This is a genomic window from Rhodospirillum centenum SW (assembly GCF_000016185.1).
Lineage (GTDB): Bacteria > Pseudomonadota > Alphaproteobacteria > Azospirillales > Azospirillaceae > Rhodocista > Rhodocista centena.
On sequence record NC_011420.2, the window covers coordinates 169,604 to 224,754 of the forward strand.

Here is a 55,151-nt window from a genome sequence, read left to right on the forward strand (position 1 = left end):
GGGAGCGACGGCAGCGCCGCTACCGGCGTCGGGGCGACGGTGGGGCCGCGGATGCTGCCGGCGACGGAGAGCAGCGCCGGTGTCGCCGCGGGAGCGTGTGGGCTGCCCGGCGCGGCGGTCGGGACCGCCCCCGGCAGCGCCGCCGGCGGGACCGCGGGCGTGGAGGCCGGCTGTGTCGCCGCCGGTGCGGCCGACAGGGCCAGCAGGCCGCGCAACGCCGCTTCCGATGCTCCGACGGCCCGGCTGGCGAGGCTTCCCTCGGCGCCCGCGACCCGTGTGGGCAGGGCGCTTGCCCGCTCCACCTGGAGCATGGCCGGCGAGGTCGCGGGCGTGGAGGCGGTGATCACCACACCGCCGCGGCTGCCCAGGCTGACCGTCAGATTGCTGCCCGCCGGCAGTTCCGGCGGCCAGGCGCCGGGCACGGGGCGCAGCAGCAGGGTGCCGAAGCTGGTGGTCAGCGGCAGCAGCCCGTCGGTTCCGGCCGCGCCCAGGACCCCGGTGACGGTGACCGTTCCGGCCGGCAGCTCCGCCGGCCGGGCCGCCACCAGCGCATGCGGCGCCTGCACGGCCGGATGGGTCTGGACCGGCCGCTGCACCGGCCCCACGTTGCCGACCGGGGCGACGCCGCCCGGTCCGTATCCGCCCTGCTCCGCCATGCGACGGGTCCGTCCCCGCCTAGTAGACGAGGTAGGCAGCGGAGTCGCTGCCGCGGTTGATGACGATCTGGCCTTCTTCCGCCAGCAGCTTGGTGGTGCGCAGGATGGCGTCGCGCGCCTCCTCCACGTCGCGGGCGCGGACGGCGCCCAGCAGGTCCATCTCTTCCCGCAGCAGCGCCGCGGCGCGTTCGGACATGTTCTCCAGGAAGACCTGCTGGATCGGGTCGTCCAGCCCCTTGAGCGCGTAGGCGAGGCGTTCGCTGTCGGTGTTGCGGATGACCGTCTGGATCGCCTGCGGGTCCAGCCGCGCCAGATCCTCGAAGGTGAACATGAGCTGCTTGATCCGCGTGGCGCTCTCGGGCATCCGCTTTTCCAGCGGGTCCATGATCTGCTCGAACAGTTCCTTGTCCGTGCGGTTGAGGATTTCCGCCATGATGGCGTGGCTGTCGTGGCCGTGGGCGCGGACATAGTTCGCCATGAACTCGCTGCGCAGGGTCTTCTCCACATCCTCCAGCACGTCGCGCGGCACCGCCTCCATCTTGATGATGCGGCTGACGATCATCTGCACGAGATTGCCCGGCAGCAGGCCCAGCACCTTGGCCGCATGCTCCGGCCGGATGCGGGTCAGCACGACCGCGATGGTCTGCGGGTGCTCGTTGCGCAGATAGTTGGCCAGCACCTGCTCGTTCACGTTGGAGAGCTTCTCCCACATGGTCCGGCCGGCGGGGCCGCGCAGTTCGGACAGGATCTCCTGCACCCGGTCGCTGGGCAGGAAACGGGCGAGGAAACGCTCGGTGCTGTCGAAGCCGCCGAGGATTTCGCCGGTACCGGCGAAGCGCTCGCTGAAGTCGCGGATCAGCCGCTCGACCACCTTGCCCGACACGGTGCCCAGGCCCGCCATGGCATAGCTGACGTCGCGGATCTCGTCGTCCTCCAGCCGCTCCATCAGCCGCGCCCCGCGCTCCTCGCCGAGCGCGAGCAGGATCACGGCCGTCTTCTCCAGACCGGTCAGGCTTTTGTAGTCGCTACGGATCTTCGGCAGCATCGCGTCCTCTCGGGCGTCAGGCGGGATCGGTCTTGGGTTCGGTCAGGGCGGGACCGGATCGGTCCGACGCCAGAGAGCGGTTCAGGCGGTAGAGGTGCGCCAGCACCTCGGCCACGGCCATGATGGCGTCGGGCGGGATCTCCGTGCCCGGGTCGATGGCGGCCAGCACGCGGGCCAGATCAGCGTCTTCGCGCACCGGGACGCCGTGGAGGAAGGCCAGATCGACGATGCGCTCGGCCACGGCCCCGCGCCCGCTCGCCACCACCCGCGGCAGAGCGTCGGAGCCCTGTTCATAGGTGAGGGCCGCGGCGCGGGCCTCCTGCCGTGGTGGCCGGGAATGCGTCATCCGACGCCCCCGTAGCTGCGCACCAGGGCACCGGCGACCAGCAGCCAGCCGTCCACCATCACGAAGAAGATGATCTTGAACGGCAGCGAGATGATGACGGGCGGCAGCATCATCATGCCCATGGCCATCAGCACCGCAGCGATGATCATGTCGATCACCAGGAACGGCAGGAACAGCAGGAAGCCGATCTCGAAGGCGCGCCGCAGCTCGGAGATGACGAAGGCCGCGATCAGGGTGCGCAGGCCGGGGGCGCTGGCGGCCTCTTCCGTGGATGGCGCGGGACCCGCGGAACCGGCTGCCGGAGCCGCTCCGGACTTCGTTCCCGCCTCGAAGCTGCGGAACAGCTCCAGATCCTTCGGCCGGACATGGGCCTGCATGAAGTCCCGGAACGGCTCGACGATGCGCTCGAACGCCTGCTCCTCGGTGATCTGGCCGTCCACCATGGGCTGCACGCCCTCACGCCAGCTCCGGTCAAGGGTGGGGCCCATGACATAGGCGGTCAGCAGGAGCGCCAGACCCAGCAGCACCATGTTCGGCGGCGTCTGCTGCAGGCCGAGGGCGGAGCGCAGCAGCGACAGCACGACGACGATGCGGGTGAAGCTCGTCACCATCACCAGCAGGCCCGGCGCTACGGACAGGATGGTGACCAGGGCCACCACCTGCACCATGCGCCCCGCGAACGAGGCGTCGCCGGTCCCGCCCATGTCCATGCTGAAGCTCTGCGCCAGCGCCGGGGCGGCGGCGAGCAGGGTCGTCAGCAGGGCGGCGCCGGCCGCCAGCAGCGTCGCGCGGGCTTTCACAGCAGGCTCAGCTCGGCCTTGACGATCTCGGTCATGGTGACGCCCAGGCGGCCGTCGTCCACGATCACCACTTCGCCGCGGGCGATCAGGCGGTCGTTGACGAAGACGTCCACCGCCTCCCCCACCTTGCGGTTCAGTTCGACCACGGCGCCGCGGCCCAGCTTCAGGAGCTGGCTGACCGGCATGGTGGTGCGGCCGAGCACGACCTGGACATTGACCGGCACGTTGAAGATGGCGCGCAGTTCGTCCCGGTCCTGGCCGGGTTCCTCGGGGGCGGCCGGGCGGGCGGTGGCGGCCGCGTCCGCCCCGGCGGGCTTGGCGATGGTATCGGTGTAGCTGGCGGGCTGCGTCGTCATGGTCGGGATCTCCTGTCCTGGCGGAAGGCGTGGGGGCGATGGGGGCGGTCAGGCGCGCGGGCCGCCGCGCAGGGTCAGCCGGCTGATGGCGATGGCGACGGCGTCCGACAGGCGGCGTTCCACCACCTTGGGGTCGCGCACGGCCCCGCCGGTACCCCAGTCCGCAGTGGCGGCACCCGGTGGCAGCGACGGGTCGGGGATCAGGGCCACGGTGCCGCGGAAGCCGGCGGCGGCCTGCATCTTCTCGACCTGCTCGCGCATCCGCTCCACGCTGCCGGGCGGCAGCCTCAGCTCCAGCCGCGGCGTGCCGACGGCAGCGTGCAGGCAGTCCAGCACCAGAGTGTCCAGCTCGGCCTCGGCCACGGTATCGAGCAGCGGCGGGGCGAGCCGCGTCACCAGCGAGGAGACGACGCGGACGGCGTCGCGCTCGATCTGTTCCCGGAAGGGACCGACCGTCTCGTCGGCCCGCCGCAGGGCGGCCTCGATCCCGGCGAGCGCCTCGGCCATCTGCGCCTCGGCGGCCTGCCGGGCGCTCTGCTGTCCGCGCTCGAAGCCGTTGCGCTCACCGACTTCCAGACCCTGGCGGAAGGCGCGGTCGCGCACCGATTCCAGGTCCTCCTCGGTGAAGCCGCCGACCGTCGTCGTGCTGCGCAGCGGCTCGGGCGGGACATCGGCACTGCCGGGTGGCAGGTCGGGCGGGAACTCGGTTCCGAACCGGAAGGGGCGGGGCATCAGGAAGCTCCCTCATAGATCCAGGTGCGCAGCACGGTGATGCTCTCCTCGGGGTGCTCGTCCACGATCCCGGCCAGCCGGCGCAGGGCTGCGGCACTGACGCCGCCCTCGACGCTGCGGAGATCGACGATGTCGTCCATCTCCTGCGACCCCTCCTCCCCGGCCGGAACCAGGTCGCTGCCCTCATGGGTGAGCTGGCCCGCCACCGGCGTGGTGGCGTCGGCAAGCTGTGGCGGTGCCGCAGCCTGCGCGGCCGCCGGAGCCGGGACTTCCTTGGAGCGCAGCACCAGAGGGCGGAGCACCAGAAGGATCACCAGAACCGCGACGACACCCAGCACCACCCATTGCAGCAGCCGCACCATGTCGTTGCCGACGAGGCCGGGCTCGGTGGCCGGCGCCGCGACCGGCTCCTCGGGGCCGGCGAGGAACTGGAGATTCTCCACCGCCACCATGTCGCCGCGCCGGTCATCGAACCCGATCGCGGTGCGCACCAGATGCTCGATGCGCGACAGTTCCTCGTCACTGCGGGGCTGGTAGACGCTCTTGCCGTCGGCACCGGGGACATAGCTCCCGTTCACCACCACGGCGACGGCCAGACGCCTGATCTCGCCCGCATCCTGGGCGCGTTCGCGCAGGATGGAGCTGATCTCGTAGTTCGCCGTCTCCTCCTCCCGTGCGCTTTCGCTGCGCGAGCCCTGGGGCGCCTGGGCGTCGGCCGCCTCCAGCGGCAGGTTCTGCTCCACCGTGGTCGGCTGGTCGGTGTCCCGGTCCAGGGAGCTTTCCCGCTCCTCCACCGTCTGGGTGGAGCGCAGCACGCGGCTGTTCGGATCGAAGGTCTGTTCGCGCAGGGTCTCCCGGCCCAGGTCGATCTCGGCGGCCACGCGCACGCGGATGTTGCCCGGCCCGAAACGGGGCACCAGCATCTCCTCGATCGCGCGGGCGAGCCGTGTCTCGGTGGCGGAGCGCAGCTCCTCCGCGTGCAGCAGGGCCAGCCCGTCCGTCGCCCCGCCGTCGGCGGCCAGGACGACGCCGGAGGCGTCCATCACCGTGACCGCGCCGGGCTGCAACCGCGGCACGGCCGCCGCGACGAGGTGGCGGATCGCCAGCGCCTGGGAGCGGTCCAGCCCGCCGGTGACGGTCCGGACGACGACGGAGGCGCCGGCCGGGGCTGCCCCGGGGGCGAAGGCCTCGCCGTCCGGCATGGACAGGTGGACGCGCGCCGACTTGACCCCGTTCAGGGTCTGGATCGTGCGTGCCAGCTCGCCCTCCAGCGCCCGCGCCTTGTTCAGGCGCTGCATGAAGGAGGTGAGGCCGAGCGCGCCCTGTTCGTCGAACAGCTCATAGCCGGCGCCTCCGGCCGAGGGCAGCCCCTGCTGCGCCAGCAGCATCCGGGTCCGGGCGATCTGGTCCTGCGGCAGCAGGATCGCACCGCCCGTCCCGGACACCTGGTACGGCACCTTCATGCTCTGAAGCTGCGTCAGGATGCGGCCGGCTTCTGCGTCGTCCAGACCGGCATAGAGCAAGCCCATGGGCGCACGGGAGAGGCCGAACGCCACCAGGGCGACGGCCAGCAGGACGCCGGCTCCAGCTGCCGCGAGAAGCATCAGACGGCGCTGGCCCAGGGCCCGCAGGTTCTGAAGGAGGTTCGCCACCACGGCTCCGAATCTTTTACGTTTCTGAAGACCGGTCGCGCTTATCGTCCGACCGCAACCGAACGGCACCGTACAGGCCCTGATTTTAGCGGTGGTAAAAAACGGCCAGGGTGCTTCGGAAAGGAATTCAGTAAAATTCGCGGTTTTTTCTTCGGCCTGCGGAACGGACGACTGGGGTCATGTCGGAAAGCACTTTCGAGAGACTGACGAAAAAGGCCGATGAAGCGCAGGCGTCACGCCGTCGGCGGCTTCTGCTGGGAGCGGGCGCCGTTGTCGGCGCCGGCGTCCTCGGGCTTCTCGCCTCCGTCGGCAGCCGGGAGATCGGTCTCTGGACCGATGAGGCGCCTCCGCCGGCCCAGGCCGGCTGGTCCGCCTTCGTCAAGCTGCCGGACCTGACCGTCAATCTGCGACCGACCTCAAAGGTCAAGCTGCTGAAGATCGGCGTCACCCTCCGTACCGCTCCCGACAAGGCGGCGGAGCTGGCGACGCTGGAACCCGTCCTGATCGACGGGATGCAGGACTACCTCCGCCAGCTCGACGAGCACGACCTGGAAGGCAATGCCGGCCTTGCCCGCCTGCGCGAAGGCCTGCTGCGGCGCAGCCGCCTGCTGGCCGCGCCGGTGCCGGTCGAGGACGTCCTGCTCAGAACCATGATCCTCCAGTAGGTGAGCGATGATCGATCAACCCGATGAGACGGCCCCCGCCGACGAAGACGAGGCCCTCGTCGCCTGGGAGGCGATGGTGGCCGGCAGCGAGAAGACGCTCAGCCAGACGGAGATCGACCGGCTGCTGGACGTGGACGATTCCAAGTCGGTCCGGACCCGCAGCGTCATCGACCAGATCGTCAATTCCAGCTTCGTGAACTACGACCGGCTGCCCATGCTGGACGTGGTGTTCGACCGCCTGGTCCGGCTGCTGAACACCAGCTTCCGCAACCTGACCTCGGGCACGGTCGAGGTGACGGTCCAGCAGATCGCCTCGGTCCGCTTCGGCGATTATCTCTCGGGTATCCCGCTGCCCTCGCTGATCGCCGTCGTCCGGGCGGAGGAGTGGGACAACCACTGCCTGCTGACCGTGGACAGCGAACTGATCTATTCGATCGTGGACATCCTGCTCGGCGGCCGGCGCAGCGACCCCGCGCCGATCGACGGGCGCCCCTATACCGTGATCGAACGCGCCCTGGCGGAGCGGCTGATCCGCACCGTGCTGAAGGATCTCGGCACCGCCTTCTCCCCCCTCTCCGCTGTCGGGTTCGCCTGCGAGCGGGTGGAGACGACACCGCAGTTCGCCGTCATCACCCGGAGCAACAACGCCTGTATCTCCGCCCGCTTCCAGGTGGCGCTGGACGGCCGCGGCGGCTGTGTCTCGCTGCTGATCCCCTATGCCACGCTGGAGCCGATCCGCGATCTGCTGCTGCAGATGTTCATGGGCGAGAAGTTCGGCCGTGACAGCATGTGGGAGACCCACCTGAAGAACGAGCTGCGCCGCACCAGCGTGGATCTGTCCGCGGTGCTGGGGCAGGCGCAGGTCAGCCTGACCGACCTGCTGGCATGGAAGGAGGGCACGCAGCTCGTGCTCGACATGCGCCCCGACGCGCAGGCGCTGCTGACCTGCGGCCATGTCCCGATGTTCGTCGGCGAGATGGGCCAGCGCAACGGCAACGTCGCCATCCGTATCGACGCCGATCTTGGTGCCCAGGACGAGGTGATCCATGGCCTCCTTCAACGCTGAACTGCTCCAGCACGGGCTGAACCTGGGTCTGGCGCTGCTGTTCGTCGGCGCGCTGGTGCATCTCGCCCGGCTCAACCAGCGGCTGACGGCGCTGCGCGGCGCCCAGTCGGAACTGCACGGGCTGCTGCGGTCCTGCTCCGACAATGTGGACACGGCCGAGAAGTCGATCGCCCGTCTCCGCACCGCCACGCAGGAGATGGCGGTCGGTCTGGGGCGCAGTCTGGACGAGGCGGAGCGGCTGAAGGCCGACATCGACGCCACCTGTGCCGCGGCCCGGCGCCTGCTGGCCCGGCTGGAGGAAGGGCCGGCGCCCGCCCCCTTCATCGCCGCCGTGCCCGAGCCCCGGCCGGTTCCCCCGGTTGCGCCGGTCGCTGCGCCGGCGGAGCCGGTGGTCGAAGCGGACCCTGCCCCGAAGCCGGCCGTCGCCACCGGCGCCGCCGAGCCGCGCTGGGTGATCCGCCGGCAACGACCCGCCGCCCCGCCCGCCCCCGAGCCCAAGACCGGCGAACGCGCCGCCCTGCGCTTCTTCCGCGAGACGTTCCGCGGCCTCTGACGGCCTGCCGCCCGAGCCTGGGAGTACTGCCTGATGTCCCGTCCCCGACTTCTGCCCGTGATGATCGCCGCCTGCGCTCTGGCGGCCCCGCTCTATGCCGGCGGGGTCGCGGATACACTGGCGGCCCTGGCCCAGTCCGCCGCCGCGCCCCCTGCCCAGCCCCCCTCCCGACAGCCGGAGATGGCCGGTGAACCGGGCTATGCCGACCTGCTGGCGCCCCAGGGGCCGTCCGCCTCCGTGCCCGACGCGCAGGCCGGGGCGTCCGCTCCCCTGCCGGCACCGGTGGCCACGGCGGGCGCCTGTTCCCCTGCCGTGCTGGACATGGTGGCCCAGGAGCGTGCCGCCCTGGACGCCCGGGCGCGCGACCTGGACAACCGGGCGCAGACCCTGGAGGCGCTGGAGCGCCGGGCCCGGGAGCAGTTTGAGCGGTTGCAGGCGGCCCGCGCCGAACTGGCGGGTCTGCTGGAGACGCGCACCAGCCTGTCCAAGGCCGATCTGCAACGCCTCGTCGGCATCTACGGTGCCATGAAGCCCAAGGACGCCGCCCGCCTGCTGAACGAGACGGAGACGCCGATCCTCGTCGATCTGGTGGATGCCATGGAGGAGCGGCGCTCCGCCCCGATCCTGGCGGAGATGGACGCGGCCAAGGTGAACGAGCTGACCCGGACCCTGGCCCTGCGCCGGACGCCCGAGGCCGACCGTCCGCCGGTACCGAAGCCTGCCCGCCAGCCGGCCCCGCGGACCGCCGCCCGTCCGGCGACGCCGGTCGCCGCCGCCGCTCCGGTGGAGGCAAGCCGTCCGGTCCCCGGCCCGGGCATGTGAGGGCGGACATGTGAGGGAACGCCACGCCGGTGACGGCAGTGGCGGGAGCAGAAAGGCCGGCCGGGGATCTCTCCGGCCGGCCTTTCTGCTGCCCGGGATTCGCCAGTGGACGGAGTGCGGTCGGGGTGCGGGGCGGGGCCGGCCCTAGCGCGCCGGCGGAACGCCCGGCTGCCCGGGCGGCGTCGGTGCGGCACCCTGGGAGCGCGCCTGAAGGCCGACGACGTAGCTGATGACTTCCGCCACGGCCATGTAGTGTTCCGGCTGCACCTCCTCGCCGATCTCCACCGACTTGTGCAGGGCGCGGGCCAGGGGCGGGTTTTCGACGATGGGCACCTTGTGCCCCATCGCCGCCTCGCGGATGCGCCGGGCCACCAGATCCATGCCTTTGGCGAGGCAGACCGGGGCCGGTGCCTCGCTGAGATCGTAACGCAGCGCGACGGCGAAGTGCGTGGGGTTGGTGATGACCACCGTGGCCCGGGGAATATCCGAGAACATGCGTTGGCGCGCGCGCTCCCGGCGGAGCTGGCTGATCCGCGCCTTCACATGCGGGTCGCCCTCCGCCTGGCGGAACTCCTCCTTCAGTTCCTGAAGCGTCATGCGCTGCTGCCGCCGCCAGGAGAACTGCTGCCAGACAAGATCGAGCAGGGCGATGGCGATGCTGGCGATCAGGGTTGCCACCAGCAGGCGGGTCAGCACGGAGGTCAGCAGCTCCGGCAGGGCGGCGACATCGGTGAGCGCCAGCGCCTCCATCCGATGCAGCTCGGGCTCCAGCACCACCAGCAGGGCGGCGCCGACCGCCGCCACCTTCGCCAGCCCCTTCAGGAACTCGACCAGGGTGCGCAGGGAGACGAGCCGGCGCAGGCCGGCGATGGGGGAGATGCGTTCCAGCTTCGGTTTCAGCCGTTCGGTGGTGAAGACGATCCCGTTCTGCCCGACGGCGGCCAGCAGCACGGCGGCCAGCAGGATGGCGGCGGCCGGCAGCAGGACCAGCCCGATCTCCCCTGCCAGCCAGGCCAGCAGCCGGAAGGCGTCGGCCGGCGCCTGCAAGGGGAAGTCGCCCGGATTCTCCACCAGCGGCAGCAGGTCGTCGGTCAGGTGTCCACCCATCCAGGACCCCAGGCCCCCGACCAGGATGACGCCGGCAAGCACCAGCATCATCGAACTGACCTCGCGGCTGACGGGCACGTCACCCTTCCGCCGCGCCTCGTCCAGCTTGCGTTGGGTCGGTTCTTCCGTCTTCTGGCTGTCTTCGGGCCTTTCCGACATGGCGGGTCCGCTCTCCGGTCAGAAGCGGCCCAGCCAGCCGCCGAAAGCGTCCAGGAAACCGCCCAGGATGGCCGCAGCCACCAGGGCCAGCACGATGAACCCGCCGAGGATCGACACCGGCAGCCCGACGAAGAAGACAGCGAAATGGGGCATCGCCCGGTTCACCAGCCCCAGCCCCACATTGTAGGCGAGCCCCAGCAGCAGGAACGGGGCGGAGAACTGCACGGCCAGCCGGAAGGACAGGTTCACGGTCTCGGCCGTCAGCTTGCCCAGCGAGCGCGGGTCGGGGATCGTCGCCGCCGGCATGAGCTGGTAGCTGTCCAGCAGGGCGCGGATCATGGCGTGGTGCAGGTCGGTGACGAAGACCAGGACCAGACCACCCATCATCAGATAGGCGCCGAGCACGGAACCGCCTTCGAAGCCGGTTCCCGGCAGGGCGAAGATGTTCGACAGGCTTGCCGACTGGGCGATGATCTGTCCGGCGATCTGCAACGCCGCGAACAGGATGCGCGCGCCGATCCCGATCACGGCCCCGGCCATCGCTTCGCCCACGATATGGCGCAGCAGCTCGCCCGGACCGGCGGGGGGGACGGCCGGCAGGCCGGGCACAGCGGCGGCCAGCGCCAGCGCCAGCGCCAGGGCTGCGGCCATGCGCGTGCGCATGGGCACCGCCATCTCTCCGAAGCCGGGCAGCATCGACAGGGCGGCGCCGACCCGCACCAGCACCAGCAGGACTCCGTAGATCTCGCCGCTCAGCGTGGCTTGCAGGGTCACGCCCGGCCTCAGATCTGGTCGATGGTGGTCACGGGGGCCTTGCGGTGCAGTTCGTTGTGGCAGATCACGGGGGTGGAGGGGCTGACCCGCTCCAGCAGCGACCGCACGAAGGGTCGCGCGGCCGGGGCCACCAGGACGGCCGGCCAGTGGTCGCTGCCGGCATGGGCCTGGATCTTGGCCCGCGCCGCCAGCAGGAAGTCCTGCACCTGGCTGGGCGGCATGACGAAGCGCCGGTCCTCCCCCTCCTCCACGATGTTCTCCAGGAAGGCCTGCTCCCAGTCCGGGTTGACGACGATCACCGGGATGTATCCCTCGGCGTTCATCAGGGACTGGCAGATCTGGAGCGACAGCCGGCTCCGGACATGCTCGGTGATGAGGGTGACATTGCGCGTCCAGGCGGCGGCTTCGGAGATGCCCTCCAGGATGATCGGCAGGTTGCGGATGGACACGCGCTCGGCCAGCAGGGCCTGGAGCACCCGCTGCACGACCGACAGGCTGACCTGGCCGGGGATCAGGTCGGCGACCAGCCGCTGGTTCTCCCGGTCCATCTCGTCCAGCAGCTTGCGCGTCGCGGCATAGCCCAGCAGGCCGGGCATGTGCTCCTTGATCACCTCGGACAGGTGCGTGGTGATGACGCTGTCCGCGTCCACCACGGTGAAGCCCTTCAGCTCCGCCTCCTCCGTCTGTGCCGCATCGATCCAGCGGGCCGGCAGGCCGAAGGTCGGTTCGCGGGTATCGGCACCGGGAACGTCGATGCCCTGGCCGCGCGGGTCGATGGCCAGCATCTTGCGCGGCATCACCTCGCCCTTGGCGACGACGACGCCCTGGATGGAGATCTCGTAGGCGTTCAGCGGCAGACTGGCGCTGTCGCGCAGCCGCACCGACGGCAGCAGGAATCCGAACTCGGTGGCGAACCGCTTGCGCAACCGGCGCACCTTGGCCGACAGGCCCTGTGCGGGGTCCAGGATCAGGGTGACAAGGCCGTTGCCCAGTTCCACCTTGATGTCGTCCACCCGCAGCATGTCCGCCACGGGCTCCTCGGCCGTCGGTGCCTTGGCGGCCAGCATCTCCTCGTGCCGCTTGGATTCCTCCTGCTTCGCGGCATACCGGGGCAGGAACCAGGCCAGTCCGCCCGCCAGCGCGGCCAACAAGAGGAAGGGCGGCATCGGCAGGCCCGGGGTCAGCGACAGCAGGCCCATCAGCCCGCCGGCCACGGCCAGGGCCTTCGGATAGGCGCCGAGCTGGCCCAGCAGCGCTTCGTCCACCGAGCCGCGGTTGCCGCCCTTGGACACCAGGATGCCCGCGGCCAGGCTGACGATCAGGGCCGGAATCTGGGTGACCAGACCGTCGCCGACGGTGAGGATCGTATAGGTCCGGGCGGCATCGCCGAAGGCCATGTCCTGCTGTGCCACGCCGATCACCATGCCGCCCAGCACGTTGATGCCGGTGATGATGAGGCCGGCCACGGCGTCGCCGCGGACGAACTTGCTGGCACCGTCCATGGCGCCGAAGAAGGAGCTTTCCTGCTCCAGCTCCTGACGCCGACGCCGGGCCTCCGTCTCCTCGATCAGGCCGGCGGAGAGATCGGCGTCGATCGCCATCTGCTTGCCGGGCATGGCATCCAGGGCGAAACGGGCGCCCACTTCGGCGATGCGGCTGGCGCCCTTGGTGATGACGATGAAGTTCACCACCACCAGGATAGCGAAGACGATCAGCCCGATGACGAAGTTGCCGCCCATCACGAAGTTGGCGAACCCCATGATGACATGGCCCGCCGCGTCCGTGCCGGTGTGTCCTTCCGACAGGATCAGGCGGGTGGACGCAAGATTGAGCGCCAGCCGCAGCAGGGTGGCGATCAGCAGCACGGTCGGGAAGCTGGAGAAGTCCAGCGGCCGGTTGATCCAGAGGGCGACCATGAGGATCAGCACGGCCACCGCCATGCTGAGCGCCAGCCCGACGTCCAGCATCCAGCTTGGCACCGGCAGGATCAGCACCGTCAGGATGAAGACCAGCCCCAGCGCGAACAGGACGTCGCGGTGCTTGAGGCCGAGGGGGATGGCGGCGGAGGCTGTGGTCATCGGGCTCGGCGCTCTGGCGGCGGAAGATCGGGACGAAGCCTAGGCCCCCCGGGTAAAACCGGGGTTCAAGCCCGGGGACCGGGACCGCCTACCACGCCTTCGGCAGACGCCAGGCGCTGAGCGAGTCCGTCACGGGCCGGACGACGGTGCCGCCGGGGGTCGGGGTTGTGCGCTGGCGCGTCGGCGGCGCGTCGGCCAGATCGCGGCGGCGCTGGGCGACCAGCCGCATGTTCTCGGAGACACGGTCGAAATAGGCTTCGCCCCGCTCGGGCGTCCGGGAATGGTAGTGCTTGACCGAGCGGGTCCAGTTGCGCAGATCGCCGTGCAGGTTCTTCAGCAGGGCGGCGGCGTAGCCGACATTGGCGGCGGGATCGAGCGCCGTTTCCAGATCCGGAAACGCATCAGGGTGCCAGTGCAGGTTGACCTGCAGGCAGCCCACGTCGATCGACCGGACGCCCCGGGCCCGCAGCGCGCGGACATGCGTCAGCGCTTCCTCCCGGCTCTTGAAGAAGCGTCCCTGCCCTTCGGCATTGACGGTCCAGGGCCAGACGGTCAGGCGCCCGTCCACGGTCCGGCCGGATTCCGTGACACCCAGGGCCAGCAGCAGCCGGGACGGCAGACGGTGCGCCCGTTCGGCCTTGCGGATGGCGTCCAGGCAGAGACGCTCAGGCGCCGTGGCCGGCAGGATGGCGGGTTCTGACAGGGCCCAGCCCGGGGCGACAAGTCCCAGCCCGAGCAGCGCCGCCAGCAGCAACAGCCGGCGCAGGCGGCGGCGGCTGCGCTTCACGAAGATGCGCCGCGTCGCGCCGACCTCGCCCAACGCCCTCATGGCGCACCCCCGATCCGCGCCACCACCTGTTCGGTGAAGGTGGCCAGAACGCCGTACATGAAGGGCAGCGCCAGCACGATCGTTACCAGCATGGCGACGATCTTCGGCACGAAGCTGAGGGTCGCCTCCTGGAGCTGCGTGAGTGCCTGCAGGAGCGAGATGCCGAAGCCGACCAGCAGCGCGACTGCCAGCACCGGCCCGGCGGCCCAGACCGCAGCCCAGATCCCTGCCCGCACCAGCTCGAAGACATCCGCTTCGTTCATGACAGCCGCTCAGATCCCCATGCGCATGATGTCGAGATAGGCGCTCACGAGCTTGTCGCGGACGGTGACGACGGCCTGCACGGTCATCTCCGCCGACATCACGGCCTGCACCACCTCCTGCGCGCTGGCCTTGCCTTGCAGGCCGGCGGCGGACATTTCCTCGCCGGTGCGGACCGTCTTGATGGCCGATTTGACGGCGGTCTCGACGAAGCCGGCGAAGCTGCCGCGCTCCGGCGCCGTCGCGGTGTCGAGCGCCGGACCGGCGATGCCGGCCACTTTGCCGGCGGCATAGGCCTTGGCGACGCCTGCTGCGGGAACGATCATCTCCGGTCTCCCTGTCCGCTCAGCCGCGCAGCATGTCGATGGTGCGGCCCAGCATGCCGCGGGCCTGTTGCAGCACGTTCAGGTTGGCCTCGTAGGACCGCCCGGCCTCGCGCATGTCCATCATCTCGACCAGCGTGTTGACGTTGGGCAGCTTGACGTAGCCCTTCGCGTCGGCGGCGGGATGGCCCGGCTCATAGCTCAGGCGGAAATCGGAACTGTCCCGGCCGATCGTCTTGACCCGGACGGTATCCGCCCGCAGCGCCCGGTCGAGCACGCTGTCGAAGACGATGGTCTTGCGCCGGTAGGGATCGGCGCCCGGCGTCTCGCCGGTGGAGCTGGCGTTCGCCATGTTCTCGGCGACGACACGCAGGCGGGTCGCCTGGGCCTTCATGCCGGAGGCGGCGATGCCGAAGGAGGAGGCAAGCGGGTCCATTCTGTCGATCTCCCTTGGTCGTGCGGCGCTCAGCGGCCGGTGAAGGCCTGGCGGAGCATGCCGACATGCTTCTGGAAGAGGCCGGCGGCGAGGTCGTAGGCCTGCCGGACTTCGGCGGCCTTCATCATCTGTTCTTCCAGCACCACCCCGTTGCCGTCCGGTGCCATCTCGTAGGCGGCGGCCTGCCGGTCCTCCTTGAAGTCCCGTGCTTCGCGCAGGCCGGCCAGATGCGCCGGGTCGGTGAGCGAGGGGCGCACCGCGGCCGACTGCATGGCCGACTGGAAATCGAAGCCCTTCAGGTCCTTGGCGCGGTAGCCGGGCGAGTTGGCATTCGCCACGTTCTCTGCGATCACCTGATGGCGGGCGCCGAGATAGTCCATGCGCCGGCTGGCGAGGTGGAAGAGCCCGATGGCGGCGAGGTCCATGGCGTCGTGCCCCTGTGGTTCGGCGGAATCCGGCACGGGGCCGGCTGCTGTCGGAGCGGATGCTTCCATGCCGCCTTTAAAGCGGGGTTTAAGGGCCGGGGCTGGGGAGGCGTGCTTTAAGCCGCTTTAAACCCGGCGACCGAGGATGGCGGCCAAGCACCGTCCGCGATCCCGTTCCCGGAGTCCCGTCCCATGACCGTCCTTGCCGGCCTTGCCGCCGACGTCCAGCACCTTCCCGGTCCCGTCTTCCATGGAAAGGTGTCCTCCTGTTCGGGGATGACGGTCGAGGTCGAGGGGCTGGAACGGCGGCTGGCCGTCGGCGATGCGTGCCGGGTCTTCGCCCGTGACGGCCGGGCGCTCGCCTGCGAGGTCATCGGCTTCTCCGTCGGCCGCGCCGTTCTGATGCCCTTCGGTCCGCTGGACGGGCTGGGGCTGGGCTGCCGGGTGGAGACCGGGGGCGAGCCGGCCTCCTTCCGGCCGGCGCTCTCCTGGCTCGGGCGGGTCGTGGACGGGTTCGGGCGGCCGGTGGACGGCCGGGGGCCGTTGTCGCGCGGCGACGAGAACCGGGTGCTCCGCGCCGCGCCGCCCCACGCCTACGAACGTCGTCGCATCGGGCCGCGGCTGGAGACGGGGCTGCGGGTGGTGGATACCTTCGTGCCGCTCTGCCGCGGCCAACGCCTGGGCGTCTTCGCGGGATCGGGCGTGGGCAAATCCACCCTGCTGGCCATGCTCGCCCGCTCCAGCGCCGCCGACGTCAATGTGATCGGCCTGATCGGCGAGCGCGGACGCGAGGTGCAGGAGTTCATTCAGGACGATCTGGGGCCGGAGGGGCTGGCCCGTTCCGTCGTCGTCGTCGCCACCTCCGATGAACCGGCGCTGATGCGCCGGCAGGCGGCGTGGCTGACGCTGGGGCTGGCCGAGTACTTCCGCGACCAGGGCCGAGACGTGCTGTGCATGATGGACAGCGTCACCCGCTTCGCCATGGCCCAGCGCGAGATCGGCCTGTCTGCCGGCGAGCCGCCGACGACCAAGGGCTATCCGCCCACCGTCTTTGCGGAACTGCCCCGGCTGCTGGAGCGGGCCGGGCCGGGGCGGGAGGGCACGGGCGACATCACCGGCATCTTCACCGTGCTGGTGGAAGGCGGCGACCATGACGAGCCGGTGGCCGACGCGGTGCGCGGCATTCTCGACGGTCACCTGGTCCTGACCCGGTCCATCGCGGAGCGCGGCCGTTATCCGGCGGCGGATGTTCTCAAGAGCGTGTCCCGCGCCCTGCCCGGCTGCCATTCCGAGGAGGAGAACCTGACCATGGGGCGTGCCCGGGCGCTGCTGGCCCGGTACGAGTCGATGGAGGAACTGGTGCGGCTTGGCGCCTACAAAGCCGGCAGCGACCCCGAACTTGATCTCGCCATCAAGGCCAATGAACCGCTGGAGAACTTCCTGCGCCAGGGCAAGACCGAGACGACCGCGTCCGCCGACGCTTTCGCAAGGCTTCAGGGAATTCTGGACGGGTTGGTACCGGAGGCTCCCCTTCCGGAGGCGCCGATGCAGAAAAGACTCCCCCGTCTCGCGGGATGACATGATCCGGTGGGGCGGGACTTCCGGACGGGAACGGCGGCAACCCTGTTGGGGGCATCTGGTTTTCGGTTAGGGCGCTACGGTTCCTCTTCGTATCAGACCACTACATACCGTCTACGCGTAGACGGTATGTAGTGCTTTTCCATGAATGGGGAGAGGATGATCACTGTCGATCAAAGAATGCTCCCCATGCCCGGCATACCCTGCAATCGCTGAGCCTTGAGCAGCCGGAAGAGCAGCCGGAAGAGCAGCCGCCACACCCCCGGGGGGACGATTCGCCCCAGCACTGCCCCGGACCGCACATTCCCCGGTCTGAGGTCTGCCCTGCCCCGACCGAATGTATCCCAGGAAAGAGGGACTTGCAGGTGGACCCTCTGGCACGAAGGCTTCCTTGCCCCCGCACCTACGGGGTCATGGCCAGGACGGATAAGACCGAGCCAGCATATCCGAGGGGGTATGAAGGCGGCCTTCGGCGTTGTCCCGCCCCGCAAACTCTGATAGCTGGCGCCCCCCGGATACCCGTTTGCAGGACATCATGGGCGAGATGCCGTCACAACTGCGCAAGCAGGCGCTCGACAAGGACCTCAAGAAGATCAGCGCCCTTGAGACTGTCGGTCACGAAGGCAGGCTACGACTGCTGCCGCTGGGATTCAGTCTGATCTTCCTGGTGCTGGTATGGCTGCTCGCCACCAACCAGGTCCTCCCCGGTTCCGGTGCCGGGCTGGTGATCGCGGCGGCGGTCATCGGTGGCTACATGGCGTTGAACATCGGGGCCAATGACGTCGCCAACAACATGGCGCCGGCGGTGGGGGCCCGGGCTCTGACCATGACCGGCGCACTGGTGGTCGCGGCGATCTTCGAAGCGGCCGGGGCGCTGATCGCCGGCGCCGATGTCGTCGAGACGATCAGTCGCGGCATCATCAACCCGGCGGCGGTCTCCGGGAACGCCACCTTCGTGGCGCTGATGATGGCAGCCCTGCTGGGCGCCGCTTTGTGGCTCAATCTGGCGACATGGATCGGTGCGCCCGTCTCGACAACACATTCCATCGTCGGTGGCGTGCTCGGCGCCGGGATCACGGCGGCCGGGTTCGACGTGGCGAACTGGCCGGTGATGGGCGCCATCGCCGCCAGCTGGGTGATCTCGCCGCTGCTGGGCGGCCTGATCGCGGCTGGCTTCCTCGCCATCCTGAACGCTCTCATCCTCCAGGCTGACGACAGAATCGCCGCGGCCCGACGCTGGGTGCCGCTGATCGTCGGGGGCACGGCGTCAGCCTTCACCGTCTATCTGGTCCAGAAGGGGCTGTCCAAGGTCTGGCATCCGGGCACCGGGACCCTGGTCCTCCTGTCGGTTGCCATCCTGCTGGCCGGGGCGCAGTTCGCCCGCATGGCCATCGCCCGGCGGGCGCCGTTTCTCGACAACAGCGAGAAGGCGGTCGGAACGCTTTTCACGGTGCCGCTGATCGTGGCTGCCGCCCTCCTCTCCTTCGCGCATGGGGCCAACGACGTGGCCAATGCGATCGGTCCCCTGGCGGCCATCGCCGCCGCGGTCGGCGGAGAGTCCGGGACGAAGGTCACCGTTCCGAGCTGGATCATGCTGATCGGTGCCATCGGCATCTCGGTCGGCCTTGCTCTGTTCGGCCCCCGCCTGATCCGCGTGGTCGGGGAGAAGATCACCAAGCTGAATCCGGTGCGTGCCTTCTGCGTCGCGCTGTCGGCCGCGATCACTGTCCTGGTGGCCTCGGCCCTGGGGCTGCCCGTCAGCTCGACGCATATCGCCGTCGGGGCCGTGTTCGGGGTCGGCCTCGCCCGGGAGTACCATGTCAGCCGCGGTGGCCACATCCGCCGTGCCCTGCGCCTGAGAGGGGGAGACGGCCCTGCGCCGGCCGCCCCTTCCGAGCCGGTCGTCTATCCCGTGCCGGAGGAGACTTTGCGCAAGGTCGCCAAGCGTCGGCTGGTCCGTCGCAGCCACCTGTTGACCATCGTCGCGGCCTGGGTGATCACGGTTCCGCTCACCGCGCTGATCAGCGCCGCCCTCTTCCTGGCGATCCGGAGCTTCGTCGCCGGCATCTGAGCGCAGGGGCTCGGCCGTCAGTCCCGACGGGCGGCGGCGTCCGGCGGGACCCAGGGCGGTTCCGGCTGCTCGATGGCATCCCGTCCGTCGTCGTCCAGGCCCTGGCGACGCTCACGGCTGGCCCGGCGCCAGCACGCCTCCCGGCTCCAGAACTCCCCCAGTTCCTCCTTCAACGGGATGAGAGGGCCGAGATCTGCCGGATCGACGAGGTCGAGATCGAGCAGCCGCCGGATCAGCAGCCTTATGGCCCGCGACCGGCTGGGGGGAGACAGGTCGGCCGCGTCGGTGCGGCCACAGGGGCGGCGCCGGTAATCGTCGATCGCCAGCTTGTCGAGGAGGGCGATCTCGATGTCGTTGAGGTGGGCGACGACCGACGTCCCCCGCCGACCGCTGCGGTCCTCCAGATTGCGCTGGCGCCAGCGCCGCTGCCGCTCCCGCCGGCTGATCCGGGCGCGCATCTCCTTGTCCACGGCCTTCCCCTGCCTGTCACCATCCAGGACAGATTAGGCGGGCCGCGGGCCGGATGACAGCCCGGGAACGGGGACGCCTACCAGCGCCGCCGGAGGGACGCCGCCGCCAGGAGCGTGGACGGGTCCAGGCTCGTGCGGCCACCGTTGCCGGACAGAAGCTGGACGAGCGGGGATGCGGCGGCACTGTTGCCGTTGTCCTCGCCGGTCACGTCCCACATCAGCAGGAACTTCTCGATCAGCTTGCCCACCTCTGCGGGGTCCTGGAGTTTCTTGATGTCGAGCTTGCTCGACAGCATGTCGACCTGCCGGTCCAGATCGATCTGCGCGGACTGGGAGGGCAGGTTCAGTGCCAGCCGAGCCACCTTCGCCAACGCCTGGTCAGCGAGGACCTGATACCAGCTCGTGAGTCCCCCGGCCTTGCGCTGGAAGTAGAGGCCCAGGCGCAGCGCCTCGTTGGCATTGCCGGCCGAAACCTCGAAGCTCTGCGTCGTATAGCGGTTGACGATATCCTCGACGAAGGCGGGGCTGCCGCGCCGCTTCGCCCCGGAATTGGTCATGCCGAAGGCAAGCGCCAGCGCTTTTTCTTCCGGACCGGCCTTGGCCGCGAAGGAGGTGGCGCTGTTCGGATCGCTCTCCAGCACCTTGCGCAGATAGGTCTTGTCCGTCGCCTTGTCCTCAAGATCGAACGCCTTGAGCACGATCGGCAGCAGCTTGCGGTCGTTCAGCAGGTCATCAACGGAGTCCAGGGTCGGGATCGTCTTGGTGAGGGCGGCGACATCGCTCTTCACATCATACCGCGTTGCGAATGCCGCCTTTTCCCTGTCATAGGAACGGGCAAGCATTTCCCACTGGACCTTCGATGGAATACTGCTTCCTCGCGGATTCCCGTTCGCGTCCCAGACATCGAAGAAATCATCCCGGAAAGCCGACTGGACGGACGTGACTGTCGTGAACACCGAGAACTTGATCGTCGCTTCCAGGCTTTTTGCCTGTTCAGCGGCATCGACCGGTCCGATAGGTTTGGGCAGGTCATAGATGATCCGAACAACCTGAGCCATCCCCTCGTCGGCCATGACCTCGGCCCAACTGCGTTTGGTCGGGAGATTGCGGGTGAAATCCAACATCATCCCGAGCGACTCGTTCTTCGATGAGACGCTCTCCTCATACCGCTCCCTGACGTACAGATCGGCGATCTGATTGATGAACGACGGACTGGTCTTGCTTTTCGATTTACTGTCGGCGCCGAAATTGAACGCAGCCGCCAGTTCCCGGAACCGCGGATCGGCGATTCGGTTCGCAGCGGAGGACGGGTCCGACAGGTCGCTGGTGAGGATCTTGCGCACCAGGGCCTGGGAGTTGATCTGATCCTCCAGCCCGAACGCCCGCATGACATAGCTGTAGAGGCGGCGGTCCGACATCAGTTCGTCGACCGTGCCGACGGAGGCGAGCTTGGCCCGCGCATACTGGGTGTCCGCCTTGTTGACCGGATCGCTCATCATGACGGTCTTCTGGCGGTCGGCGGTGCGACCGAGCAACCGCCACTGCGTGATGCTTGACCCCGTCCCGCCGCTGACGGTAGCGGCGCCGAAACCGACCACGCTCATAGTTCGATCTCCTTCCGTACAACCCTGGCCTCGGGCGCTTCCGACGTCTCGTCGGACGGCACGTAGCTCGGCGGGATGCGCAGCAGCACATGGCCCGTGCGCGGGTCGATGACCTCGGTGAACAGGCGGCTGGTCTCCGGGTCGAGCTGGACCCGGTACGGCCGGTAGGAGGGGGACGGTTCGATGGGCGGCGGCGGCGGTTCGGGCGGCTTCTCTTCCCGCGCCTCGCGGGTGCGTGCCTCGGTGACGACCCGTTCCGGCAGGCGCATCTTGGTCGCCGCCTCGCTGGCCGAAACCCCTTCGACAGCCTTGCGTTCGCTCATCTTCCCCTCCTCTTCCGGCGGCGGCACCCGGATACGATCGCGCGCGGGCGCCTAACCGCCGGCAAACGCCTCCGGAAGCGTCATACCGGCCGGCCGCCGGTCGTCATCCAGCAACCCGGTCTCGTAGGCGATCACCGGCCGCAGGGCCGCGAGCGCCTTGTAGTGATCCCCGTCCCGGACATGCGCTGCCGCCTCGGCCAGATGCCGGGCCATCTCCGTGTCGGTGACGGCCTCGCTGAGGGGGCCGATCAGCATCTCGTAGGTGCGCCGATGTTCGGCCATCCGGGGCGGGTCGATCAGCATGCACTGGATGGCGAAGTAGGTCCGCCGGGCCGGCGAATTCGCCTCTTCGAGCTGCATGATGCTGCGCCCGGTCATCACCTGGGCATGGTTCGCGACGGTCACCGTGTTGCGGTGGCGTCCGTTCTCGATGACCACGCCGTTGACGATGAACTTCTCGAACGGCTTGAGCTTCAGCTTGAGGCCCATGGACGGCTCCCGTCAGGCCGCACCGGCCGGCGCCGACCCCAGACCCTGCATCACGGTCCGGTTGACCTCGATCAGCGGGTTGAGCGGACGGCCCTCGGTCAGGACTTCGCTGCTGTAGCGGTTCACCCAGAGTCCGAGCGAAATCAGGCCGGCCTTCAGGGCATCGGGCAACAGGTTGTCGGGTTGCGCCAGATCGGTCACCAGGGCGCCCCAGAGGCGGCGGTTGCGGTCCACGGCCCGGATCGTGGCGAAGGCGTCCGGCTGCCGGGTGCAGACCTCCAGCTCAGCCGTGACCTGGGAGAAGACCCGGTGTTCCAACTGCCGCGGGCTGACGGTATCCCGCATCGACTGACGGTAGGCGGCTACGCTCATGGTTTCCGTCCTCATGACCTCATGTCCACCGACATTAGCAGCCCGCGATTAAACGTGGGTGAAGGGTTGCCTTTGGAAACACCCAGCAAACCTCTGTCCCAAAACAGGAAAAAGGGACCGCCGCAAGGCGGTCCCTTTCCCGGGGCAACGATCCTGGACTGGCCGCGGATCAGCGGAACAGCGACAGGATGTTCTGCGGCGCGCCATTGGCGATGGAGAGCGCCTGGATGCCGAGCTGCTGCTGCACCTGCAGGGCCTGCAGACGAGCGGACTCCTCGTTCAGGTTGGCGTCCACCAGGGTGCCGATACCCTCGTTCAGGCTGTCGATCAGCTTGCTGGTGAAGTCGGCCTGCAGCTCAAGCCGCTTGCCGATGTTACCGAAGCTGGAGGCCGCGTTCACCACGGTGGTGATCTGGGCCTCGACGCCGGTGGTGGCGTCGGTCAGCGCGGTGTTGGCAGCGGCAGCCTTGGCAGCGGCGTCGGCGCCACCGGTGATGGCGGTCACGTAACCGCCAACCGCCGTGGCAACGGCCGTCAGGTCAACGCCGGACACGCTGTCGGTCACGGCGGAGATGCCGGTCGCGGAGCGATTGATCGACACCACCAGGGTACGGGCGGTGGTGTTGTTCAGCAGGTTCTCGCCGTTGTAGCTCGCAGCGTTGATCGTGTTGGTGATCTGATTCTGCAGGCTGGTCAGCTCCGCGGTGATCTTGGAGTGATCGACCGAGGCGGTGGTGGCGAGCGCGAGCTGCGACTTCACCTGGGACAGCAGGTTCTGGATGTTCTCGGTGCCGACGCGGGCGGTCTGCACAGTCGCGGCGTTGATCGAGATGTTCTCGTTCAGCGCCTTCAGGGCGGACACGTCGGCCTTCATGGTGGTCGCGATACCCCAGTAGGACGAGTTGTCCTTGGCGGTGGCGACCTTCATGCCGGTGGAGATGCGATCCTGAACCGTCTGCAGATCCTTGCTGGTGCGGTTCAGGGTCTGCAGCGCCACCATGGCGCCGGTGTTGGTGAGAATCGAGGAAGCACCCATTTCTTTCGTCCTTCATGGATGGGGTTGGTCCGGGCGCCTTCTGGCACCGTGTCGGCGCGGGCTGTGCCGCTGTTTCCGAACGCCCCCACCCTCGCACGCCTCGTTTAAACGTGGGTAAAAATAGTTTCCTTTATGGATACGTCGGCAACGACCAGGTCGGCGCACATGCAGAAGGGCCGCCGGTCGATACCGGCGGCCCTTCTCATCCCCTGGGCTGCTCCCCCGGGACCCTACAGCTCGCGCTCCACCCGGGCGAAACTGGGCGTGACAGCCCGTCGGGCCTGACCGCTGCGCCCGTAGACCCCATCGCTGCGGCTGCGTTCGACGGCGGCGGCGATATGGCCGGCGACCGCCGACACGGCATCCTGGGCCGCGCGGATCGCCCGTCGGTTCGTTTCGACAGCCCCGCGCAGCCGGGAGGCCGCGGCCCGCACAGCGGCCGGGTCGTCCACCGGGGGTTCGGGGGGGCTCTTCTCTCCGGCACCGTCCGCCGCAGACACATCCGTTTCTTCGGCCCGCCCCGGTCCCGGCGCGGAAGTTTCCGGCATCGCGAGCACCGCCGTGCCGGTCTCGACCACCGGCCCGGGAAGGACAGGTTGCTGCGGCCGGTTGGCTTCTTTCAACAGTATCCCGAGTTGCTCGAAAAGCGCGTGCTTCGCCTCGGTATAGAGCTTCAGCTCCTCCGCATCGGCGCGGGCGACGCGCCCCGTCTCCTCATCCAGCAGGTCAGCCAGAGTGTCGAAGGCGTCCCGCAGCCGCTGGCGCAGGTCGGGCGGCAGAGTATCCACATCCATGACGTCAGCTCTCCTTGGCCTGGCGATAGGCATTGATCTGGGCATAGACGGCTTCGGCGATCCCGGTTCCGGCCCCGTTTCCCCCGGCCATGGCCGAACCGTAGTTCTCCAGCAGAAGGCCCCGATAGGTTTCTTCGGCGAAACCACCGCCGAACGGGCCGTCCGTGGACAGGCCCGCGAACATGGCCTCCAGCATCTGCGACATCATCATGCCCTCGAAGGCCTTCGCCGTCTTCCAGGCCGGGTCGTTCGGGCGGGCGGCCACGCCGGCGGGCGTCGCTGCCAGCGGGGAAACATGCGTCATCACAGCACCTCCAGATCGGCGTGCAGGGCGCCGGCGGCCTTGATCGCCTGCAGAATTGAAATGATGTCCCGTGGTCCCGCTCCCAGCCGGTTCAGGCCATCGACCAGCTCGCGCAGGCTGACGCTGCCCTGGACGATGTTCAGGCGGTTGCCGGATCCGTCCTCCACCTCGATGTCCGTGCGCGGCACCACCACCGTCTGGCCCTGCTGGGCGAAGGGACCTGGCTGGGAAACCTGTGGAGTCTCCGTCACCCGCACGGTCAGGTTGCCCTGCGCGATGGCGACCGTGCTGATGCGCACGCTGTCGCCCATGACGATGGTCCCCGACTGCTCGTCGATCACCACCCGCGCCGGCTGGTCGGGCGTGACCGGAAGCGTCTCGACCCGGGAGATCAGGTCCGCGACGTTACCAGCATAGGCGCCGGGCACGGTCAGTTCGACCGTCGTCGGGTCCGTGGCGCGGGCTGAATAGGCGCCGAGCTGGCGGTTCACGGCCTGGGCGATCCGGGTGGCGGTGGAGAAGTCCGGATTGCGCAGCGTCAGCCGCACGCGCGCCAGGTCGTTCAAGGCGAACTCGACCTCGCGCTCGACGATGCCGCCGTTGGGAATACGGCCCGCGGTCGGCACGCCCTTGGTGACGCTCGCCGCTTCCCCGCGGGCGGAGAAGCCCCCCACCGCCACGGAGCCCTGCGCGACCGCATAGACCGACCCGTCGGCCCCGATCAGCGGCGTGGCCAGCAGGCTTCCGCCCAGCAGGCTGGTGGCATCGCCCATGGTGGAAATGGAGACATCGAGTCGCGATCCCTGGCGGGCGAAGGGCGGCAGTTCGGCCGTCACCATCACCGCCGCCACGTTGCGGGTCTTCACGTTCAGGCCGGTGATGTTGACGCCCATGCGCTCCAGCATCCCCTCCAGGCTCTGCTGCGTGAAGGGCGAGTTCTGGAGGCGGTCCCCGGTGCCATCCAGACCGACCACGAGGCCGTAGCCGATCAACTGGTTGCTGCGCACCCCCTCGACCTCGACCAGATCCTTGATGCGCATCTGCGCGAAGGCCGGGCCGGCGGACGGCAGGACGGACAGGAGGAAGGCCAGGACGACTGCGAGGGCGCGCTGGCCGGAACGGCGGGCATCCATGCCTCAACCCCGTTTTCTTTTCGGCAACAGGGGCAGCCTAGCGTTCCCGGGTTAAAGCGGCTTTTAGCCCAGGCGTCCGGTCAGCCACTTTGTTAAGAGGTTTATCTACAAATCGAACTATAATTTATCCGTGGGTTAAACTCAGATTAAACGCGCCGGATCCTTGACTCTTGCCAGCAAGTCATGCGGTAGATAATCAAGAAAGTGGTAAGACCAAATAACAAACAATTTTACGGAAATCTACGCGCAACGGTGTACCCGGTCGATCGGGATCAACATGGAGAGGGGCATGCGCATCCTGCTTATCGAAAACGAGCGGCTCATCGCTGCGGCACTGCACCGGGAGATCGGCAAAGCCGGCCTGCGGTGCGAACTGTCTGACGAAGCCGACGCCATCCGGCTGATGCAGGAAGGCGACGACAGCTTTGCCGACTACGATGCGATCCTGGTCGGCACCGTGTCGAACGGCGGCGGCCTCGTCACACAGCTCCGCCGCTGCTCCGGACATACGATCATCATCGGCCTGCTCGGCCACCGCTGCGTCACCAGCACGATCGCCTATCTGCGCTCCGGTGCGGACGATGTGCTGGTCAAGCCGATCAACGCGCTGGAGTTCGAGGCCCGGCTGCACGCCGTGCGCCGGCGGACGCATGGCCATAGCTCCTCCGAGCTGCGCGTCGGCCGCCTCACCGTTTATCTCGACGGGCGCGATCCGGCGGTGGACGGGCAGCGGCTGCGGCTCAGCCACCGCGAACACGCCATCTTCAGCGTGCTGGCCCTGAATGTCGGCCGGGTCGTTTCGAAGGAAAAGATCTACGAAACGGTCTATGGCCTGACCGGCTCCGATCCGTTGGACAAGGTCATCGACGTCTATATCTGCAAGCTGCGCAAGAAACTGGCGGAAGCAACGGGCGGCGACCGCTACATCGAGACCGTCTACGGACGCGGTTACAAGTTCGAGGCCCCCTCTGAGGAGGAAGCCGACATCGGCCCCGTCGCGCACATCGCCCCCCTCTCCCCGGCCCTCGCCGCGGACGACGGGCGCCACGTCAGCGGCTGAAGCCCTCCCGCTGGCGGTCATCGGATGCGATGCCCGCCATGACCGAAGCGCTCTCTTCCCCCCATCCGAACGGCCTGCCGATCCGGGTCTTTCCCGACCTCCGGCGCCGGCGGAAACGGTACTGTTCAGGCCTGGGACCTGACTGCCGGTTCCGCCGGCGCCTTTTGCGTCGGCGTGTCGGCGCGGCCACGACCGGACGCTGGAATCGGAACGGCCCCGGGCGGTGTTCACTGCCCAGGGCCGTTTCCTGTCGGGTCTGCGTGTGAGGGAGAGACCTCAGAGGAAATCGATCAGCGACAGCTTGCTGATCCGGCTCGTCATGGCAAAGGTGGCTTCGAGCTGGGTCTCCAGCGTGTTCAGCCGCAGCCCCGTCTCGTAAGGATCGGCCATTTCCATCTGCGTGATCTGCTTCGACAGCAGCCCGTCTTCGACCTCGTGCCGCTCATCGGCCCGCTTCAGCAGTTCCTCCTGAAGGCCGATGATGCCCTGGGTGTCAATCAGCTCGTCGGTCGCCTGGGTGATCAGCCGCCAGCCCTGGTCGGCGATCCGCTGATAGGCTTCCGTGGAAACGGATTCGGAAGGCACTGCCGCCAGCAGATAGAGGCCCTTCAGCAAGGTCCGGACGGGCTCGTCGCCGGCCGTGCAGGCATAGGTCACCGGCAGGTCCTCGCCTGCCCTGCCCTGCACCTGGGTCGTGCTGCCCAGGAAGAAGGTCTTGGAGAAATTCTCCGGAGCCGCCGGTCCCCCGCCATAGGTGTCGGAGAAGATCGACGACAGACCGTTCGGACCGTTCAACGCCGCATCCACATCGGCTGCCGTCGATGTCGGCCCCAAGGAGGAGAGCACGGATTTCACCGCGTCCAGGGGCGCAATGCCGGACGGCGCCGTTTCCGTGGGCGGCTGCATCGGCCGGGTATCAAAGCGCGTGCCCGCGAAGAGATAGCGGCCCGACTGGGAAGAATTGAACATCGAGGACAGGGTCTGAATCGCGTTCAGCGCTGCCTCGTCGATCGTCGCGGCCGCCGCTCCCACGCCCGAGCCGGAAACGCTCAGCGCCAGGTCGCGGACCTGGGTCGCCGAGCCCCGCACCTTGTCCAGGGCTTCCTGCATCAGCGTGAGCCGAGAGGACTGCGTCTGGATGGACTGGCGGTACTCGGCCGTGGTCTGGCGGGCATTGCGCAGATCGAGCAGCAGCGCCGCACGACTGCCTACGGAACCGGCGACATCCGACTTCTTGCCGGTTCCGATCTCAAGTTCAAGGGTATGCATGTCCGACTGCATGGTGCGGACAAGGTTCCGGGTCTGGCGCGCCAGAGCCATGGTCGAGATGGAAGACACCGACATGCCTAGATCTCCATGAGCGTGTCGAGCATGCGGGATGCAGCCTGCATCACCTGCCCGGCGGCAGCGAAAGCCTTCTCGATCAGCAGGAGTTCCTGCATCTCTTCTTCGATGTTGACGCCATCCTTCGAGATGCGCGCCGTCTCGACCGTTTCCAGCAGCACGCTCTGGGCCTTGGCGTCGTTCGCCGCCGTCGCGCGGAGCATCTGCTGATGTCCCATCGCCGCGGAGGCGAACCCCTTGAGGGTTCCCGTCGGGATCAGCCCGGCATCCGCGTCGAAACTGACGGTCTGCTGGAAGACCCCCAGGAACGACCGGATCTGCGCAGTGTCACCGACATCGCCGGTGGTCGCGGCATGGATGCCGGTCCGCAGCAGGGCCGGATTGCCGCCGGCCTCGACCCTGACAAGGTCGTTGACGGCGATGCGGCCTGCCAGCCCGGCCGGCCCCGGCGACGCCGGCGAATAGGGCGGGGCGCGGTAGTGCCGGACCCCGGCGTCGGTGAACAGGCCGGTATCCGAGAGGCCGGTGCCGGTGATCGAGGCATCGGCCGCCTGGAAGCGGTCAACCAGAACGCTGGCGATCTCGTCGATCTGGCGCCGCGCCTGCGGCATCAGGCTGTCGCGCACCTCGAAGAGACCAGCGATCCGGCCGGACTTCAGCGGCAGCGGATAGCCGCTCCCGGGAGCGATGTCCGCACCTTCGACCTTGAGGCCGCTCAGCATCGACGGGTATTCGGTGGTCGAACCGATGACCGCGGTCGGGGTGAATTCCAGCATCCGCGCCGACCCGTCCAGCAGGGTCACCCCGCCGTCGGTCATGACGACCAGTTCGTTGGGGCTGCGCGTGAAGTACTGGATGCCGATCTGACCGGCGATGCGGTCCAGCAGCACGTCGCGCTGGTCCTCCAGCTCCGTGGTATCCTGGCCGCTGCCGGTCCGCATCTTCACTTCGCGGTTCAGCTTCTCAAGCTGGACCAAGGCCTGGTTGACATCGGCCACCGACGCGGCAATGTCGGAATCGGCCTGCTGGCGGACCTGCTTGATCTTGTCGTCCGCCGCATTCAGGCGGTTGGCCAGCGACACCGCGGCATCGACCACGGCGCGTTGCTGCACCGGATTGTCCGGCAGTTCCTCAAGCGCCAGGAAAGCCGTTTCCAGCGCCGTGACGGCGGAGGAGAGGGAGCGCTCCTCCTGCGGCTGGCCGATGCTCTCCGTATAGACCGCCAGCGCATCGGCCCGGGCCGCCTTGGCGGCATAGTCCGACGACTGCGTGCGGGTCTCGCGGGCCAGGTGCGCGTCGGCGTTGCGCCGGACATCCTGCACGGTGACGCCGCGGCCCTCCCCGCCGACGGTGAGGGAGGCGAGCGTCACCTCCTTGCGGGTGTAGCCCGGGGTCGTGGCGTTCGCCACGTTGCGGGAAAGAATCGCAGACTTCTGCTGCTGGGCCTGAAGGCCGGTCAGCGCCGTCTGCAGGGCAAGGCCGATGCTCATCGCGCCCTCCCCCGTCAGCGCATCAGGCGCGAGACTTCATCCAGCATCTCATCGGCCGTCTGGATGATCTTCGCATTGGATGAATAGGCGCGCTGGGTCTCGATGATGCTGGTCAGTTCCTCCGCAATGTCCACGTTGGAGGCTTCGAGCGCGGCGCCATCGACGGCCCCGGCCTTGCCGGAACCGGCATCCCAGAGATAGTAGTCTCCGGACTCGCGGCTGACCTGGAAGGCGTTGCCGTCCATGCGGCGCAGGCCGTCCGGGTTCGTCACGTCGGCCACCGGGATCTGGTAGACGGCCTGGCGCAGGCCGTTCTTGTAGATGGCGGTCATGACGCCGTCATCACCGATCTCGACCCGCTCCAGGGGGGCATAGCTCGCGCCGTCCTTGTTGATCTTGGTCGGCACATAGTCGTCGCCCCACTGGGTCAGCCCGCCCGTCTGGTTGGGGCGTCCCAGATTGACGACGATCGGCTGGCCGTTGACGTCGAGCTTGATGCTCCCCGTGGCGGCGTCCACGTCCAGAGTCGGCGATGCGCCGACCTCCGACATCGTGTTCAGCGAGCCCGGCGGACCGCTGGTCGCGGTGTTGCCGTTGAACACGATGTTGGCCGTGCCCAGCGACGTGGTGCCGTCATAGATGGTCAGGTTCCACTCGTTGGCGGCAGACTGCGGAGCCCACTCCAGGGTCAGCCGGCCGGTGCCGCCCAGCGGCGTGTAATAGTCAACGGAGGTGGAGAAGGGCTGGGCCGGCGGCGTCTTCCCCGTCTGGCTGGCCGGCAGGTTGGCGGCGAAGTCGATCTGTGTCGTCGCCTTGGCAAGCCCGGTGATGGAGGAGAGGTTCACCGTCTCCAGGCCGGTGAAGCTGGTCCGCGACGGCTCGCCGCCGACAACCTTGCCGTCCGGACCCAGCTTCCAGCCTTGCAGGAAGTAGCCGGCCGTATTGTGCAGGTTGCCGTTCTCATCCACGCGGAACGCCCCGGAGCGGGTCAGCATGTAGCTCGGCGCCTCCCCGTTCACGGCAGCGGAACGGTTGGAAACGACGAAGAAACCACGCCCGGAGATCGCCATGTCGGTCGCCGAGTTCGTGGCCTGCACGATACCGCCGCGGGATACCTCCGTATGCAGGTCGGCCTGCACGCCGCCGGCGGAGTAGCTGCCCGGACTGGAGGCGCTGGTCACCAGGGTCGAGAACTGCACACCGGACCGCTTGTAGCCGACGGTCGAGGAATTGGAGATGTTGTCGGAGATCGCGGCGAACTTGGCGCTCTGCGCGGCCAGGCCGCTGACCCCCGAATACATGGCGCTGTAGATGCTCATGGCGGTTTTCCATCGTTTGTCGGCAGATCGGCGGAGTCCGCTCGGACCTCCTCCTGCCATACGGTAGGCCGGCGTCGTTTAAAGGCGCGTGAAAACGGCCAGCGGATCGTTTCCTATTGGGAAACGGACGCGCCGGGCAGCGGCACGCGGCGCATCACGATGATGCTGATGCGCCGGTTGCGGGGATCGCCCGGGTCCTCCGGCAGCAGGTGCAGCGTGTCCGCCAGCCCCTCCACCCGCGCCACCCGGCCCGGCTGGATGCCTTTCTGGAGCAGGACACGCCGGGCGGCGTTCGCCCGGTCGGCGGACAGTTCCCAGTTGCCGTAGCGGGCATTGGCGGCGAACGGCCGTCCGTCGGTGTGACCGCTGATGGCGATACGGTTCGGCACCCCGGACAGGGCCTCGGCAACGATGCCCAGAAGGGTCACCGCACGACCGTTGAGGTCCGTCGCACCGGAGTCGAACATGGAGAAGTGCGGCCGGTCGGTGATCTGGATGCGCAGTCCGTCCGCGGTCCGCTCGAACACCAGGTTCTGCGACAGATCGGCCAGATCCACGGCGGACATCAGCGCATCGCGGACCGACTGCTCGATGCGGTCGAAGCTCTGTTCCTCCGCGGCCACCTGCTGGAGCTGCTGCTCCAGCGCGGCCGTCATCGGAGTGCCATTGCCATCGGCCGGCGCACTCTCGGCATTCTCCTGGGCCGAGGCGCCCCCACCTTCGCCGTCATCCAGTTCCCTGTCCGGGCCGGGCGGCGACAGGGTCGGCACGCGCGCGGTGGGAATGGTCTCCCAGGCGCTCGCCGCATTGCTCGTCAACGCCCCCTCGCGCGCCACCGACTGACCGGCCAACTGGCCGTTCGCACCGGAATTCGCGTCGGACACGGCGATCGGGTTGAAGTAGTCGGCAATCCCGTGCCGCTGTTCCGGTGTTGTCACATTGACCAGCCAGAGCAGCATGAAGAACGCCATCATCGCCGTCACGAAGTCGGCATAGGCGATCTTCCAGGTACCGTTGCCCTCAAGCTCGTCCGATTCTTCCTGAGCGCGGCGTTTGATGACGATCTGGGGTTTCTGGGGCTTTCCCGTCATGGTTCAGGCCGCCTTCTGACGTTCGGTCAGACGGGCCGCCGCGGCTGTGGTCACCTCCTCCACATCGTAGAAGCTCGGCTGCACTTCCGAGTACAGCACCTTGCGGGCGTGCTCGACACAGATCGCCGGGGCCGAGCCGTGCAGATAGGCGGTCAGGCCGGCCTTCATGCACTGAAAGTACTTCAGCTCCTCGTCGCGCATGCGGTGCGCGGCCCCCGCCAGCGGACCGATGAAGCCGTAGGACAGCAGCACCCCCATGAAGGTGCCGACGAGCGCCCCGCCGATCATGTGCCCCAGGACCTCCGGCGGTGCCGCGATGGAGCCCATGGCCTTGATCATGCCCAGCACCGCCGCGACGATGCCCAGGGCGGGCAGTCCCTCCGCCACGACATGCAAGGCGTGGGAGACCCGCTGCAGTTCCTTCTGGAGCGTGGAGAGTTCCTCTTCCATCAGAGCCTCCATCTCGTGCGAGCGGTCGGCCCCGAGCGACATCAGGCGCAGATAGTCGGTGAGGAAACGCATCGCCCGCTCATGCCCCAGGACGCTGGGGAACTGCTGGAAGATCTGGCTGTCCTCCGGCCGCTCGATATCCTTTTCCAGGGAGAGCAGCCCCTTGGTCCGCGCCATGCGCAGCACGGTGTAGAGGGCGCCGAGCAGGTCCAGATAGTCGCCCTGCTTGCGGCGGGTGCCGCGGAACAGCTCGCGCAGGGCCAGCACCGTGTCCCGGCGCACCTGGCTGGGATTGGCGATGACGAAGGCGCCGACGGCGCCGCCGCAGATGATCAGGACCTCGAAGGGCTGCCAGAGCACCCCCAGATTGCCGCCCAGGGCGGCGAACCCACCCAGGACGGAGCCGATGACGATGATCGACCCGATTATCAGGTTCATGGTTTCCCTCCGGAGCGGGTGTTGGGACGGGGCGAGTGTGCCCGCGCCCGATTAAGGCCGGTTTTCGGTTCGGCTCGCGGCGGACAGGCGGAGCAGCGCGTCGGTCTCGGCCAGCAGCCGGTCCATCCCGGCCGCTCCCGCCGGCGGAGTGCGTTCTTCGGCCAGGGCGGCGAGCTGTGATGCCCAGGGCCCGCCGGCCAGCAGATCGGCATGCGCCGCCAGCAGACGGCGGGGCGCTTGTGCATCACCGGCCAGATAGGACGCGACCCCCAGGCGCCCGACCGCGTCCGGCAGCCCGGCCCGGCCGGCATCATCGGCCGGCAGGGCCGTGAGAGCCTGCACCAGAAGATCGTAGGTCCTGGCAGCCTCCGGCCAGCGGGCCGACCGCCACAGCGCATCGCCCCGGGCCGTGAGCCCTGCGGCGTCCTTGGGCGTGCCGATCAGATCAAGGGCCATGTCCGCATTGCCGGTCACCGCCGCCGCCCGCGCCCGGACGGCGCGGGCCTCCGGCGTGTCCTCGGGCACCAGCGTGGCGACCGCCTCGGGCCGGCCTGCCGTCAGTTCCAGCAGCGCCAGTTCCTGACGGACCGGGCCGGCCTCCGTCGGCGGAAGGGCCTGCGCCACCTGGGCCAGCTCGCGCGCTGCAGCCATCGTCAGCCCCTGGGCCGCCAGCAGGCGGGCATACCCGATCCTGATGTCGAGCCCGGCCCGGCCCGCCGGCACCAGGGCGCGGTTGCGCTCGAACGCCGCCACCAGATCAGGGGCGGGACCAGCGGCCAGCATGGCCGTGAAGTCCCCGACCGCCCGGGCCGTCTCCGCCGCCAGGGCTTCCGACGCCGGGAACCGATCGACCAGGAGCCGGAGCGTATCCAACGCCTCCACAGGACGCCCCTCGGCACGGGACAGCCCGGCCTGCCGCGCCAGCGCACGGAATTCCACTTCGCCGCCCCGCCAGTCGCGGGCGATGTCCTCCAGCACGGAGCGAAGTCCCGGCGCATCCAGGTCGCCGCGGGTGAAACGCAGGTCAGCCGCCGCCAGTCTGGCCCGGGCTCCGGCCTCACCGGGCAGGACCGCCGCCTTGTCGTACTGTTCGAGGGCCAGATCCTTGCGGCCGGTCCCCTCATGCAGACGACCGATCAGCAGATGCAGACGGGCCTGGTCCGGTTCCGCCAGCCCCGCCTCCTCGGCGATCCGGGCGAGATCACGTCCGACGGAGTCGCGGCCCGCACCGGCCGCCACCGCCAGCAGGTCCAGTGCGAAGGCACCGCGCAGGTCAGCCGGAAGGCCCGGCAGCGCCTTGTCGGCAGCCGGCAGCAGCGGCAGCGCCTCCGCCGGCCGCCCCCGGCGCGCAAGCAGGACCGCAGCCCACAACGGCCCGTCCGCATGGGTCAGCGCCTCCGGTCCGGCCAGCCAGTCGGCCGCTGTGGCGTCCGGTTCCTCCAGCAGGGTCGCTGCCGCCAGCAGCGGCCCGTCGCCGGCCGCGCGGGCGGCCGCCGCAGCCTCGGGTCCCAGGCCCCAGGCAAGCAGGAAGCGGGCGAAATCGCGCCGCGCCTCCGGGGCATCGGGACGGGCCGCGGCTTCCCGCAGGGCGGAGCGGCGGGCCCGGAACGGCTCGACCCGCCATGCCGCGAGATCGAACAGCGCAGGCCCCTGCGCCGGGGCAGGCGCCGGCGGCGCCGCAGGCGCGGGCGTTGTGGCGACAGGCGATGCGCCGACGGGGGGCGACGCCGTGGGATCGGCAGGACGCGGAACCGGCTCGCCGTTGCCGGCGGCACGGGGGGCTGCCCCGGTGTCCGCTGCCGGAGTGCCGGGCCGGGTGTCGGGATCGCGCTCCACGGCTTCCAGGGCGTCGGCCACTGCCTGGCGCACATGGCGCGCCTGCCCTTCCGTGACCGGGGCCGGGGCCGGGGCGACGGTCGCCGCTGCCGCCTGCGTCCGCACGGTCTCCCCCCCGGCGCTTCCGGCCGACGTGCCGACCGCTGCCGGCTCTCCGGATGCACCTCCGGACGCGGCGGACGCGACACTCCGGGCTGCGACCGTGCCGGGTGCCGGCTTCCGATCCGGCATCGGCACCGCACTCACCGCCAGGACCAGATCGCCCCGCCGCCCCTTCAGCTCCACCCGGGCCCCGCAGGGCACGCCGACGACCAGCGTCTCGGGACTGGCCATCGACAGGGAGAGAACGCTCCCGAGCGGCCGTGTCGGAAGGCTCCCGATGTCCACCGGAGCCGACACCGACAGGGTCGCCGAACAGGCGTCCTGGATCAGCGCGCGGCGCGCCGATGCCAGTCCGGGCAGCACCAGTTCCGTGGCGCCGGGCCGCAGCCGCAGCTCGGCGGCGACCGGCGGGTCCGCCTGGGCGCCGCTGGAAACGAGGAGAGCCATGAGGGCGGCAGCGGGGAGCGTCGTTTTCATCGGCAACTTCTTGGAAACTTGAACGCCCGTTTAACCTAGCGTCGCCACATTAAAGCCGCTTCAAAACCTCCCACGCCCATTGCCGGAGAGCGGTCCCGTGGAGAATTCGCTGTACGTGGCACTGTCCCAGCAGATGGCTGTGCGCCGGATGCTGGACGTCACCGCCAACAACGTCGCCAACATGAACACGGCGGCCTTCCGGGCAGAACGTCCGGTCTTCGATGCTTTTGTCGAGAAGGCCGGCAAGGGTCAGAAGGTCGCCTTCGTCATCGACCGCGCGACCTACACCGACACGCGGGACGGCACCGTCGCCTCCACCGGCAATCCGCTGGACGTGGCGGTGCGCGGCGATGCCTGGCTGAGCGTCGCCACCCCCGACGGCATCCGCTACACCCGCGACGGACGTCTGAACCGCGACCCGGACGGCCGGCTCGTCACGCTGGACGGCTATCCGGTGCTGGACGAGGGCGGCGGCGAGATCACCCTGCCCGAGGATGTCGGCGCCATCGCCATCACCGCCGACGGCGCCATCCGAGCCCCGGCCGTGGACAGCGAGAACGGCGAGGTGGAGGAGCTGGGCCGTCTCGGCCTCGCCCGGCTGCCCGCGGCCGGCGACCTGGAGCGCGACGGCTCGGGCCTTGTCCGCTACGACGGCGATCCGCTGCCCGCGGAGGGCGCGACCCTGATCCAGGGCGCGGTCGAAGGGTCCAACGTGCAGCCGATCACCGAGATGGTCCGGCTGGTCGAACTGACCCGGGCCTACGGACAGGCCAACCGCATGGTCGAATCCGAACACGAACGTCAGAAGACGGCCATTTCCAAGCTCGGCGGCCCGGCCACCTGAGGCCGCGGACGGACGCCGCACCAAGGAGACTAGCATGCGCACGCTGAACATCGCGGCCACCGGCATGATGGCCCAGCAGCTCAACGTGGAGGTCATCTCCAACAACATCGCGAACCTGAACACGGTCGGCTTCAAGCGCAGCCGGGCGGAGTTCCAGGATCTGATGTACCAGGCCCAGGTCCGGCCGGGCTCGGAATCCTCCGATCAGGACACGATCGTGCCGGCCGGCATCCAGCTCGGCCTGGGCGTGAAGCCGGCCGCGGTCAGCCGCATGCACGGCCAGGGTCCGCTGACCCCCACGGAGAATGACTACGACGTGGCCCTGGACGGCCGCGGCTACTTCGTCATCACCCTGCCGAACGGGGACACCGCCTATACCCGCGCCGGCAACTTCCAGCTTTCGCCCGAGGGCACCATCGTCACGGTGGACGGCTACACCGTCAGCCCCAACATCACGGTGCCCGACAATACCCGCAAGGTGGCGATCAACCGCAACGGCGAGGTTCTGGCCTTCATCGACGGCCAGACGGAGCCGGAGAATGTGGGGCAGTTCGAGGTGGCGACCTTCGTCAACGAGGCCGGTCTGGAGGCGATGGGCGACAACCTGTTCCGCGAGACGCCCGCCTCCGGCATCCCGATCCTGGGCATCCCCGGCCAGCTCGGCTATGGCGGCATCCGCCAGGGCTATGTCGAGGCAGCGAATGTCAACATCGTGCAGGAGATCACCAGCCTGATCTCGGCCCAGCGCGCCTATGAGATGAACAGCCGTGTCGTCGAAGCCGGCGACCAGATGCTGAACACCGTCACCCAGATGCGCTGAGGCGATCATGCGATACCTGCTCCCCCTGCTGGCGATCCTCGTCCTTCCCGCCCCCGCCCTGGCGAATGCCGGCGAGGCCGTTGCAGACGAGATGGTGCGGCGCTTCGGCGGCTCGCTGCCGGAGGGGGAGCTGCGCGTGCGGCTGGACCAGGAGGGGCCGGCCGACATCATCGGGGTGGAGACGCTCCGCTACGATCCGCGTTCCGGCCGGGTGGCAGCGATCCTCGTCGCCGCGGAAGGGCGTTTCGCGGTGGAGGGCAGCGCCTGGACGGAGATCGAGGCCGCCGTGCCGAACCGCCGTCTGACGCCCGGAGAGATCATCCAGCCGGGCGATCTGGCCTCCCTCCCCGTCCGCGCCGATCAGGTCAGCGCCCGCGCCGTCGTCGCCCCGACCGACCTGATCGGCAAGCAGGTCCGCCGCGCCCTGGTGCCCGGCCGGCTGGTCCAGTCCGGGTCCGTCGGCGAGCCCGTCGTGGTCGAGCGCAGCAAGCCGGTGACCCTGGAATTCCGCAGCGGCGCCCTGCTCCTGACCGCCCGGGGCCGCGCCCTGGAGAGCGGCGGGGTGGGCGACGTGGTGCGGGTCATCAACCTGGACAGCAACCGCACCATCACCGGCGTCGTCAGCGGCCCCGGTGTCGTCTCGGCTTCGCCCTGACGTCCGTCCCGATCCGATCAGGAATCAGCCCATGCCCCGCATCCGCCCCGCCGCCGCCCTGCTTCTCCTGGCCAGCCTGCCCGGCTGCGCCGGACAGTTCGACCATCTCGGCCGGGCGCCTGCCATGTCGCCCATCGAGGATCCCGGCATGCAGACGGAGGCACGGCTGGTCAGAATGCCCATGCCGGTGCCCTCGACCGAAGCACGCCAGCCCGCCTCCCTCTGGCGCACCGGGTCCACCGGCTTCCTGCGCGATCTACGTGCCAAGCGGGTGGGCGACATCGTCACGGTCGTGATCGACATGTCCGAGCAGGCCCAGATCCGCAACCAGACCCAGCGCAGCCGCGCCTCCGGTGAGCAGATGGGGACGCCGAACTTCCTGGGGCTGGAGAGCAGGCTGGGCGCCGTGCTGCCCGATGCGGTGGACCCCGAGCGGCTGGTCAACCTGAACAGCTCCAGTTCCAGCACCGGGGCCGGGTCGGTCAACCGGCAGGAACAGATCCAGCTCAAGGTCGCTGCCGTCGTCACCGACGTGCTGCCCAACGGCAATCTGGTGATCGCCGGCAAGCAGGAGGTGCGGGTGAACTTCGAGCTGCGCGAGCTGCGCATCGCCGGCGTCATCCGGCCCGAGGACATCAGCACCCGCAACATCATCAGCTACGAGAAGATCGCCGAGGCGCGCATCGCCTATGGCGGCCGTGGCCAGATCACGGACGTGCAGCAGCCCCGTATCGGCCAGCAGGTGCTGGACGTCGTGCTGCCCTTCTGAGCCCGACGGAAACACCGCCATGGCCTCCAGCCCCCGCCTTTTCCTGGCCGCTGTGGCGTCCAGTGCGGTGCTCGGCTTCGCGCTCGGTCGCGTGGTCGTGCAGCCCGTCCCCGCCACGCCGCCGGCCGACCCGCCCCCAGGGGCCGCGTTGGGGTCGAAGGATATCGAGATGCTGGCGGACCTGGGGCAGATCATCGTACCGATCTGGCGGGAGGGACGGATCGCCGGGTATGTGGCCGCCGCCATCAGCCTGCGCCTCGCCCCCGGCAGCGCCCCGTCCGAACTGATGCCGATTCTGCATGACCGGATGCTGGCGACCCTGATCGACGCAGGCGCCGAGGGGCGCCTCGATCCCGGTACGGCCGATCCGGCAGCCCTGTCCGCGGCGCTGCTGGAGGCGGCACGGGATGCCATCGGCCCCGACCGGGTGCGCAGCCTGGATCTTTCCAAGCTGGTACGGCAGGAGAACCGCGCCACCTGAGGCCACACCCCGCTGCGGCCAAGAGGCGCAGGTCCCGGACAGACAAGCCTGTCACCTGCGCGGATGCGACCCCTTCCCGGCGCACGCAGATCGTGTATGTTTCCGTCAGGAAACTATCAGGTCCGCCATGCCGCCCGACGTTCCCGTCCGTGATTCAAGCCGTCTGCGCAGCCTGCGCACTGCCCGGGGGATGAGTCTGTCCGCGCTGGCCGCGAAGGTCGGGCTGTCCAAGGGGGAACTGTCCAAGCTGGAGACGGGCGTCCGCCCCTTGCGCCCCGATCATGTCGCCAAGCTGGCCCGGGCCTTCGAGATCGCGCCCTCCGACCTGGTCGGGGAGGCGAGCGCCCTGCGTGCCATGATCGCCCCGGAACCGGCGACCCTGCCGCTCTATGACGGGCGCGATCTGGCCCGGGTCGGGGATGCGGCGGAACCCATCGGCAGGGTCGATGCGCCGGCGCAGCTCCGCTCCGTGCCGGACGCCTATGCCATCACCATCAACGATCTGTCGAACGCGCCGGCGCTGATGCCGGGGGTCGTCCTGCATGTGCATCCCGGCCGCGCACCGGCGCTCGGCGACCTCGTGGTGAACCGGGTGAGCTGGTCGCCGCTCGCCTTCTACCTGCGCCAGGACGATGACGGACGGTTCTACGGGCTGACCCTGTCCCGCCGTCGTGTCGAACTGTCGCTGGAGGAGGTCGAGCGGCTCCACAAGGTCGCCGGCATCTGGTTCGTCGGCTGACGGGCCGCGTGCCAGAGAATCAGCCGGCGGAGACGATCTGGTCGCGCTGGACCTGAAGACCGCTGCGCATGACGAACACGGTCTCGCCATCCACCCGGCGGACCCGTTCGACCGTGTCCGCCGTCTGGACGGTGCTGCCCAGCCGGTCACCTGCGGGATTCCGCGGCGCCACGTCGATCTGGTAGATGCCGTCCGCAAGCTTGACGCCGCTGTCGTCCAGCCCGTCCCAGGTGAGCAGATGGCTGCCCGGAATGCTGCTGCCCTCCAGGGTCCGCACGATGGTGCCTTTCTGGTCCAGAATGCGGATCTCCGTCTTCTCGGTATCTTCCGGAACGGTATAGCTGGCCTTGGCGCCGCCGCCGATGAGGGGCAGCGCATCGGACTCGATCTCGACCGTCCGGCCGACATAGGCCAGATCCAGCCGCTCGCTGCTGGAGCGCAGCTCCCCCAGCACCTCGGCCAGCCGCGTGTTGGACTGCACCGCCTGCTCCACGGAGGAGAACTGGGCGAGCTGGGTGACGAACTGGGTGGCGTCGATCGGCGCCATCGGGTCCTGGTTGGCAAGCTGCGCGGTCAGCAGCTTCAGGAAGGACTGGGTGTCCTGGGCCAGCCGGACGCTCGCCACGTCGGCGGTGGTCTGCTGCGAGCCGGCGGCGGACGGAGGGGCAACGGTGGTCATGCTCTGAACCTCACACCTGGATGTCGATCAGTCCGTCCACCGCTCGGGAACGGACGGGGTCGGCGGGGCCGGCGGTTTCACCGACGGCTGCCAGCAGGCGGGCGCCGCGGTGCAGCGGATCGCCCCCCTGCGAGGCGCCCTGGCCGCCGTTCTGGCCGCCACCTTCGCGCAGGCTGAACTGGAGTCCGTCCTGTTGCAGCCGGAGCCCGCCCTGTTCCATGGAGCGTTCCAGCAGGCGGGCGTCCCGTTGCAGCAGATCAAGGGTCTGGGGACGGTCGGCCATCACCAGCGCGTGCAGGCGCCCGTCCTGGAATTCCAGCTTGACCTCCACGCGGCCCAGCTCCTCAGGCTCCAGGTGGACGGTGAAGCTCCGGGGGCCGCCATCGGCCACGGCCCGTTCGATCTGGACATGGATCTGCGCGGCGGGACCGGGAGCCCCGGCGCGCCCCGCCTGATGCACCGCCGCCGCGCGGGCGGCATCACCGGCGACGACCGTCGGCGCCACGGCGGCGGCAGCCGGCGCCACGGCATCGGGCAGCAGCGTGGCCGTGCCGTCGGCAAGCGTGGCAGCCGCGTCCACGGAGGCCGCGGGACGGACCACCTCCGCGCCGGTCGCAGCGGCCCTGACCGGGGGGCGGACCGCGGCGGCGAGGGACTGGACGGCGCTATCGGCCCGCGTCTGCCGCTCAGCCCCGTCCCGCCCCGCCGGCTGACCCGCACGGGATGCCGTCTCCTGTAGAGGGGCAGGCGCAGTCGATGGAACGGTCCCGGGCACGGCATCGACGCTGCCGGAAGGCCCGGACAGAGTTGTCCCGCCGGCATCCGGGGGAACGCCGGCGATGCCTTGCCCCCCCTGTCTGTGCGCCGGCATCCCGACGACGGGAGCCGGAGCCGTTCCAGACGACACGGCCGGAGCGGCCTGGAGCAGCACCCCGCCGCTGGCGGATACGGACGTGGACTCCGCCGGCACCACGGGAGCGAGTGCGATCATCGGAAAGGGCGCGACAAGCGGCGCCTGCCCCTCCAGTCCCGTGGCCTCACCTTCCGTCGGCCTGGCTCGCCTGGGCTGTCCGGCAACCGCCGCCCCCTCGCCATCGCCCTGGGGCTGGACGAGTGCCAGCGCGGCAAGGAAGCCGGCTATCCCGGTCGCGCCGCTTGCCGCCGCGCCCCCTGCCGACGCCGTGCCGTTGCTGCCCTGAACCGCCCCACCGCTCTGGCCGGCAGCCGCGGATGCCGTCCCGGAGGGCGCGGTCTGGATCGGTATCGGCAGCATGGTGAATCCCTCCGAATGACAGGCGTTCTCGGGGGCAACCCTAGCCGGGCGGGATTAAAGCGGGTTTGAAGACGGGACGCTCGGGCTTGAAACCGGCTTTAACCCGGGAAGCCTAGTCTCGGGCCATCACTCCAGGGGGGCGTCATGACCGCATCCAGATCCGCTTTCGCGGCCCGCCGCACCCGCATCGTGCAGTCCTGCACGCGGGCCGTGGCAAGCTGCGATCCCGCCACCCTGGTCCGGCTGGAACAGATGCTCGCCGCCATCGCGGACGGCGCCCGGCTGGAACGCTACTGTGTCTCCAGCCCGCCGGACGCCGACCTGCCGGCCGACATGGCCCAGCTCCTGACCCTGCTCGATCCGCCCGTCGGTCGCGCCTGATCCGGCCGCAGAGCGGCGCCTGCCATCACCAAGCCGTTGACTTCGCTTGCTCCCCCTTGACCGCTCCGGCCCCGCCCTCCCTACTCGGGGCAAGGGCCATCAGTGCCCGGAGATACAAGGACCTGGGGAGAAGCGTCGGATGGTCTGGGAGCCGGAGATCGAGGAACTGCGCCGCCGCCAGGAGCTGGCACAGCGCATGGGCGGGCCGGAGAAGGTCGCCCGCCAGCATGCCAACGGCCGCCTGACCGTGCGGGAGCGGATCGGCAAGCTGCTCGATGCCGGAACCTTCCGTGAGATCGGCAGTCTGGCCGGACAGGCGCGCTATTCCGGCGACGGCACGCTGGAAGAGTTCACCCCGGCCAATTTCCTGTTCGGGCGGGGCCGGCTGAACGGCCGCCCCGTCGTGGTCGGGGGCGACGACTTCACGGTGCGCGGCGGGGCGGCGGACGCCGGCATCTTCCAGAAGCAGATCATGGCCGAGCAGATGGCCAACGAACTGCGCCTGCCCATCGTGCGGCTGATCGACGGCACCGGCGGCGGCGGCTCGGTGAAGTCCTACGAGGCGATGGGATTCACCTATGTTCCCTTCAATCCGGGATGGGACTGGGTGGTGGCAAATCTCGCCACCGTGCCCGTCGTCTCGCTGGCCCTGGGTCCGGTGGCCGGGCTTGGCTCGGCGCGGGCGGTCTCCAGCCACTATTCGCTGATCGTGAAAGGGACGGCGCAGATGTTCATCGCCGGCCCGGCGGTCGTCGCGCGCATCGGCCCCAGCCTGGACAAGGAGGATCTGGGCGGTGCCTCGGTCCACACCCGGGCCGGCGCCATCGACGATGAGGTGGCGAGCGAGGAGGAGGCGTTCGAGCGGACCCGGCGTTTCCTCTCCTACCTGCCCTCTTCCGTGCACGAGGCACCGCCCCGCGGCGCCCGACGGGACGATCCCGCCCGCCGCGACGACAGCCTCCTGTCGGCCATCCCGCGCGACCGCCGGCAGGTCTACAAGATCCGCCCGGTCATCGAGACGCTGGTGGACCAGGGCAGCTTCTTCGAGATGGGGCGGCGCCATGGCCGCTCGCTCGTCACCGGCTTCGCGCGGCTGGACGGCTGGCCGGTGGCCCTGATCGCCACGGACCCGTTCGTCTTCGGCGGCGCCTGGGACGCGGCGGCAGCGCAGAAGCTGATCCGCTTCGTCGATCTGGCGGAGACCTTCCATCTGCCCGTCGTGCATCTGGTGGACGTGCCCGGCTTCTCGGTCGGGCCGGAGGCGGAGAAGTCGGCCACCATCCGGCACGGAGCCCGCGCCCTGGCCGCCGTCTACCAGGCCAGCGTGCCCTGGTGCAGCATCATCCTGCGCCGCGCCTTCGGCGTCGCCGGGGCCGGGATGATGAACCATGCCCGGCTGCGCTACCGCTACGCCTGGCCGTCGGGCGACTGGGGCAGCCTGCCCATGGAGGGCGGGATCGAGGTCGCCTACCGGGCGGAGCTGGAGGCCGCGCCCGACCCGGCCGCCCGGATGGCGGAGATCCAGGCCCGGCTGGAGCGCATGCGCAGCCCCTTCCGCACGGCCGAGCATTTCTCGGTCGAGGAGATCATCGACCCGCGCGAAACCCGGTCCCTTCTGTGCGAATTCGCCAACCTCGCCGCCCCGCTGCGCACGCCGGGGCCACGCGGCCCGGCCGGCTACAGGCCCTGACGCTGCCGTCGGGGGACGGGGCGGGAACCGCCGCCCCGTCCCCCCCCTCTCTACCGGCGACCCGGGCCTACTGCCTGTAGCCGGGATCGGTCCGTTCCAGCTTGCGCAGCAGCGCCGGCCAGATCAGCAGGTTGGCCGCCTGGGTCAGGCCCATCCTGCCGATCGCCTCGTTCTTCCCGATGACAGCGTCCGCGGTCGGGTACAGCTCGCGCCCCTGCGACAGGGTCCGTACCTGCATCTGGCAGGCCCGCTCCAGGAAATACATCCGGGTGAAGGCCTCGGCGACCGTGGCGCCCAGGGTCAGGGTGCCGTGGTTGCGCAGCAGCATGGTGGAGCGGTCCCCGAGATCGGCCTGCAACCGGGGCCGCTCGTCATGGTCGAGCGCCACGCCCTCATAGTCGTGATAGGCCAGATCCCCGAGGATGAGCTGCGCCGTCTGGTTCAGCGGCAGCAGCCCCTCCTTCATCGTCGCCACGGCCGTGCCGTCCGGGGTGTGCAGATGCATGACGCACTGCGCGTCCTCGCGCACTTCATGCACGGCCGAATGGATGGTGAAACCGGCGGGGTTGACGGGAAATCCGGTGTCCAGCACGACATTGGCATGAAGGTCGATCTTCACGAGGCTGGACGCGGTGATCTCCTCGAACAGCAGGCCATAGGGATTGATCAGGAAATGGTGCTCCGGCCCGGGGACACGGGCCGAGATGTGGGTGAAGACCAGATCGTCCCAGCCGAACAGGGCGACCAGCCGGTAGCAGGCGGCAAGATCCTCCCGGACCTTCCACTCCGCCTCACCGACCACGGCACGCACATCGGGAAGCTTGGTCAGAGTATCGGGCATGGCGCATTTCCTCCGGAGTTCTTCTCGTTGGGGGCAGGTTCGCCGGCTGGCGGTGGCGGCGCTGCCATGGGCAGAGCCTACAGGCTCTGCGTCTCCCGATGTGCGGTGAAGATGTCCCTGCGCCCTGCAGGGGTCCGCACCGCGGTCGGAACAGCCGCCGGAAGAAGCACCAGGAAAACCGGATCGCCTTGCATGGGAGTCACTCGGCCGGTCAAGGCTGTCGGTTCCAACGGGATAAGCCGACAGGTGCTCTTGACCCTCCAGGCCCGGCAGGCGACTGTGCGGCGCAAAAAAACGCCCGGGTGCAACCCCGGGCGCGAAGGTCTAGCGCGAACAGCGGAAGTATAACCGGAAGGTCCGTGCGTACCTAGAATTCGCAGGCGGATTGTCCGGCTCATTCGTATTAACCGGCATGCCTCTGCCGATCACCTGTCGAGCCTCCGTAAGACAGGGATCAGCCTGCCGGATCGCCATCAGTGGCCGATCAGACGGGGCCTCGCCAGTTGGCCCACGGTACGCCGTTCTTCCCGCAACGCCTCGATCAGATCGCGGATGCTTTCCCGGGTAAAGCCGCCTTCCTGCTCGGCGGCGTCCCGTGCCAGGGCGATGAAGTGGTCCAGAAGCCGTGCCTGGACGAAGGCCGCATCCTCAAGATCGGGCTGCATGAAGCGGGTCATGGTCTGGACTCTCCGGTGAAGGGGACGGTGGCGGCAGTCAGTGTCCTGTGCGCCGACCCGCCCCAAGATCATCACCGGGGTGCTTAACGACTTCTGAAGATCGGGCCGCGACGACCGGGTTCCGTCGGCGTACTCCGAACGTCCCGCCTTCACTCGGACGCAGGCGATACGCGGTGCCCGCGGGGGCGCACCAGTTCGAACAGCAGCAGCGCGCGCCCGGGCACCCCGAACACCTCGCCGGGACCGAGGCTCTCGCCGTTCTCCAGATCGGGCCGCGCCGTGTCCACCAGCGTCGCCCAGGCCCGCCCGCCGGCGACCTCCGGCAGGGTGAAGGGCACTTCCTCGTGGTGCGCGTTGAAGACCAGCAGAAGGGTCGCGTCGTTGCCCGTGCGCGGGATGCCGGTTGGCTGGGCCCGGCCGTCCATCAGCATGCCCAGGCAGCGGGCATGGGGGTCCTGCCAGTGCTCGGGCGTCATCTCCTCCCCCGAGGGCGTCAGCCAGGTCACGTCCTTGACGCCCAGGTCCCCGTTGTAGGCGCCGGTCAGGAAGCGACCACGGCGCAGCAGCGGGTGCATCTGGCGGATGCGGATCAGGCGCCGGACGAACCGGGCCAGGTCCTGCCCGCGGTCGTCGATGCCCTGCCAGTCCAGCCAGCTTATCTCGTTGTCCTGGCAGTAGGCGTTGTTGTTGCCGCCCTGGCTGCGCCCGAACTCGTCGCCGGCCAGCAGCATCGGCGTGCCTTGGGAGAAGAACAGCGTCGCCAGCATGTTGCGCTTCTGACGCTCGCGCAGTTCCAGGATCGCCGGGTCGGCCGTCGCCCCTTCCGCGCCGTGATTCCAGGACAGGTTGTGGGAGTGGCCGTCGCGGTTCTCCTCCCCGTTCGCCATGTTGTGCTTGTCGTTGTAGGAGACCAGGTCGTTCAGGGTGAAGCCGTCATGGGCGGTGACGAAGTTGACGCTGGACCACGGCTTGCGGCCGCGCCGGTTGAACACGTCGCCCGAGGCCGTGACCCGCGCCGCAAGGTCGGGCAGCCGCCCCTCGTCGCCCTTCCAGTAAGCCCGCACCGTGTCGCGGAAGCGGTCGTTCCACTCCGCCCAGCCGGGCGGGAAGCCGCCGACCTGATAGCCCCCCGGCCCGATGTCCCAGGGCTCTGCGATCAGCTTGACGCGGGACAGCACCGGGTCCTGCCGGCAACTGTCCAGGAATCCGCCACCCTCGTCGAAGCCGTAGGGCTCGCGCGCCAGGATCGTGGCGAGGTCGAAGCGGAACCCGTCCACATGCATCTCGGTGACCCAGTAGCGCAAGGAGTCCGTCACCATCTGGAGCACGCGCGGATGGCTCAGGTTCAGCGTGTTCCCGGTGCCCGTGTCGTTGATGTAGTAGCGCGGCTGGTCGGGCAGCAGCCGGTAGTAGCTGGCGTTGTCGATGCCCTTGAAGGACAGCGTCGGGCCCATCTCGTTGCCCTCCGCCGTGTGGTTGTAGACCACGTCCAGGATCACCTCGATCCCCGCATCGTGCAGGTGGGCGACCATCTCCTTGAACTCGCTGATGACCGGCCCGGCCAGATAGCGCGGATCGGGGGCGAAGAAGCCGATCGAGTTGTAGCCCCAGTAGTTCCGCAGGCCCTTCTCGATCAGATAACGGTCGTCCACGAAGGCATGGATCGGCAGCAGCTCGACCGAGGTGACCCCGAGACTGCGGATATAGTCGATCACCTCCTTCTGCATCATGCCGGCGAAGGTGCCGCGCAGGCTTTCGGGAACGGCCGGATGGCGCATCGTATGGCCGCGCACATGCGTCTCGTAGAACAGGGTGCTGGTCCACGGGATCGCCGGCGGCCGGTCCCGGCCCCAGGTGAAGGCCGGATCGACGACACGGCACTTCGGCATGGCGGGCGCGCTGTCGCGCCGGTCGAAGCCCAGGTCGCCCTGGCGGGAACCGACGCGGTAGCCGAACAGGGCGTCGGACCAGCGCAGGCTGCCGACATGGGCCTTGGCATAGGGGTCCAGCAGCAGCTTGTTCGGGTTGAAGCGGTGCCCCGCCAGCGGCTCGTAGGCGCCATGGACCCGGTAGGCATAGACGGTGCCGGGCCGCGCATCCGGCAGATAGCCGTGCCAGACCTCGTCGGTGTATTCCGGCAGCGCGATCCGTTCCAGCTCGCGTCGCCCCTCGGCGTCGAACAGGCACAGCTCCACCTTGGTGGCGTTGGCGGAGAAGAGGGCAAAATTCACGCCCAGCCCGTCCCAGGTGGCCCCGAGCGGGAAGGGTGATCCCTCCTCGATGCGCGATCCCGTTCGGAGATGGATGTCCCGGAACGGGGCGTGCTGTTCGGCGGTGCCGGGCTGATCGCGCATGGGAACCTCTGACTGTCCGTGTCCAGCTAGAACACGGAAGCCGACCTCCCGGCCCGGCCGTCCGCGACATTCCAGGACAGATCGGGCCCGCTCAGACGGCGGAGTAGCTCCGGCCACGCCATTCCGCCGGGCGCCCACGCCGCAACAGGGCGCCCCACTGGATCGCCAGCAGCACCCCGGCGCCCACGGGATGCAACAGCACCCCGGTCCAGCTCTGGCGGAAGCGCCACGCCAGCAGCGCCCGCCACGCCAGATTGGCAGCGATGCCGCCCAGGCCCAGAAGCGCCACCGTCCCGGCTCCGGCGACCCAGCCGCCCGGAGCCAGCAGCCAGGGCAGGATATGGCCACCGCCGATCAGTACGGTCCAGACCGGCAGCGCCACGGGCGTCGCCATGCCTTCCGTCGCGTTCTTGGAGAAACCCGGCCAGACCTCCTTCCAGCCCCGGTACATGCGGCAGGTGGCAAGGTCCGTGGCGTCGAACAGGTCGGTGCCGAAGCCGGCACGGCGGAAGGCCCGCGGCAGCTTCACCCCGTCATGCAGACTGGCACGGATGGCAGCGTGCCCATCTGCTGCCATATAGGCCTGCCTGCGTGCCAGCATCAACTGACCGCAGCCGGTGCCGAAGCCCACGGCGGTGGGCAGCAGGCGCATGAAGGCCATCGGCAGGTAGCCCAGCAGCAGGACATGGATCCAGGGGATCACCAGATGCTCGGGCAGGCTGCCCGTAAGCTCGCGCGGGAAGCCGCTCGTCAGGGCGACGTCGCGGGTTCCCAGAGCAGCCGCGATGCGGCCGACGGCCCCGGGCGACAGCCGCACATCGGCATCCAGGAACAGCAGGAGGTCGAAACGCGCCCGGTCCGCCAGCACCCGGCAGGCATGCTGCTTGCCCGACCACCCCGCCGGCAGCGGCGGCGCCATCTCCAGCCGGACACGGGGGTCGGCGGCTGCCAGGTCCCTGACGATGGCCGCCGTTCCGTCCGTCGAATGGTCGTCGAGCACGACGACCTCAAGCTCGATGTCGCGGGAGGCCAGCACGCTGCGCACGGCATCGCCGATGTTGGCCTCCTCGTTGCGGGCCGGGATCAGCACGGACACGCCGGAGACCGGAGCGGACCGGGCCGCCGGCGGCGCGCGGAACAGCACAAGGTTCCAGAGCCCCAGCAGCAGCGGCAGCAGCGCCAGCCCCAGGGCGCACCAGGCAATCAGGATCAAGATGTCGGTTCCTTCCGTCCGGCCGTCCCTGCTGCGGCGCTCCCGTGGGCAGGATCGAAACGCTCTCCACGGACCCAGGCCTTGCAACGGCGCCACAGGTCGTAGACACCGCCCACACCAGTCCGCCCCCGCAGCAGCGTGGCGAAGCGGTCAGGGTCCCGGCTCCGGGCCGCGAGGGCCAGATCGTCCATGGCGGCCTCCAGCCGGTCCTCCAGCATCTCCTGCAAGCGCGCCGGCGTCAGGCCGCTGCCCGGCTCCGTCAGCAGCGGTGTGCCGAACCGGGCCAGCGCCTCGGGCGTCCGCTCCTCCCAGAACGGGTATTCCAGCGCCAATGGCAGCAGCGTCACCCGCTCCAGCCGGCAGGCGAGATGGGCGATTCCACCGCGCAGCCGCACCGGCCGCGCGCGGGGATCGGTGAACCGGCCTTCCGCCGTAACCCACAGCATGGCGTCGGGCCGGGACAGCAAGGACTGTCCGACCTTCATGAAGGCGACGGCGCCGGCAGCCGTGTCGGGTTCGACGGGGAACAGGCCGATGCGGGCCATGAAGCGGTAACGGACCAGGGCCGCCGCATCCATCGGGCCGAAACTGCGCCGTTCGGGAAAGGCCCGCGATGCCAGCAGGATCAGGAAAGCCGGGTCCCACCAGGAGGGATGGTTGCAGTAGACGATCACCGGCCGGTCGGCCGGCAGGGCGGGTACGCCGGGCCGCATCAGGCGCACGGCATGGAAGCCGGACGCCATGTGCCGGGCCATCACGCGGCTGAAGAAACGGACCAGCAGCGGCGAGCGCAGCGCATCCGGATCGGGCAGATCAGTCGGCAAGCGCAGCCCCCCGTCCATCCAGCGGGCAGGCCCGGCCGGTCAGCCCTCCCGGGGAGGGGCATGGCAAAGGGCATGGTATGGGGGAGAGAATTGTCCACATAGGCGGGTCCGCAGGCACCGAGGCTCCGATGCCGGACGTTTCGGCCCTGCCGTCAATGATCCCGCGGGCCGCGGCCCCGGACATCGACGCCTTGGCCTGCCACGGACATCGGCGATGAAAATGGGTGACAGCGCCCGAAAGGCAACGGGCGACCGTCCAGGCTCACGGCTTCCAGGGGTGCCCGGACGGTCACGCTGTCGGCACGCCCGCTCAGGCGCAGAAAGAAAGGTGGAGGATCAGACCCGGTAGTAGGCCCGATACCAGTCCACGAAGCGCCCGATGCCGGCCTCAATCGGCGTGCTGGGCTCGAAACCCAGCACGCGCCGGCTTTCCTCGATGTCCGCATGAGTCGAAAGCACGTCGCCCGGCTGCATCGGTGCGAGGTGCCGCCGCGCCTTCAGACCCAGCGCATCCTCCAGCACGGCGACGAAGCGCTCCAGTTCCACGGGCGTGTTGTTGCCCAGGTTGAACACCCGGTGCGGCACGGCCCCCTCTACCACCGGCGGCGGGCGGTCGAGGGCGCGCACCACGCCGGCGATGATATCGTCGATGTAGGTGAAGTCGCGCTGAAGCCTGCCATGGTTGAACAGCTCGATCGGCTCCCCCGCCAGGATGGCGCGGGTGAACAGGAACAGCGCCATGTCCGGACGTCCCCAGGGGCCGTAGACCGTGAAGAAGCGCAGGCCTGTCTGTGGAATGCGGTGGATGTGGCTGTAGGAATGGCTGATCAGCTCATCGGCCCGCTTGGTCGCTCCGTAGAGCGAAGCCGGACGGTCCGCCCTGTCGTCGAGGGAAAAAGGATGCGCCTCGCTGAGTCCGTAGACCGAGGAGGAGGAAGCGTAGACGAGGTGACGCAACCCTTCGAACCGCCGTGCCGTCTCCAGCATGACGACATGGCCCATCAGGTTCGATTCGACATAGGCGAAAGGGTCGGTCAGCGAATAGCGCACGCCGGCCTGCGCTGCCAGATGGGCGATCGCGGCGGTGTCGGGGTGGGCCGCCGCCAGCGCCGCCATGCCGTCGCGGTCGGCGATGTTCAGATGCTGGAAGTGGAACCCCTCCCGCTGCCGGAGCAGGGCCAGCCGGTCCTGCTTCAGGGCGGTGGAGTAGTAGTCGTTGAGGTTGTCCACGCCGACGACAGTGTCGCCGCGGTCCAGCAGGGCCTGGGCCAGATGGAAACCGATGAACCCCGCGACGCCCGTGACAAGTACCTTCATGCCCATCCTCGCCTGCAAGGGTCGATGGCGGGTGATCACCGCCCCCGGACCCGCGTGGCCCGACCCGACCTAGTATCGTCCGCCCGCCGGCGCCGCAAGTGCGGTACCCGCGCGGAGAGCGACTGGACCGCCGCCGCCCCGGCGGGGCGCCTGTCCGCCACCATGACCAGGGGGAGGCCCTTTCCGGAAGGCATGGAACCATGCCCTTGCCTTCATGCCATGATGCCCTTATGCCATCATGCCAGCACTTGACATGCCGGGACGGCGAGCGGGCCCGTCCCATCCGGTCTGCTCTGGGCCCGACCAGAAGGGGGCGGCCCCCATTATCGACGGGCAGACACGCCCCCTCCGCGGGCAGCAGGATGGTAAGGACAGAAGGATGAACACACCAGCCGGCCCGGACAGGCTGAAGACCCGGATCGTGCTCGGCTCAGGAACAGGCCCGATGCACGGGATCATCTTCTGGCACGTGGGTCAGGCACGGGCCGCTGGTCACAAGGCAGCCGGTCGAGCAGCCTGCCGGCCGTGGCTGCCCATGACGACGGGATGGAAGCCGGACCGGAACCTTGATCGCCTTGAGGTCGCGCGCGCGGGCAGCCGCCAAGCGACTTGCAGAAGCTGTGCGTCGCCGGCTCCGCCCGCCCACGCTATCGCCTGTCAGGCGATGCGGTCGGATCAAGGACGTTGACGCCGTCCGCTCGGCCCGCCACTCTTCGGCCACCGGCCAATATCCGTAATACACAAACCCGCAACAGGAAATATTGAACAGTGGACATCCCTCGCATATTCAACATCACTGAAAGCGCCCACCGCATTCATAACCCGATCACCCCCGGAAAGCTCGCCATTCTCGGCGCGGCACTGCGTCTGGAAGCCGGGACCCGGGTTCTCGACCTCGGCAGCGGATCGGGGGAGATGCTCTGCACCTGGGCGCGCGATCACGGCATCACGGGCACCGGCATCGACATGAGCCGGTTGTTCACCGAGCAGGCGAAACGGCGCGCCGTGGAACTCGGCGTCGCCGACCGGGTCACCTTCATCCATGGCGATGCGGCCGGCCATGTCGCCGAGGAGAAGGTCGGTGTGGCGGCCTGTGTCGGTGCCACCTGGATCGCCGGCGGGGTCGCCGGCACCGTCGAGCTTCTGGCGCAGAGCCTGCGCGCCGGAGGGATCATCCTGATCGGTGAGCCTTACTGGCGACAGGTGCCGGCGACCGAGGAGATCGCCAAGGGGTGTCTCGCCACCGCCATCTCCGACTTCCTCACGCTGCCCGACCTTCTCGCGTCTTTCGGCCACCTCGGCTATGACGTCGTCGAAATGGTCCTGGCCGACCAGGACGGCTGGGACCGGTACGAGGCGGCGAAATGGCTCACCATGCGCCGGTGGCTTGAGACGAACCCCGACGACGGAATGGCGGAAGAAGTCCGGGCCCGACTGACCTCGGAACCCGTGCGCTACGCCGCTTACACGCGGGAGTTTCTGGGCTGGGGGGTGTTCGCACTGATGCCACGGTACTGATGCCACGGTGAGGTTCCCGGGGGGCTCGGACGCCGGAACGGCCCGGACGGAGCGCCGGCCGCACCCCTTGGAGAGCCTGGGAATCCCGGTTGAATCCAGGCGGCGGAGCCGGTAGCCATGGGGGAACGTCCGAGGCGCGCCGATGAACCTCCGCCAGCTTCAGCATTTCGCCGCCCTTGCGGAAACGGGCAGTGTGCGGCGGACCAGCGCCCGGCTCAACCTCTCGCAGCCCGCCCTGTCCAAGAGCCTCCGCGCGCTGGAGGAGGATCTCGGCGTCGTCCTGTTCGACCGCCTGCCGCGGGGGCTGCGCCTGACCCCCGTGGGTGCCTGGCTGCTGTCGCGCTCCGTGCCGCTGCTGTCCGAAGCCCGGCAGATCCGCAACGAGATCGAGCTGATCCGCCGGCAGGCCGGCAGCGAGGTCCGCATCGCCGCAGGGACCGTGCTCTGCGCGTCGCTGATCCCGCGCAGCCTCGCCCGCCTGCGCGAGGTGGCCCCCAGCATCCGCGGCATCGTCAGCGCAGGATACTGGGACGACCAGAAGACCATGCTGCTGAACGCGGAGATCGACTTCCTGGTGGCCGACGCCCGCGACCTGGAGGACATCGCGGAGTTCGAGCTGGCGCGGCTGCCGGTGGAGCCGATCTGCGCCTTCGCCCGGCCCGGCCATCCGCTGGCCGGGCGCCGGGGCCTGACACCCGCCGATCTGCGGGGCCATGACGCTGCCGGCCTGACGCGGCTGCCCAAGGGGCTGGAGCGGGTTCTGCGCGACCTGCCGGACCTGCCGGTGGGCGGCGGCTCCGCCGTCGGCAGCGATGATTTCGGCCTGCTGCGCACGGTGGCGGCCGGGTCCGACCTGCTGCTGTTCGCCCCGCCCGGCGCCGTCAGCGATCAGACGGGGCGGGGCGAACTGGTGCGCCTGGACCTTTCCCTGCCGGTGGAGGTGCAGACGCACTTCGCCATCGTCTGGCGGCGGGACCGCGGCCTCTCCCCCTCGGCGGAGCTGCTGAAGCGCACGATCCTGGAATGCGCCGCCCTGCCCCCGCCGGTCAGCCCGTCACCCGCCGCAGCAGCGCACGCCCCGCGAAGCGCACCCGCTGCGACAGCGGAAACCGTTTGAAGGTGGACTTGGCCGTGCCGGCGGTGAAGGCGGTGCGCTTGCTGTAGTCGATGGCGACATCGACGATCACCGGCCGGCCGGTCGCGGCCAGCCGGCGCGCCTCGGCGATGGCGTCGGCGATGCGGTCGCCGTTCTGCATCGCCACATGCGCCGCCCCGGTGGCGCGCGCCACCCCCTCCAGGTCGGCGCCGGCCAGCACGGTGCAGGGCTTGCGGTTATAGGGGATCTCCTGCGCCTGGGCGATCTGCGACAGTTCCCCGTCGCTGAAGACGAAGTAGATGACGCCCAGGCCGCGCGCCGTCGCCGTCATGATCTCCATGCAGGTCATCAGGAAGCAGCCGTCGCCGACGATGGCGAACACCTCCTTCCCCGGCTGCGCCAGCTTGGCCCCGATGGCGGCCGGCACCGCGTAGCCCATGGCGTTGAAGTCGGTCGGCGTCAGCACCCGCCCGCCGCGGTGGATCGGGAACAGCTCCGCCGTCAGGAAGGTGTGGTTGCCGTCGTCCAGCACGGTGACGGCATCGTCGGGCATCTGCCGGCGCAGCTCGTCGAAGAAGCGCGCCGGGTTGACCCGGCCCTTGCTGTCATGGGCGTACCACTCCTCCCGCCAGGCCCGCCGGTCGCGCGCGAGGCGGTCTGCGAGCCCCGTGTCCGGCGCCGGTTTCCCGCGCGCCCGAAGCTCCTCCAGCAGGGCGGCCAGCACGGTCCGGGCGTCACCCACGATGCCGACCGCGGCCGGGTAGTTCGCCCCGATCACGTCGGCGCAGATGTCGACATGGACCAAACCCGCCGGCACCTCCGCGCTGAAGCTGCCGGTCGGGATCTCCCCGAAGCGGGTGCCCACGGCCAGCATGCCGTCGCAGCCCTCGAAGGCGTTGCGGGCCGCCGGCACGGCGGAGCCGCTGAAGCCGAAGCCGGCATGCAGCGGATGATCGGCCGGGAAGCTCGCCAGCCCCTGGAGCGTGGTACTGACCGGCGCCTGGAGGAACTCCGCGATGGCCGCCACCTCCGCCTGTGCCCCGCGCGCGCCCCAGCCGACGAACAGGCCCGGCCTGCGGGCCGCCAGCAGCAGGTCGGCGGCCCGGCGCACCGCCTCCGGATCGGGGGAAGCGGGCGGCGGCGGGGGCGTCCAGCGCGGCAACTCGCCGACCTCGCCGGGGAAGAGCTGGAGGTTGACCGGGATCTCCACCAGCACCGGGCCGGGCTGGCCGCCCGTGGCGATCCGGTACGCCTCATGGATCGTCGGCACCACGTCCTCGTGCCGCTCCACCCGGAACGCCGCCTTGGTCAGCGGCTCGATCAGGCGGAGCTGGTCGATCTCGTGGAGCTGGAAACGGCGGCCGGTGTCCGTCCGGATGCCGCCGGAGAAGATCAGCATCGGGATGCCGCCCAGGAAGGACTCGCCGATGCCGCTCGCGGCATGGGTGATGCCGGCGGCCGGCACGATGGCCAGCGCCCCGACCGTGTCGTCCGCGGCCCGGCTGACGGCATCGGCCATGAAGGCGCCGCCGCCCTCATGCGTCACCAGCACCGGCGTCACCGTCTCGCTGCTGTTCAGCTCGTCGTACAGTTCGGTGTTGTGGACGCCGGGAATGCCGAAGGTGAACCTGATCCCGAGCTGTTCCATGGCGTGGACCGCCAGCCAGGCCGCCGTCTTCTTCATCCGTGCTCCCTCCCCTTCGTCTTCGTTCAGGTCCGGCCGGCGATGGACCGGGCGGCGCGCCGGGCGCCGTAGATGCAGCCGCCCAGGAACGTGCCCTCCAGCGAGCGCAGGCCGTTCATGCCGCCCCCGCCGAAGCCGGCGGCCTCCCCCACCGCGTAGAGGCCGGGCACCGGCTGGTCGCCCGCATCCAGCACGCGGCTGTCCAGATCGGTGCGGATGCCGCCCAGGCTCTTGCGGCTGATGATGAACTCGCGGATGGCGATCAGGGGGCCGGCCGCGGGATCGAGGATCGGCTGGAAGGCGCAGGTGCGCATCCGGTCGCCGCGCCAGCGCCGCAGATGGGCGATGCGCCGGAGCTGCCGGTCGTTGTGCAGGGCGGGCCCGCGGGCGATCTCCGCGTCGTAGCGCTCCGCCGCCGCACGCACGGCGG

The 55,151-nt window shown here is 69.4% G+C and carries 57 protein-coding genes (2 of these 57 running past the window's edge); 17 read left to right on the top strand and 40 right to left on the bottom strand.

Going from position 1 to position 55,151, the window contains the following annotated elements; all coding sequences use genetic code 11:
- The 7 genes in view from RC1_RS21060 to fliF are tightly spaced (at most 48 nt apart) and all read right to left on the bottom strand, a layout consistent with a single transcriptional unit that may run on beyond the window.
- Positions 1-656: the start of a hypothetical protein gene (locus tag RC1_RS21060; RefSeq protein WP_012565418.1), read on the bottom strand. 865 nt of this gene lie to the left of the window's left edge; only the first 656 of its 1,521 coding nucleotides appear in the window; its start codon is at positions 654-656; the stop codon falls past the left edge of the window.
- Positions 657-675: 19 nt separating this feature from the next.
- The gene (gene fliG / locus RC1_RS00815; protein WP_012565419.1) at positions 676-1,701 is read right to left on the bottom strand and encodes a flagellar motor switch protein FliG; all 1,026 of its coding nucleotides are present in this window, start codon (positions 1,699-1,701) and stop codon (positions 676-678) included.
- A gap of 16 nt (positions 1,702-1,717) precedes the next feature.
- Entirely contained in the window at positions 1,718-2,047 is a 330-nt protein-coding gene (locus RC1_RS00820) for an EscU/YscU/HrcU family type III secretion system export apparatus switch protein (RefSeq protein WP_012565420.1), read from the bottom strand.
- A complete protein-coding gene (fliP, locus tag RC1_RS00825; RefSeq protein WP_012565421.1) occupies positions 2,044-2,847 on the bottom strand; it encodes a flagellar type III secretion system pore protein FliP in 804 nt (267 codons plus the stop codon). The genes RC1_RS00820 and fliP overlap by 4 nt, the downstream gene beginning before the upstream one ends.
- On the bottom strand, positions 2,844-3,203 hold the full coding sequence (gene fliN / locus RC1_RS00830; RefSeq protein ID WP_012565422.1) for a flagellar motor switch protein FliN: 360 nt from the start codon (positions 3,201-3,203) through the stop codon (positions 2,844-2,846). The genes fliP and fliN overlap by 4 nt, the downstream gene beginning before the upstream one ends.
- A 48-nt stretch (positions 3,204-3,251) precedes the next feature.
- A complete protein-coding gene (locus RC1_RS00835) occupies positions 3,252-3,935 on the bottom strand; it encodes a FliH/SctL family protein (protein WP_012565423.1) in 684 nt (227 codons plus the stop codon).
- A complete protein-coding gene (gene fliF, locus RC1_RS00840) occupies positions 3,935-5,587 on the bottom strand; it encodes a flagellar basal-body MS-ring/collar protein FliF (protein WP_041785720.1) in 1,653 nt (550 codons plus the stop codon). The genes RC1_RS00835 and fliF overlap by 1 nt, the downstream gene beginning before the upstream one ends.
- 179 nt (positions 5,588-5,766) lie before the next feature.
- On the opposite strand from fliF, the gene RC1_RS00845 reads away from it, so the two are divergent.
- The 4 genes from RC1_RS00845 to RC1_RS00860 are packed head-to-tail and all read left to right on the top strand — an operon-like array spanning position 5,767 to position 8,693.
- The gene (locus RC1_RS00845) at positions 5,767-6,252 is read left to right on the top strand and encodes a flagellar basal body-associated FliL family protein (protein WP_012565425.1); all 486 of its coding nucleotides are present in this window, start codon (positions 5,767-5,769) and stop codon (positions 6,250-6,252) included.
- A gap of 7 nt (positions 6,253-6,259) precedes the next feature.
- On the top strand, positions 6,260-7,318 hold the full coding sequence (gene fliM / locus RC1_RS00850) for a flagellar motor switch protein FliM (protein ID WP_012565426.1): 1,059 nt from the start codon (positions 6,260-6,262) through the stop codon (positions 7,316-7,318).
- Entirely contained in the window at positions 7,299-7,871 is a 573-nt protein-coding gene (locus RC1_RS22415; RefSeq protein WP_012565427.1) for a DUF6468 domain-containing protein, read from the top strand. Before fliM ends, RC1_RS22415 begins: the two co-directional genes overlap by 20 nt.
- Positions 7,872-7,904: 33 nt before the next feature.
- Positions 7,905-8,693 (top strand): MotE family protein, encoded by a 789-nt coding sequence (locus RC1_RS00860; RefSeq protein WP_012565428.1) that lies wholly within the window; start codon positions 7,905-7,907, stop codon positions 8,691-8,693.
- 144 nt (positions 8,694-8,837) lie between these two features.
- Here RC1_RS00860 and flhB read toward each other — a convergent pair whose 3' ends face one another.
- The 8 genes from flhB to RC1_RS00900 all read right to left on the bottom strand — a co-directional run bounded on the left by flhB (position 8,838) and on the right by RC1_RS00900 (position 15,121).
- Complete coding sequence (flhB, locus tag RC1_RS00865) at positions 8,838-9,959, bottom strand: flagellar biosynthesis protein FlhB (protein ID WP_012565429.1); 1,122 nt, start codon at positions 9,957-9,959, stop codon at positions 8,838-8,840.
- 18 nt (positions 9,960-9,977) lie between these two features.
- Complete coding sequence (locus RC1_RS00870) at positions 9,978-10,733, bottom strand: flagellar biosynthetic protein FliR (protein WP_012565430.1); 756 nt, start codon at positions 10,731-10,733, stop codon at positions 9,978-9,980.
- Positions 10,734-10,741: 8 nt separating this feature from the next.
- Positions 10,742-12,811 carry a flagellar biosynthesis protein FlhA gene (flhA, locus tag RC1_RS00875; RefSeq protein ID WP_012565431.1) on the bottom strand — a complete coding sequence of 690 codons (2,070 nt, stop codon included), beginning with the start codon at positions 12,809-12,811 and terminating at the stop codon, positions 10,742-10,744.
- A gap of 88 nt (positions 12,812-12,899) precedes the next feature.
- Positions 12,900-13,640: a lysozyme family protein gene (locus RC1_RS00880; RefSeq protein ID WP_012565433.1), complete on the bottom strand. Its 741-nt coding sequence runs from the start codon at positions 13,638-13,640 to the stop codon at positions 12,900-12,902.
- Positions 13,637-13,903, bottom strand: a complete 267-nt coding sequence (gene fliQ, locus RC1_RS00885; protein WP_012565434.1) for a flagellar biosynthesis protein FliQ — start codon at positions 13,901-13,903, stop codon at positions 13,637-13,639. The genes RC1_RS00880 and fliQ overlap by 4 nt, the downstream gene beginning before the upstream one ends.
- A gap of 9 nt (positions 13,904-13,912) precedes the next feature.
- Positions 13,913-14,227, bottom strand: a complete 315-nt coding sequence (fliE, locus tag RC1_RS00890; protein ID WP_012565435.1) for a flagellar hook-basal body complex protein FliE — start codon at positions 14,225-14,227, stop codon at positions 13,913-13,915.
- A 19-nt stretch (positions 14,228-14,246) separates the two neighbouring features.
- Positions 14,247-14,660 carry a flagellar basal body rod protein FlgC gene (gene flgC / locus RC1_RS00895; protein WP_012565436.1) on the bottom strand — a complete coding sequence of 138 codons (414 nt, stop codon included), beginning with the start codon at positions 14,658-14,660 and terminating at the stop codon, positions 14,247-14,249.
- 29 nt (positions 14,661-14,689) lie between these two features.
- On the bottom strand, positions 14,690-15,121 hold the full coding sequence (locus RC1_RS00900) for a flagellar basal body rod protein FlgB (protein ID WP_148213347.1): 432 nt from the start codon (positions 15,119-15,121) through the stop codon (positions 14,690-14,692).
- Positions 15,122-15,277: 156 nt separating this feature from the next.
- Here RC1_RS00900 and fliI point away from each other — a divergent pair, with 156 nt between their 5' ends.
- Positions 15,278-16,663, top strand: coding sequence for a flagellar protein export ATPase FliI (gene fliI / locus RC1_RS00905; RefSeq protein ID WP_012565438.1), 1,386 nt, complete (start codon positions 15,278-15,280; stop codon positions 16,661-16,663).
- 523 nt (positions 16,664-17,186) lie between these two features.
- Positions 17,187-18,734 (top strand): inorganic phosphate transporter, encoded by a 1,548-nt coding sequence (locus tag RC1_RS00910; protein ID WP_012565439.1) that lies wholly within the window; start codon positions 17,187-17,189, stop codon positions 18,732-18,734.
- Between the two features lie 17 nt (positions 18,735-18,751).
- Here the strand turns inward: RC1_RS00910 and RC1_RS00915 are convergent, their stop codons facing one another.
- The 9 genes from RC1_RS00915 to RC1_RS00955 form a co-directional block, all read right to left on the bottom strand.
- On the bottom strand, positions 18,752-19,204 hold the full coding sequence (locus tag RC1_RS00915) for a hypothetical protein (protein WP_012565440.1): 453 nt from the start codon (positions 19,202-19,204) through the stop codon (positions 18,752-18,754).
- A 77-nt stretch (positions 19,205-19,281) separates the two neighbouring features.
- Entirely contained in the window at positions 19,282-20,808 is a 1,527-nt protein-coding gene (locus RC1_RS00920; protein ID WP_012565441.1) for a DUF1217 domain-containing protein, read from the bottom strand.
- Positions 20,805-21,131: a hypothetical protein gene (locus tag RC1_RS00925; protein WP_012565442.1), complete on the bottom strand. Its 327-nt coding sequence runs from the start codon at positions 21,129-21,131 to the stop codon at positions 20,805-20,807. Before RC1_RS00925 ends, RC1_RS00920 begins: the two co-directional genes overlap by 4 nt.
- A 51-nt stretch (positions 21,132-21,182) precedes the next feature.
- Complete coding sequence (locus RC1_RS00930; protein ID WP_012565443.1) at positions 21,183-21,620, bottom strand: flagellar biosynthesis repressor FlbT; 438 nt, start codon at positions 21,618-21,620, stop codon at positions 21,183-21,185.
- 12 nt (positions 21,621-21,632) lie between these two features.
- Positions 21,633-21,992 carry a flagellar biosynthesis regulator FlaF gene (gene flaF / locus RC1_RS00935; RefSeq protein WP_041785044.1) on the bottom strand — a complete coding sequence of 120 codons (360 nt, stop codon included), beginning with the start codon at positions 21,990-21,992 and terminating at the stop codon, positions 21,633-21,635.
- 169 nt (positions 21,993-22,161) lie between these two features.
- Positions 22,162-23,028, bottom strand: a complete 867-nt coding sequence (locus tag RC1_RS00940) for a flagellin N-terminal helical domain-containing protein (RefSeq protein ID WP_012565445.1) — start codon at positions 23,026-23,028, stop codon at positions 22,162-22,164.
- A gap of 230 nt (positions 23,029-23,258) precedes the next feature.
- A complete protein-coding gene (locus RC1_RS00945; protein WP_012565446.1) occupies positions 23,259-23,822 on the bottom strand; it encodes a flagellar protein FlgN in 564 nt (187 codons plus the stop codon).
- Between the two features lie 4 nt (positions 23,823-23,826).
- On the bottom strand, positions 23,827-24,126 hold the full coding sequence (locus RC1_RS00950; RefSeq protein ID WP_012565447.1) for a rod-binding protein: 300 nt from the start codon (positions 24,124-24,126) through the stop codon (positions 23,827-23,829).
- Entirely contained in the window at positions 24,126-25,259 is a 1,134-nt protein-coding gene (locus tag RC1_RS00955; protein WP_012565448.1) for a flagellar basal body P-ring protein FlgI, read from the bottom strand. The genes RC1_RS00950 and RC1_RS00955 overlap by 1 nt, the downstream gene beginning before the upstream one ends.
- Before the next feature lie 289 nt (positions 25,260-25,548).
- On the opposite strand from RC1_RS00955, the gene RC1_RS00960 reads away from it, so the two are divergent.
- Positions 25,549-26,319, top strand: coding sequence for a response regulator transcription factor (locus tag RC1_RS00960; protein WP_012565449.1), 771 nt, complete (start codon positions 25,549-25,551; stop codon positions 26,317-26,319).
- A 276-nt stretch (positions 26,320-26,595) separates the two neighbouring features.
- On the opposite strand, the gene RC1_RS00965 is transcribed toward RC1_RS00960, so the two are convergent.
- From RC1_RS00965 to RC1_RS00990, 6 genes are all read right to left on the bottom strand, one after another.
- Positions 26,596-27,663, bottom strand: a complete 1,068-nt coding sequence (locus tag RC1_RS00965; protein ID WP_012565450.1) for a flagellin N-terminal helical domain-containing protein — start codon at positions 27,661-27,663, stop codon at positions 26,596-26,598.
- A 2-nt stretch (positions 27,664-27,665) separates the two neighbouring features.
- Complete coding sequence (gene flgK / locus RC1_RS00970; RefSeq protein ID WP_012565451.1) at positions 27,666-29,153, bottom strand: flagellar hook-associated protein FlgK; 1,488 nt, start codon at positions 29,151-29,153, stop codon at positions 27,666-27,668.
- Between the two features lie 14 nt (positions 29,154-29,167).
- Positions 29,168-30,472, bottom strand: a complete 1,305-nt coding sequence (locus RC1_RS00975) for a flagellar hook protein FlgE (protein WP_012565452.1) — start codon at positions 30,470-30,472, stop codon at positions 29,168-29,170.
- A gap of 113 nt (positions 30,473-30,585) precedes the next feature.
- Complete coding sequence (locus tag RC1_RS00980; RefSeq protein WP_012565453.1) at positions 30,586-31,563, bottom strand: flagellar motor protein MotB; 978 nt, start codon at positions 31,561-31,563, stop codon at positions 30,586-30,588.
- A gap of 3 nt (positions 31,564-31,566) precedes the next feature.
- Positions 31,567-32,451 carry a flagellar motor stator protein MotA gene (gene motA, locus RC1_RS00985; protein WP_012565454.1) on the bottom strand — a complete coding sequence of 295 codons (885 nt, stop codon included), beginning with the start codon at positions 32,449-32,451 and terminating at the stop codon, positions 31,567-31,569.
- A gap of 51 nt (positions 32,452-32,502) precedes the next feature.
- Positions 32,503-34,866: a tetratricopeptide repeat protein gene (locus RC1_RS00990; protein WP_148213348.1), complete on the bottom strand. Its 2,364-nt coding sequence runs from the start codon at positions 34,864-34,866 to the stop codon at positions 32,503-32,505.
- A gap of 97 nt (positions 34,867-34,963) precedes the next feature.
- Here RC1_RS00990 and flgF point away from each other — a divergent pair, with 97 nt between their 5' ends.
- From flgF to RC1_RS21930, 6 genes are all read left to right on the top strand, one after another.
- Positions 34,964-35,710: a flagellar basal-body rod protein FlgF gene (gene flgF / locus RC1_RS00995; RefSeq protein WP_012565457.1), complete on the top strand. Its 747-nt coding sequence runs from the start codon at positions 34,964-34,966 to the stop codon at positions 35,708-35,710.
- 34 nt (positions 35,711-35,744) lie between these two features.
- Positions 35,745-36,530, top strand: a complete 786-nt coding sequence (gene flgG / locus RC1_RS01000; RefSeq protein WP_012565458.1) for a flagellar basal-body rod protein FlgG — start codon at positions 35,745-35,747, stop codon at positions 36,528-36,530.
- A gap of 7 nt (positions 36,531-36,537) precedes the next feature.
- Positions 36,538-37,185: a flagellar basal body P-ring formation chaperone FlgA gene (gene flgA, locus RC1_RS01005; RefSeq protein ID WP_012565459.1), complete on the top strand. Its 648-nt coding sequence runs from the start codon at positions 36,538-36,540 to the stop codon at positions 37,183-37,185.
- 31 nt (positions 37,186-37,216) lie between these two features.
- A complete protein-coding gene (gene flgH / locus RC1_RS01010) occupies positions 37,217-37,954 on the top strand; it encodes a flagellar basal body L-ring protein FlgH (protein ID WP_012565460.1) in 738 nt (245 codons plus the stop codon).
- 19 nt (positions 37,955-37,973) lie between these two features.
- Positions 37,974-38,435, top strand: coding sequence for a hypothetical protein (locus tag RC1_RS01015; protein ID WP_012565461.1), 462 nt, complete (start codon positions 37,974-37,976; stop codon positions 38,433-38,435).
- 127 nt (positions 38,436-38,562) lie between these two features.
- The gene (locus RC1_RS21930; protein WP_012565462.1) at positions 38,563-39,174 is read left to right on the top strand and encodes a helix-turn-helix domain-containing protein; all 612 of its coding nucleotides are present in this window, start codon (positions 38,563-38,565) and stop codon (positions 39,172-39,174) included.
- A gap of 19 nt (positions 39,175-39,193) precedes the next feature.
- Here the strand turns inward: RC1_RS21930 and RC1_RS01025 are convergent, their stop codons facing one another.
- Positions 39,194-39,853 (bottom strand): flagellar hook assembly protein FlgD, encoded by a 660-nt coding sequence (locus RC1_RS01025; protein WP_012565463.1) that lies wholly within the window; start codon positions 39,851-39,853, stop codon positions 39,194-39,196.
- Positions 39,854-39,863: 10 nt separating this feature from the next.
- Positions 39,864-40,454: a flagellar hook-length control protein FliK gene (locus tag RC1_RS21640; RefSeq protein ID WP_184446220.1), complete on the bottom strand. Its 591-nt coding sequence runs from the start codon at positions 40,452-40,454 to the stop codon at positions 39,864-39,866.
- 816 nt (positions 40,455-41,270) lie between these two features.
- Here RC1_RS21640 and RC1_RS01035 point away from each other — a divergent pair.
- Together RC1_RS01035 and RC1_RS01040 are read left to right on the top strand one after the other, a co-directional pair.
- On the top strand, positions 41,271-41,507 hold the full coding sequence (locus RC1_RS01035) for a hypothetical protein (RefSeq protein ID WP_012565465.1): 237 nt from the start codon (positions 41,271-41,273) through the stop codon (positions 41,505-41,507).
- A 139-nt stretch (positions 41,508-41,646) separates the two neighbouring features.
- Positions 41,647-43,197 carry an acyl-CoA carboxylase subunit beta gene (locus tag RC1_RS01040; protein ID WP_012565466.1) on the top strand — a complete coding sequence of 517 codons (1,551 nt, stop codon included), beginning with the start codon at positions 41,647-41,649 and terminating at the stop codon, positions 43,195-43,197.
- Between the two features lie 67 nt (positions 43,198-43,264).
- Here RC1_RS01040 and RC1_RS01045 read toward each other — a convergent pair whose 3' ends face one another.
- The 6 genes from RC1_RS01045 to RC1_RS01070 form a co-directional block, all read right to left on the bottom strand.
- Positions 43,265-44,038: a class II aldolase/adducin family protein gene (locus tag RC1_RS01045; protein ID WP_012565467.1), complete on the bottom strand. Its 774-nt coding sequence runs from the start codon at positions 44,036-44,038 to the stop codon at positions 43,265-43,267.
- 473 nt (positions 44,039-44,511) lie between these two features.
- Positions 44,512-44,715 carry a hypothetical protein gene (locus RC1_RS01050; RefSeq protein WP_012565469.1) on the bottom strand — a complete coding sequence of 68 codons (204 nt, stop codon included), beginning with the start codon at positions 44,713-44,715 and terminating at the stop codon, positions 44,512-44,514.
- A gap of 149 nt (positions 44,716-44,864) precedes the next feature.
- Positions 44,865-47,069, bottom strand: a complete 2,205-nt coding sequence (gene glgX, locus RC1_RS01055; RefSeq protein WP_012565470.1) for a glycogen debranching protein GlgX — start codon at positions 47,067-47,069, stop codon at positions 44,865-44,867.
- Between the two features lie 91 nt (positions 47,070-47,160).
- Positions 47,161-48,282, bottom strand: a complete 1,122-nt coding sequence (locus RC1_RS01060) for a glycosyltransferase family 2 protein (protein WP_012565471.1) — start codon at positions 48,280-48,282, stop codon at positions 47,161-47,163.
- Entirely contained in the window at positions 48,279-49,106 is an 828-nt protein-coding gene (locus tag RC1_RS01065; RefSeq protein ID WP_234703815.1) for a lysophospholipid acyltransferase family protein, read from the bottom strand. Before RC1_RS01065 ends, RC1_RS01060 begins: the two co-directional genes overlap by 4 nt.
- Positions 49,107-49,442: 336 nt before the next feature.
- A complete protein-coding gene (locus RC1_RS01070) occupies positions 49,443-50,423 on the bottom strand; it encodes an NAD-dependent epimerase/dehydratase family protein (protein ID WP_041785048.1) in 981 nt (326 codons plus the stop codon).
- A 768-nt stretch (positions 50,424-51,191) separates the two neighbouring features.
- Between RC1_RS01070 and RC1_RS01075 the strand changes: the two genes are divergently transcribed.
- Positions 51,192-51,941: an SAM-dependent methyltransferase gene (locus RC1_RS01075; protein WP_012565474.1), complete on the top strand. Its 750-nt coding sequence runs from the start codon at positions 51,192-51,194 to the stop codon at positions 51,939-51,941.
- Between the two features lie 142 nt (positions 51,942-52,083).
- Positions 52,084-53,058, top strand: a complete 975-nt coding sequence (locus RC1_RS01080; protein WP_041785049.1) for a LysR family transcriptional regulator — start codon at positions 52,084-52,086, stop codon at positions 53,056-53,058.
- Here the strand turns inward: RC1_RS01080 and RC1_RS01085 are convergent.
- Positions 52,988-54,721, bottom strand: a complete 1,734-nt coding sequence (locus RC1_RS01085; RefSeq protein WP_012565475.1) for a thiamine pyrophosphate-binding protein — start codon at positions 54,719-54,721, stop codon at positions 52,988-52,990. The two genes, RC1_RS01080 and RC1_RS01085, sit on opposite strands and share 71 nt — an antisense overlap.
- Positions 54,722-54,747: 26 nt before the next feature.
- Positions 54,748-55,151, bottom strand: the 3' portion of a protein-coding gene (locus RC1_RS01090; protein ID WP_012565476.1) for an FAD-binding dehydrogenase. 1,219 nt of this gene lie beyond the right edge of the window; only the last 404 of its 1,623 coding nucleotides appear in the window; the start codon falls outside the window, past its right edge — the gene reads right to left on this strand; it ends in the stop codon at positions 54,748-54,750.

What these genes read in the sequence shown, in the direction of transcription:
- motA (WP_012565454.1), bottom strand. Translation starts at nt 32,451, where the DNA reads ATGAACCTGATAATCGGGTCGATCATCGTCATCGGCTCCGTCCTGGGT.
- RC1_RS00945 (WP_012565446.1), bottom strand. Translation starts at nt 23,822, where the DNA reads ATGGATGTGGATACTCTGCCGCCCGACCTGCGCCAGCGGCTGCGGGAC.
- RC1_RS00925 (WP_012565442.1), bottom strand. Translation starts at nt 21,131, where the DNA reads ATGAGCGAACGCAAGGCTGTCGAAGGGGTTTCGGCCAGCGAGGCGGCG.
- RC1_RS00980 (WP_012565453.1), bottom strand. Translation starts at nt 31,563, where the DNA reads ATGACGGGAAAGCCCCAGAAACCCCAGATCGTCATCAAACGCCGCGCT.
- flgA (WP_012565459.1), top strand. Translation starts at nt 36,538, where the DNA reads ATGCGATACCTGCTCCCCCTGCTGGCGATCCTCGTCCTTCCCGCCCCC.
- flgG (WP_012565458.1), top strand. Translation starts at nt 35,745, where the DNA reads ATGCGCACGCTGAACATCGCGGCCACCGGCATGATGGCCCAGCAGCTC.
- RC1_RS01085 (WP_012565475.1), bottom strand. Translation starts at nt 54,721, where the DNA reads ATGAAGAAGACGGCGGCCTGGCTGGCGGTCCACGCCATGGAACAGCTC.
- fliQ (WP_012565434.1), bottom strand. Translation starts at nt 13,903, where the DNA reads ATGAACGAAGCGGATGTCTTCGAGCTGGTGCGGGCAGGGATCTGGGCT.
- RC1_RS00960 (WP_012565449.1), top strand. Translation starts at nt 25,549, where the DNA reads ATGCGCATCCTGCTTATCGAAAACGAGCGGCTCATCGCTGCGGCACTG.
- flaF (WP_041785044.1), bottom strand. Translation starts at nt 21,992, where the DNA reads ATGAGCGTAGCCGCCTACCGTCAGTCGATGCGGGATACCGTCAGCCCG.
- RC1_RS01015 (WP_012565461.1), top strand. Translation starts at nt 37,974, where the DNA reads ATGGCCTCCAGCCCCCGCCTTTTCCTGGCCGCTGTGGCGTCCAGTGCG.
- RC1_RS01080 (WP_041785049.1), top strand. Translation starts at nt 52,084, where the DNA reads ATGAACCTCCGCCAGCTTCAGCATTTCGCCGCCCTTGCGGAAACGGGC.
- flgC (WP_012565436.1), bottom strand. Translation starts at nt 14,660, where the DNA reads ATGGACCCGCTTGCCTCCTCCTTCGGCATCGCCGCCTCCGGCATGAAG.
- fliN (WP_012565422.1), bottom strand. Translation starts at nt 3,203, where the DNA reads ATGACGACGCAGCCCGCCAGCTACACCGATACCATCGCCAAGCCCGCC.
- RC1_RS01050 (WP_012565469.1), bottom strand. Translation starts at nt 44,715, where the DNA reads ATGACCCGCTTCATGCAGCCCGATCTTGAGGATGCGGCCTTCGTCCAG.
- flgK (WP_012565451.1), bottom strand. Translation starts at nt 29,153, where the DNA reads ATGAGCATCGGCCTTGCCCTGCAGACGGCGCTGACCGGCCTTCAGGCC.
- RC1_RS00975 (WP_012565452.1), bottom strand. Translation starts at nt 30,472, where the DNA reads ATGAGCATCTACAGCGCCATGTATTCGGGGGTCAGCGGCCTGGCCGCG.
- RC1_RS01025 (WP_012565463.1), bottom strand. Translation starts at nt 39,853, where the DNA reads ATGACCACCGTTGCCCCTCCGTCCGCCGCCGGCTCGCAGCAGACCACC.
- RC1_RS00860 (WP_012565428.1), top strand. Translation starts at nt 7,905, where the DNA reads ATGTCCCGTCCCCGACTTCTGCCCGTGATGATCGCCGCCTGCGCTCTG.
- fliI (WP_012565438.1), top strand. Translation starts at nt 15,278, where the DNA reads ATGACCGTCCTTGCCGGCCTTGCCGCCGACGTCCAGCACCTTCCCGGT.
- fliE (WP_012565435.1), bottom strand. Translation starts at nt 14,227, where the DNA reads ATGATCGTTCCCGCAGCAGGCGTCGCCAAGGCCTATGCCGCCGGCAAA.
- RC1_RS01040 (WP_012565466.1), top strand. Translation starts at nt 41,647, where the DNA reads ATGGTCTGGGAGCCGGAGATCGAGGAACTGCGCCGCCGCCAGGAGCTG.
- RC1_RS00955 (WP_012565448.1), bottom strand. Translation starts at nt 25,259, where the DNA reads ATGGATGCCCGCCGTTCCGGCCAGCGCGCCCTCGCAGTCGTCCTGGCC.
- RC1_RS00930 (WP_012565443.1), bottom strand. Translation starts at nt 21,620, where the DNA reads ATGGGCCTCAAGCTGAAGCTCAAGCCGTTCGAGAAGTTCATCGTCAAC.
- RC1_RS21930 (WP_012565462.1), top strand. Translation starts at nt 38,563, where the DNA reads ATGCCGCCCGACGTTCCCGTCCGTGATTCAAGCCGTCTGCGCAGCCTG.
- RC1_RS00920 (WP_012565441.1), bottom strand. Translation starts at nt 20,808, where the DNA reads ATGAGCGTGGTCGGTTTCGGCGCCGCTACCGTCAGCGGCGGGACGGGG.
- flgH (WP_012565460.1), top strand. Translation starts at nt 37,217, where the DNA reads ATGCCCCGCATCCGCCCCGCCGCCGCCCTGCTTCTCCTGGCCAGCCTG.
- fliM (WP_012565426.1), top strand. Translation starts at nt 6,260, where the DNA reads ATGATCGATCAACCCGATGAGACGGCCCCCGCCGACGAAGACGAGGCC.
- flhB (WP_012565429.1), bottom strand. Translation starts at nt 9,959, where the DNA reads ATGTCGGAAAGGCCCGAAGACAGCCAGAAGACGGAAGAACCGACCCAA.
- RC1_RS00940 (WP_012565445.1), bottom strand. Translation starts at nt 23,028, where the DNA reads ATGGGTGCTTCCTCGATTCTCACCAACACCGGCGCCATGGTGGCGCTG.
- RC1_RS00965 (WP_012565450.1), bottom strand. Translation starts at nt 27,663, where the DNA reads ATGTCGGTGTCTTCCATCTCGACCATGGCTCTGGCGCGCCAGACCCGG.
- RC1_RS01035 (WP_012565465.1), top strand. Translation starts at nt 41,271, where the DNA reads ATGACCGCATCCAGATCCGCTTTCGCGGCCCGCCGCACCCGCATCGTG.
- RC1_RS01070 (WP_041785048.1), bottom strand. Translation starts at nt 50,423, where the DNA reads ATGAAGGTACTTGTCACGGGCGTCGCGGGGTTCATCGGTTTCCATCTG.
- fliG (WP_012565419.1), bottom strand. Translation starts at nt 1,701, where the DNA reads ATGCTGCCGAAGATCCGTAGCGACTACAAAAGCCTGACCGGTCTGGAG.
- RC1_RS00820 (WP_012565420.1), bottom strand. Translation starts at nt 2,047, where the DNA reads ATGACGCATTCCCGGCCACCACGGCAGGAGGCCCGCGCCGCGGCCCTC.
- RC1_RS00880 (WP_012565433.1), bottom strand. Translation starts at nt 13,640, where the DNA reads ATGAGGGCGTTGGGCGAGGTCGGCGCGACGCGGCGCATCTTCGTGAAG.
- glgX (WP_012565470.1), bottom strand. Translation starts at nt 47,069, where the DNA reads ATGCGCGATCAGCCCGGCACCGCCGAACAGCACGCCCCGTTCCGGGAC.
- RC1_RS22415 (WP_012565427.1), top strand. Translation starts at nt 7,299, where the DNA reads ATGGCCTCCTTCAACGCTGAACTGCTCCAGCACGGGCTGAACCTGGGT.
- RC1_RS00990 (WP_148213348.1), bottom strand. Translation starts at nt 34,866, where the DNA reads ATGAAAACGACGCTCCCCGCTGCCGCCCTCATGGCTCTCCTCGTTTCC.
- RC1_RS00835 (WP_012565423.1), bottom strand. Translation starts at nt 3,935, where the DNA reads ATGCCCCGCCCCTTCCGGTTCGGAACCGAGTTCCCGCCCGACCTGCCA.
- RC1_RS00950 (WP_012565447.1), bottom strand. Translation starts at nt 24,126, where the DNA reads ATGACGCATGTTTCCCCGCTGGCAGCGACGCCCGCCGGCGTGGCCGCC.
- RC1_RS00845 (WP_012565425.1), top strand. Translation starts at nt 5,767, where the DNA reads ATGTCGGAAAGCACTTTCGAGAGACTGACGAAAAAGGCCGATGAAGCG.
- flhA (WP_012565431.1), bottom strand. Translation starts at nt 12,811, where the DNA reads ATGACCACAGCCTCCGCCGCCATCCCCCTCGGCCTCAAGCACCGCGAC.
- RC1_RS01045 (WP_012565467.1), bottom strand. Translation starts at nt 44,038, where the DNA reads ATGCCCGATACTCTGACCAAGCTTCCCGATGTGCGTGCCGTGGTCGGT.